Origin of the sequence: Rhizobium sp. Leaf453, assembly GCF_001425605.1 — a bacterium.
Classification (GTDB): Bacteria; Pseudomonadota; Alphaproteobacteria; order Rhizobiales; family Rhizobiaceae; genus Pararhizobium.
This window is the reverse complement of sequence record NZ_LMRG01000001.1, coordinates 1-55,206: the sequence shown is the minus strand read 5'-3', so window position 1 is coordinate 55,206 and position 55,206 is coordinate 1. Positions and strand designations below refer to the sequence as shown.

General features: G+C 61.3%; 58 protein-coding genes and 1 pseudogene (1 of these 59 only partly in view). 33 read left to right on the top strand and 26 right to left on the bottom strand.

Features of this window, described 5'->3' with window-relative positions; genetic code table 11:
- Positions 1–430, bottom strand: the beginning of a protein-coding gene (locus tag ASG68_RS00295) for an Orn/Lys/Arg decarboxylase N-terminal domain-containing protein (protein ID WP_062576059.1). The gene continues 1,868 nt to the left of window position 1, outside the view; the window shows 430 of its 2,298 coding nt (coding positions 1–430); it begins with the start codon at positions 428–430; its stop codon lies beyond the left edge, outside the window.
- A gap of 401 nt (positions 431–831) precedes the next feature.
- Here ASG68_RS00295 and ASG68_RS00290 point away from each other — a divergent pair, with 401 nt between their 5' ends.
- Positions 832–1,710 (top strand): amino acid ABC transporter substrate-binding protein, encoded by an 879-nt coding sequence (locus ASG68_RS00290; protein WP_062576060.1) that lies wholly within the window; start codon positions 832–834, stop codon positions 1,708–1,710.
- A 13-nt stretch (positions 1,711–1,723) separates the two neighbouring features.
- A complete protein-coding gene (locus tag ASG68_RS00285; protein WP_082478293.1) occupies positions 1,724–3,040 on the top strand; it encodes an amino acid permease in 1,317 nt (438 codons plus the stop codon).
- A gap of 24 nt (positions 3,041–3,064) precedes the next feature.
- Here ASG68_RS00285 and ASG68_RS00280 read toward each other — a convergent pair whose 3' ends face one another.
- A complete protein-coding gene (locus ASG68_RS00280; RefSeq protein ID WP_062576593.1) occupies positions 3,065–3,970 on the bottom strand; it encodes a cation diffusion facilitator family transporter in 906 nt (301 codons plus the stop codon).
- A gap of 363 nt (positions 3,971–4,333) precedes the next feature.
- Between ASG68_RS00280 and ASG68_RS00275 the strand changes: the two genes are divergently transcribed.
- Complete coding sequence (locus ASG68_RS00275; protein ID WP_062576061.1) at positions 4,334–4,786, top strand: hypothetical protein; 453 nt, start codon at positions 4,334–4,336, stop codon at positions 4,784–4,786.
- Positions 4,787–4,924: 138 nt separating this feature from the next.
- Here the strand turns inward: ASG68_RS00275 and ASG68_RS00270 are convergent, their stop codons facing one another.
- The 4 genes from ASG68_RS00270 to ASG68_RS00255 all read right to left on the bottom strand — a co-directional run bounded on the left by ASG68_RS00270 (position 4,925) and on the right by ASG68_RS00255 (position 9,483).
- A complete protein-coding gene (locus ASG68_RS00270) occupies positions 4,925–6,643 on the bottom strand; it encodes a calcium-binding protein (RefSeq protein WP_062609093.1) in 1,719 nt (572 codons plus the stop codon).
- Positions 6,644–6,792: 149 nt separating this feature from the next.
- A complete protein-coding gene (locus ASG68_RS00265) occupies positions 6,793–8,301 on the bottom strand; it encodes a protein adenylyltransferase SelO (protein ID WP_062576063.1) in 1,509 nt (502 codons plus the stop codon).
- A 105-nt stretch (positions 8,302–8,406) separates the two neighbouring features.
- On the bottom strand, positions 8,407–8,928 hold the full coding sequence (locus ASG68_RS00260) for a DUF1697 domain-containing protein (protein WP_062576064.1): 522 nt from the start codon (positions 8,926–8,928) through the stop codon (positions 8,407–8,409).
- Between the two features lie 75 nt (positions 8,929–9,003).
- A complete protein-coding gene (locus ASG68_RS00255; RefSeq protein WP_062576065.1) occupies positions 9,004–9,483 on the bottom strand; it encodes a hypothetical protein in 480 nt (159 codons plus the stop codon).
- Between the two features lie 135 nt (positions 9,484–9,618).
- Here ASG68_RS00255 and ASG68_RS00250 point away from each other — a divergent pair, with 135 nt between their 5' ends.
- Positions 9,619–9,882, top strand: coding sequence for a hypothetical protein (locus ASG68_RS00250; protein WP_062576066.1), 264 nt, complete (start codon positions 9,619–9,621; stop codon positions 9,880–9,882).
- Positions 9,883–9,907: 25 nt separating this feature from the next.
- On the opposite strand, the gene ASG68_RS00245 is transcribed toward ASG68_RS00250, so the two are convergent.
- Positions 9,908–12,001, bottom strand: a complete 2,094-nt coding sequence (locus ASG68_RS00245) for a S9 family peptidase (protein WP_062576067.1) — start codon at positions 11,999–12,001, stop codon at positions 9,908–9,910.
- 111 nt (positions 12,002–12,112) lie between these two features.
- On the bottom strand, positions 12,113–13,354 hold the full coding sequence (locus ASG68_RS00240) for an adenylate/guanylate cyclase domain-containing protein (protein ID WP_244484058.1): 1,242 nt from the start codon (positions 13,352–13,354) through the stop codon (positions 12,113–12,115).
- Positions 13,355–13,624: 270 nt separating this feature from the next.
- Between ASG68_RS00240 and ASG68_RS31015 the strand changes: the two genes are divergently transcribed.
- Complete coding sequence (locus ASG68_RS31015) at positions 13,625–14,059, top strand: hypothetical protein (protein WP_156373791.1); 435 nt, start codon at positions 13,625–13,627, stop codon at positions 14,057–14,059.
- A gap of 27 nt (positions 14,060–14,086) precedes the next feature.
- On the opposite strand, the gene ASG68_RS00230 is transcribed toward ASG68_RS31015, so the two are convergent.
- Complete coding sequence (locus ASG68_RS00230; protein ID WP_062576595.1) at positions 14,087–15,016, bottom strand: LysR family transcriptional regulator; 930 nt, start codon at positions 15,014–15,016, stop codon at positions 14,087–14,089.
- Positions 15,017–15,149: 133 nt separating this feature from the next.
- Between ASG68_RS00230 and ASG68_RS00225 the strand changes: the two genes are divergently transcribed.
- The 5 genes from ASG68_RS00225 (at position 15,150) to ASG68_RS00205 (ending at position 20,117) form a co-directional block, all read left to right on the top strand.
- The gene (locus ASG68_RS00225) at positions 15,150–15,425 is read left to right on the top strand and encodes a DUF2798 domain-containing protein (RefSeq protein WP_062576069.1); all 276 of its coding nucleotides are present in this window, start codon (positions 15,150–15,152) and stop codon (positions 15,423–15,425) included.
- A 185-nt stretch (positions 15,426–15,610) separates the two neighbouring features.
- Positions 15,611–17,530, top strand: a complete 1,920-nt coding sequence (locus ASG68_RS00220; RefSeq protein ID WP_062576070.1) for a methyl-accepting chemotaxis protein — start codon at positions 15,611–15,613, stop codon at positions 17,528–17,530.
- Between the two features lie 145 nt (positions 17,531–17,675).
- Positions 17,676–18,899 carry a zinc metallochaperone AztD gene (gene aztD, locus ASG68_RS00215; RefSeq protein WP_062576071.1) on the top strand — a complete coding sequence of 408 codons (1,224 nt, stop codon included), beginning with the start codon at positions 17,676–17,678 and terminating at the stop codon, positions 18,897–18,899.
- Between the two features lie 115 nt (positions 18,900–19,014).
- Positions 19,015–19,572, top strand: a complete 558-nt coding sequence (locus ASG68_RS00210; protein ID WP_156373792.1) for a hypothetical protein — start codon at positions 19,015–19,017, stop codon at positions 19,570–19,572.
- 179 nt (positions 19,573–19,751) lie between these two features.
- Positions 19,752–20,117, top strand: coding sequence for a hypothetical protein (locus ASG68_RS00205; protein ID WP_062576073.1), 366 nt, complete (start codon positions 19,752–19,754; stop codon positions 20,115–20,117).
- A 17-nt stretch (positions 20,118–20,134) separates the two neighbouring features.
- On the opposite strand, the gene ASG68_RS00200 is transcribed toward ASG68_RS00205, so the two are convergent.
- Complete coding sequence (locus ASG68_RS00200) at positions 20,135–20,998, bottom strand: VOC family protein (protein ID WP_062576597.1); 864 nt, start codon at positions 20,996–20,998, stop codon at positions 20,135–20,137.
- A 332-nt stretch (positions 20,999–21,330) separates the two neighbouring features.
- Here ASG68_RS00200 and ASG68_RS00195 point away from each other — a divergent pair, with 332 nt between their 5' ends.
- Positions 21,331–21,753 (top strand): universal stress protein, encoded by a 423-nt coding sequence (locus ASG68_RS00195; protein WP_062576074.1) that lies wholly within the window; start codon positions 21,331–21,333, stop codon positions 21,751–21,753.
- Positions 21,754–21,755: 2 nt separating this feature from the next.
- On the opposite strand, the gene ASG68_RS00190 is transcribed toward ASG68_RS00195, so the two are convergent.
- The 4 genes and pseudogenes from ASG68_RS00190 to ASG68_RS00175 all read right to left on the bottom strand — a co-directional run bounded on the left by ASG68_RS00190 (position 21,756) and on the right by ASG68_RS00175 (position 24,674).
- Complete coding sequence (locus ASG68_RS00190) at positions 21,756–22,445, bottom strand: dihydrofolate reductase family protein (RefSeq protein WP_062576075.1); 690 nt, start codon at positions 22,443–22,445, stop codon at positions 21,756–21,758.
- 45 nt (positions 22,446–22,490) lie between these two features.
- A pseudogene (locus ASG68_RS00185) lies at positions 22,491–23,240 on the bottom strand (SDR family oxidoreductase).
- A 16-nt stretch (positions 23,241–23,256) separates the two neighbouring features.
- Positions 23,257–24,246 carry an aldo/keto reductase gene (locus ASG68_RS00180; protein ID WP_062576076.1) on the bottom strand — a complete coding sequence of 330 codons (990 nt, stop codon included), beginning with the start codon at positions 24,244–24,246 and terminating at the stop codon, positions 23,257–23,259.
- A 32-nt stretch (positions 24,247–24,278) separates the two neighbouring features.
- Positions 24,279–24,674: a cupin domain-containing protein gene (locus tag ASG68_RS00175; RefSeq protein ID WP_062576077.1), complete on the bottom strand. Its 396-nt coding sequence runs from the start codon at positions 24,672–24,674 to the stop codon at positions 24,279–24,281.
- A gap of 109 nt (positions 24,675–24,783) precedes the next feature.
- Between ASG68_RS00175 and ASG68_RS00170 the strand changes: the two genes are divergently transcribed.
- Complete coding sequence (locus ASG68_RS00170) at positions 24,784–25,677, top strand: LysR family transcriptional regulator (RefSeq protein ID WP_062576078.1); 894 nt, start codon at positions 24,784–24,786, stop codon at positions 25,675–25,677.
- Between the two features lie 4 nt (positions 25,678–25,681).
- On the opposite strand, the gene ASG68_RS00165 is transcribed toward ASG68_RS00170, so the two are convergent.
- Positions 25,682–27,067, bottom strand: a complete 1,386-nt coding sequence (locus tag ASG68_RS00165) for an SEL1-like repeat protein (protein WP_062609089.1) — start codon at positions 27,065–27,067, stop codon at positions 25,682–25,684.
- 251 nt (positions 27,068–27,318) lie between these two features.
- Between ASG68_RS00165 and trhA the strand changes: the two genes are divergently transcribed.
- Complete coding sequence (trhA, locus tag ASG68_RS00160) at positions 27,319–27,978, top strand: PAQR family membrane homeostasis protein TrhA (protein ID WP_062576080.1); 660 nt, start codon at positions 27,319–27,321, stop codon at positions 27,976–27,978.
- 21 nt (positions 27,979–27,999) lie between these two features.
- Here trhA and ASG68_RS00155 read toward each other — a convergent pair whose 3' ends face one another.
- Positions 28,000–28,524 (bottom strand): hypothetical protein, encoded by a 525-nt coding sequence (locus ASG68_RS00155; protein WP_062602649.1) that lies wholly within the window; start codon positions 28,522–28,524, stop codon positions 28,000–28,002.
- A gap of 235 nt (positions 28,525–28,759) precedes the next feature.
- Here ASG68_RS00155 and ASG68_RS00150 point away from each other — a divergent pair, with 235 nt between their 5' ends.
- Positions 28,760–28,969 (top strand): hypothetical protein, encoded by a 210-nt coding sequence (locus ASG68_RS00150; protein WP_062576082.1) that lies wholly within the window; start codon positions 28,760–28,762, stop codon positions 28,967–28,969.
- 67 nt (positions 28,970–29,036) lie between these two features.
- Here the strand turns inward: ASG68_RS00150 and msrB are convergent, their stop codons facing one another.
- On the bottom strand, positions 29,037–29,444 hold the full coding sequence (gene msrB / locus ASG68_RS00145) for a peptide-methionine (R)-S-oxide reductase MsrB (protein WP_062576083.1): 408 nt from the start codon (positions 29,442–29,444) through the stop codon (positions 29,037–29,039).
- 206 nt (positions 29,445–29,650) lie between these two features.
- Between msrB and ASG68_RS00140 the strand changes: the two genes are divergently transcribed.
- From ASG68_RS00140 to ASG68_RS00095, 10 genes are all read left to right on the top strand, one after another.
- Complete coding sequence (locus ASG68_RS00140) at positions 29,651–32,014, top strand: putative monovalent cation/H+ antiporter subunit A (RefSeq protein ID WP_062576084.1); 2,364 nt, start codon at positions 29,651–29,653, stop codon at positions 32,012–32,014.
- The gene (locus tag ASG68_RS00135) at positions 32,011–32,430 is read left to right on the top strand and encodes a Na(+)/H(+) antiporter subunit B (protein ID WP_062576085.1); all 420 of its coding nucleotides are present in this window, start codon (positions 32,011–32,013) and stop codon (positions 32,428–32,430) included. Before ASG68_RS00140 ends, ASG68_RS00135 begins: the two co-directional genes overlap by 4 nt.
- Positions 32,427–32,807, top strand: coding sequence for a Na+/H+ antiporter subunit C (locus ASG68_RS00130; protein ID WP_413813976.1), 381 nt, complete (start codon positions 32,427–32,429; stop codon positions 32,805–32,807). Before ASG68_RS00135 ends, ASG68_RS00130 begins: the two co-directional genes overlap by 4 nt.
- 6 nt (positions 32,808–32,813) lie before the next feature.
- Complete coding sequence (locus tag ASG68_RS00125) at positions 32,814–34,373, top strand: Na+/H+ antiporter subunit D (RefSeq protein ID WP_062576086.1); 1,560 nt, start codon at positions 32,814–32,816, stop codon at positions 34,371–34,373.
- The gene (locus ASG68_RS00120; RefSeq protein ID WP_062576087.1) at positions 34,370–34,846 is read left to right on the top strand and encodes a Na+/H+ antiporter subunit E; all 477 of its coding nucleotides are present in this window, start codon (positions 34,370–34,372) and stop codon (positions 34,844–34,846) included. The genes ASG68_RS00125 and ASG68_RS00120 overlap by 4 nt, the downstream gene beginning before the upstream one ends.
- Positions 34,843–35,223 (top strand): cation:proton antiporter, encoded by a 381-nt coding sequence (locus ASG68_RS00115; RefSeq protein ID WP_062576088.1) that lies wholly within the window; start codon positions 34,843–34,845, stop codon positions 35,221–35,223. Before ASG68_RS00120 ends, ASG68_RS00115 begins: the two co-directional genes overlap by 4 nt.
- Positions 35,220–35,582 (top strand): monovalent cation/H(+) antiporter subunit G, encoded by a 363-nt coding sequence (gene mnhG / locus ASG68_RS00110; RefSeq protein ID WP_413813975.1) that lies wholly within the window; start codon positions 35,220–35,222, stop codon positions 35,580–35,582. Before ASG68_RS00115 ends, mnhG begins: the two co-directional genes overlap by 4 nt.
- Positions 35,583–36,073: 491 nt before the next feature.
- Entirely contained in the window at positions 36,074–36,505 is a 432-nt protein-coding gene (locus tag ASG68_RS00105; RefSeq protein ID WP_062576089.1) for a MucR family transcriptional regulator, read from the top strand.
- A 239-nt stretch (positions 36,506–36,744) separates the two neighbouring features.
- Complete coding sequence (locus ASG68_RS32085; protein WP_244484056.1) at positions 36,745–37,215, top strand: helix-turn-helix domain-containing protein; 471 nt, start codon at positions 36,745–36,747, stop codon at positions 37,213–37,215.
- Entirely contained in the window at positions 37,208–38,008 is an 801-nt protein-coding gene (locus ASG68_RS00095; RefSeq protein WP_062576091.1) for a DUF6456 domain-containing protein, read from the top strand. Before ASG68_RS32085 ends, ASG68_RS00095 begins: the two co-directional genes overlap by 8 nt.
- Positions 38,009–38,255: 247 nt before the next feature.
- On the opposite strand, the gene ASG68_RS00090 is transcribed toward ASG68_RS00095, so the two are convergent.
- Positions 38,256–38,678 carry a SufE family protein gene (locus ASG68_RS00090; RefSeq protein WP_082478360.1) on the bottom strand — a complete coding sequence of 141 codons (423 nt, stop codon included), beginning with the start codon at positions 38,676–38,678 and terminating at the stop codon, positions 38,256–38,258.
- Between the two features lie 185 nt (positions 38,679–38,863).
- Positions 38,864–39,331, bottom strand: a complete 468-nt coding sequence (locus ASG68_RS00085; RefSeq protein WP_062576604.1) for a DUF5330 domain-containing protein — start codon at positions 39,329–39,331, stop codon at positions 38,864–38,866.
- Between the two features lie 586 nt (positions 39,332–39,917).
- On the opposite strand from ASG68_RS00085, the gene ASG68_RS00080 reads away from it, so the two are divergent.
- From ASG68_RS00080 to ASG68_RS00065, 4 genes are all read left to right on the top strand, one after another.
- Complete coding sequence (locus tag ASG68_RS00080; RefSeq protein WP_082478299.1) at positions 39,918–41,492, top strand: sensor histidine kinase; 1,575 nt, start codon at positions 39,918–39,920, stop codon at positions 41,490–41,492.
- A complete protein-coding gene (locus ASG68_RS00075) occupies positions 41,464–42,492 on the top strand; it encodes a peptidoglycan-binding protein (RefSeq protein ID WP_062602655.1) in 1,029 nt (342 codons plus the stop codon). Before ASG68_RS00080 ends, ASG68_RS00075 begins: the two co-directional genes overlap by 29 nt.
- 112 nt (positions 42,493–42,604) lie before the next feature.
- A complete protein-coding gene (locus ASG68_RS00070) occupies positions 42,605–44,035 on the top strand; it encodes a methyl-accepting chemotaxis protein (RefSeq protein ID WP_082478301.1) in 1,431 nt (476 codons plus the stop codon).
- 46 nt (positions 44,036–44,081) lie between these two features.
- Positions 44,082–44,423 carry a DUF1491 family protein gene (locus ASG68_RS00065; RefSeq protein WP_062576606.1) on the top strand — a complete coding sequence of 114 codons (342 nt, stop codon included), beginning with the start codon at positions 44,082–44,084 and terminating at the stop codon, positions 44,421–44,423.
- Between the two features lie 4 nt (positions 44,424–44,427).
- On the opposite strand, the gene ASG68_RS00060 is transcribed toward ASG68_RS00065, so the two are convergent.
- The 3 genes from ASG68_RS00060 to ASG68_RS00050 form a co-directional block, all read right to left on the bottom strand.
- Positions 44,428–45,438, bottom strand: a complete 1,011-nt coding sequence (locus tag ASG68_RS00060; RefSeq protein ID WP_156373818.1) for a DUF2336 domain-containing protein — start codon at positions 45,436–45,438, stop codon at positions 44,428–44,430.
- Positions 45,439–45,816: 378 nt separating this feature from the next.
- A complete protein-coding gene (locus tag ASG68_RS00055) occupies positions 45,817–46,050 on the bottom strand; it encodes a hypothetical protein (RefSeq protein WP_062576096.1) in 234 nt (77 codons plus the stop codon).
- 144 nt (positions 46,051–46,194) lie between these two features.
- Entirely contained in the window at positions 46,195–47,049 is an 855-nt protein-coding gene (locus ASG68_RS00050) for an SH3 domain-containing protein (RefSeq protein ID WP_082478304.1), read from the bottom strand.
- 236 nt (positions 47,050–47,285) lie between these two features.
- On the opposite strand from ASG68_RS00050, the gene ASG68_RS00045 reads away from it, so the two are divergent.
- Positions 47,286–47,564: a hypothetical protein gene (locus tag ASG68_RS00045; RefSeq protein ID WP_062576097.1), complete on the top strand. Its 279-nt coding sequence runs from the start codon at positions 47,286–47,288 to the stop codon at positions 47,562–47,564.
- Positions 47,565–47,947: 383 nt separating this feature from the next.
- Complete coding sequence (locus tag ASG68_RS30165) at positions 47,948–48,136, top strand: hypothetical protein (RefSeq protein WP_156373793.1); 189 nt, start codon at positions 47,948–47,950, stop codon at positions 48,134–48,136.
- A gap of 160 nt (positions 48,137–48,296) precedes the next feature.
- Here ASG68_RS30165 and ASG68_RS00040 read toward each other — a convergent pair whose 3' ends face one another.
- The 3 genes from ASG68_RS00040 to ASG68_RS00025 form a co-directional block, all read right to left on the bottom strand.
- Positions 48,297–48,842: a hypothetical protein gene (locus ASG68_RS00040; protein WP_062576098.1), complete on the bottom strand. Its 546-nt coding sequence runs from the start codon at positions 48,840–48,842 to the stop codon at positions 48,297–48,299.
- The gene (locus ASG68_RS00035; protein ID WP_062576609.1) at positions 48,835–49,422 is read right to left on the bottom strand and encodes a DUF1214 domain-containing protein; all 588 of its coding nucleotides are present in this window, start codon (positions 49,420–49,422) and stop codon (positions 48,835–48,837) included. Before ASG68_RS00035 ends, ASG68_RS00040 begins: the two co-directional genes overlap by 8 nt.
- A gap of 392 nt (positions 49,423–49,814) precedes the next feature.
- Positions 49,815–52,028, bottom strand: coding sequence for a transglycosylase domain-containing protein (locus tag ASG68_RS00025; RefSeq protein ID WP_156373794.1), 2,214 nt, complete (start codon positions 52,026–52,028; stop codon positions 49,815–49,817).
- Positions 52,029–52,210: 182 nt separating this feature from the next.
- Here ASG68_RS00025 and ASG68_RS00020 point away from each other — a divergent pair, with 182 nt between their 5' ends.
- Both ASG68_RS00020 and ASG68_RS00015 read left to right on the top strand, forming a co-directional pair.
- Positions 52,211–52,678, top strand: a complete 468-nt coding sequence (locus ASG68_RS00020; RefSeq protein ID WP_062576101.1) for a YcgN family cysteine cluster protein — start codon at positions 52,211–52,213, stop codon at positions 52,676–52,678.
- A gap of 72 nt (positions 52,679–52,750) precedes the next feature.
- On the top strand, positions 52,751–53,380 hold the full coding sequence (locus ASG68_RS00015; protein ID WP_062576102.1) for a LysE family translocator: 630 nt from the start codon (positions 52,751–52,753) through the stop codon (positions 53,378–53,380).
- Positions 53,381–53,407: 27 nt separating this feature from the next.
- Here ASG68_RS00015 and ASG68_RS00010 read toward each other — a convergent pair whose 3' ends face one another.
- Positions 53,408–53,764: an MmcQ/YjbR family DNA-binding protein gene (locus ASG68_RS00010; protein ID WP_062576103.1), complete on the bottom strand. Its 357-nt coding sequence runs from the start codon at positions 53,762–53,764 to the stop codon at positions 53,408–53,410.
- 488 nt (positions 53,765–54,252) lie between these two features.
- Here ASG68_RS00010 and ASG68_RS00005 point away from each other — a divergent pair, with 488 nt between their 5' ends.
- Positions 54,253–55,182, top strand: a complete 930-nt coding sequence (locus tag ASG68_RS00005; RefSeq protein ID WP_062609085.1) for an IS110 family transposase — start codon at positions 54,253–54,255, stop codon at positions 55,180–55,182.
- Positions 55,183–55,206: the final 24 nt, after the last annotated feature.

Here is a 55,206-nt window from a genome sequence, read left to right as displayed (position 1 = left end):
TCGAGCGATACCGCTGGATCGCCGCCAGAATGCGGCCCCCGACGAAATCCGTTGTGTCCTCGAGCAGCCAGACAAAATCATCGACCTTGCTCATGATATCGGCGGGTACCGTGGAGGCGACGCTACGATCCGCCAGCAGGAAGACTGGAACCTTGGCGTTTCGCGCGCGCAGGGCCTCGACGACCGCGATCGACGGATCGTGGCCGGAAACCCCCAGGTCCCAGTCAAGCAGGATGCACTGAAGTGACGGATCCGAACGGATGACGGAAATCGCATCGTCGCTCGTTGTCGCCGTAACGACGGAAATATCGCGGCGCTCCAGTTCGGCAATGAGAGACGCAACAGCCCGGCCGGCTGCGCTGTCCTGGCCGATTTCGTCATCCGCGACCAAGGCCGTCATGCCGAGTCGTTTCTTTTCCTCGTTCTTCATGCAAATCTCCTCGTGGCAATAACGCGAATAACAGGTGAGAGAAGGGCGGTTGCCCTTTCTAATTACGTATTCTGTGGCGTCCGTCGTGATGGAGGCTAAGTTTCTCGCGTGAGACCTGAAGCAGGTATCGAAGTCACTGATTGCGAGGGAGCCATGTGAAAATGCATATCGGTAGGCTCATAAAATTCCTCCTAATTGCTTCTTATAGTTGAAGATTATTACATATTTTCAAATTGGCAAGGGTTCCCCGAAGTTAAATAATCTTTTTACCGAAGAGGTCCCTCGTGGAAACGTTTTTGCCGAACGAGCCGCTTCACCGGACTTGCCTTGTCGCGGCAAGCGTGACTATCATCCCTAACCCCATGCCAGGCCGGTATGGAAACTTTCGTTGAGGTTGCAAAATGAAGCAGATCGTGACCGCACTGATCCTGGGGCTCACGTTCTGGAATGTTGCGGCTGGTCTTGCCAATGGCCAGTCGACCGCCCCGGCCGCAATAAAGATCGGCTTCGTCGCCGACCAGGCGCCATTTTCCGCTAAGGTCGAAGGAGCGAGCCCGAAAGGCTACTCAATCGACGTGTGTCGCGCCGTGGTCGCGGAGATGAGCGGTGCCGAGGAACGCGTCGTGGAATTTGTCGAAACCACTTTGGGGGACGCTTTCACGGGTGTCGCGGCGGGGCGCATCGACATGCTGTGCGGTGCCATCACGATCACTCTCGAAAGGCGAAAATTCGTCGAATTTTCACAACCGATCTTCCGGACCGGAGCTGGCGCCATGCTGCGAACGGATTCCCCCCGGGACCTTCGAGAGCTGTTTCTCGGCGAGAAAACCGTCAGCCCGCCTCGCTCACCGCAGATGCAATCATTCGCAACTAGCTCGATCGGCGTTCGCAGCGGTTCCACAACCGAAGCGACGTTACGGCAGGCACTGGCCGAGGGCGGCTATAAAATGAACATTGTCGATTTTCCCACCCATGCCGAGGGGCTGGCTGCCCTGGAGGACCGCAAGATCGACGCCTATTTTGCCGATGGCGGCCTGCTCGGCAATCTTCGGAAAAATGCGCGTGCGCCCGACGACCTGATCATCGGCGACAAACTGCTGACCTATGAGTCCTATGGTATCGCCATGCGCCGCGATGATGCGGACTTTCGGCTGCAGGTGGACCGGGCGCTGACGCATTTGTACCAGGCCGACGCGTTCGAAAATATCCTGAAGACGCATTTCGGCGACGAAGCGCCGGCCATTCGCTCGGACATCCTTCTTCAGTCGATCCCCGAATAAGAGCGAGGTCCCCATGTCTTCCGACGTCCGGCAGGTTGGTTTATTTTCGGCGACGATGCTGGTGGCCGGCAACATGATTGGCGCCGGGATCTTCATGATGCCGACGATCATGGCGAGTATCGGCAGTGTCGCGACGCTGGGCTGGTTCGTGACCGCGCCGGGCGCTTTTATCATGGGTTACATGTTCGCGCGCCTCGGCAGGATCCGCCCGGTTGCCGGCGGGCCTTACGCCTATGCGCGCGAGGGGCTTGGCGATTTCGCCGGATTTCAGTGCAATCTGCTGTACTGGTTTTCAAACGTGATCGGCAACATTGCCATCGCGACCTCGATCACGGGCTATCTCACCGTTTTCTTCCCGGTATTGAAAAATCCCCTTTTCGGTGTCTTCAGCACGATTGCGATGATCTGGCTCGCTGCCGCGATCAACATGATCGGTCCGCGCGTCGTCACCCGGTTTGAGACCGTCACCACCATTCTCGGCATCGGTCCGATCGCAGTGCTCGGAATATGCGGCTGGTTCTTTTTCGACCCGGACGTCTTTGTTGCAGGCTGGAACCCGAAGGGTTTGAGCGAATTCAGCGCCGTGTCGTCCGCCATCTCCATCATGTTCTGGTCCTTCATGGGTGTCGAAAGTGCATCGGTTGCGGCTGCCGTGGTGAAGGATCCGGCCAAGAACGTCGCGCGCGCCACGCTGCTCGGCGTCTTGATTGCGGCGCTCGTCTATGTGCTCAGTACAACGGCCATCATGGGCGTTATTCCAAACGATGAACTGCGGCATTCGTCGGCGCCTTTCGCGGATGCCGCCATGCGGGTTTTCGGACCCGTGGGTGCCGTCATCATCACGCTGTGCGCCATCATGAAGGCCTGCGGTTGTCTCGGCGGCTGGACGCTGGTCAATGCCGAAACGGCGCTTGCGACGGCAAGGGACGGCCTGTTTCCAGCGATGTTCTCCAAGACCGATGCGCGCGGCGTTCCGGTGCGCGGTCTTGCGATTGTCGCGACGTTCATGACGGTAATCGTGTTCCTGACCATGTCTCCAACGGTCGGAGATGCCTTCCTGACGCTCACGGACATTTCGGTGCTGCTGGTGCTGACGCCGTATATCTTTGCGGCCGTGTCCGTTGCCTACTATGTCCAAAAGGGCATGACGACCCGATCGTTGACCTGGATTGCCCTCATCGTCATCGCCTATTGCCTCGCCGTGATCATTGCGTCGGCAGGGACCGCTGTTGCCATCAGCATGGCACTTGGCCTCGCCACGGCCCCACTGTTCCGGGCCTTCCTCGCGTTTAACGACAAGAGCGGCAACAATCTCGGCACGAAGCTCTAGTGGCCTGCCATCGAGGCAAGCCGGTCAGTCAGCCCACTTGATATCGCCGGTAAAGGCGATGGTCAGCCAGCGGTCGGGGCCGGCATCGCCGATCTCCTCGCCAACCTCGGCGCGAATGGCGTCCAATTGATCGACGCTGGAAAGCGGCATGTCGCGCGGCAGGAGGAAGTAGATCTCGATGACGCGCGAGCGGCCGACCTTGGCGACATAGGACCGGTAGCCGGATAGCCCATGGCGGGCAACCGCCTTTTCCGCGGCTGCGCGCGCGAGGATGTCGAGATCGGAGGGGGCGACGAGAAGCACATCCTTGAAAGCATTGAACACGGCCATCATCGGAACCGGCAACAGGCAGAGCGTCAGGACGGACAGGATGGCGGGATCGATATAGGGAACCCAGTTGCGATACTGCGTATTTTCAAGCACCGCGCCGGCTGCGAATGCGATGAGCAGCGTGACATTGATCAAGCCGGCCATCGCCCAGCCCTTCATGTCCAGCGCAAGGAAATCCGACTGGATATCGCGGTTGTGCCGGCGGACGTACAGGAACATGCCAAGGCAGATGAACGAGACCAGAATGGTGTAGCCGGCGGCCCAGTCGAAAACCAGGTGATGGCCTCCGGACAGGAAGGACGTCATGGCGATGACCAGTGCATAGACGGAAAGCAGCGTGAGCAGGCCGCCGTTGAAGACCAGCGCCATGGGCTCGATGTGCCAGAATCCCATCTGGAAGCGTGCGCTCTTGTGCCGGCTGATCAGCTTTGTGACGTAGAGCGCGAGCAGTGTCATTGCAGCGTCAATCAGCGAAAAGACGCCATCGAAAAGGATCGCCATCGATTCAGACAATATGCCGAGCAGCACGCCCGTCGCGCTGATAAATACCGTTACCGCGATCGACCATTTCAGAACGGTTTGTTCCGTGGATGTCGTCATGGGAAAGGTCACCTCCAAGTTTATCGCGCGGTTGAAGTGAAATCCGGTTTCTCTTGCTCGCCGCTGCCCGACATCGGCTGGATTGACCGGTTTTTCATTGCTGCATTCACACTCAATACGGGTGTATCGGGCGACGTGCAAATATCTTTTGGGCTCGACATCGTGCGGCTTGCTGTTGCGCTGTTCAACCGCTTCCTCGAGATTGAATGCGAGCCGATAGATCGAGGGCAACAGGCCCGTTCGCATCCACGGTGCGTGACACGAACAGAGATGGCAGGTGTGCGTCGCGATGACGGCAAACGGTTGCAGTGGCCCTTGTCCTGTCGGCTTAACGCTGATTTTCGGTATTGAAAGGTGAACGGGATGATCGAACAGGACTATTTGGATATGCTCGAAGCGCTCATGAGGGCGCATAGTCAGCTTTCAGAGGTCGCCTTGGACGAACTCTTTCGTGCCAGCTGTTTCGATCGAGGCGAAATGCTCGAACCTGCTGATGTCTTGCTGCTTGCGCGCATTTCGGGTGAAGCGGGCGAGCAATCGCAATCCCAAGGCCATCTTCTCAACATGCATGCGAAATCGCTTGATCGGTTGGAGGCGGCCGGCTTTTTGCATCTGAGCAGGCAAGAGAGGCTCAAGATCTATGGATTGACGGAGAAAGGGCGTGAAGCCGCAAGTATCGTGTCGGATGCGTTCGCGCGCCATCATTCGATTGTCAGTCGCCTCGCTGCCATCAATGCAACTAAACTTGCGTCTGTGAATGATGCACTGTCCCACCTCGATCGTACCTGGCGCGATATCGTTCTCTACAGACTTTGACAGTTTTTTCAGGTTGAACGACCGAAAGAATCGTTTGTCAGCTTGCCCTGAAAGATCGAGAATAGCGGCCGCATCTTCTGGCCAACAATCCGCATCGCCCCATCGCACCGATATCGAAGCAACGCAGCATGCGTGAGCCTAGATGACAAGGAAATCCGCGCTGGTCAGCGACAGCCCGGCCGTGGTCCTGGCAAACAGGATGCCTGCCGTCGCACCCGTGCCATCCGCGTCGTAATAGAGTTTCCCGGTGTCTTGCTCATAGATGACATGGTCATTGCTGTCCTCCGCGAGGCCAGTCCTGTTGGAGCGAAAATAGCCGGAGGCAAGTGTGCCGGTGCTGGAAAGGGCGGTGAAGATCGCGTTATCGAGCCGGATCGTGTCGTCGGCCACGCTGAAGTCGGTGATGGTGTCGACATTGCCGCTGCCAAGCGCGGTGGAGAAGACAAATGCATCCGCGCCGCCAAGGCCGGTCAGGGTATCGGAGCCACCCTTGCCGTTCAGGATATTGGCGCCGGCATTGCCGGTGATCGACTGGACGAGTTCGTTGCCCGTCAGGTCGATTCCGGACTTGCCACTGCCGCCATTGGTGGTCAGGATTTCGACGGAGACACCGGTTGCGAGCAAGTAATCCACGGCTGAAGCGACGCGGTCTCTCCCCTGTCCGGCGACTTCAACGATCACGTCGCCGCTGTTGTAGACCCGGTAGATATCATTGCCCAGAAGCCCTCGCAGCGTATCGGCACCGCCGGGCCCGCCATCGCTCAACGTATTGTCCGCGGCATTGCCGGTAATGGATTGGCTGAACGCATTGCCTGTGAGGTTGATCTGGACTGTGCCCGTGGACGACGACGTTCTCAGGGATTCGATTTCCGCCAAGGGGTTCAGGACGTAATCGGTGAATGTAAAATTGATTGCGCGGGCAATGACGATGTCGAATCCGCCGCCCGTGAGTTCGCTGACGCTGTCATCGACGTGGCTGACGTAGAAAATGTCATCGCCGTCGCCACCAGTCATGTTGTCCGCACCCGGGCCGCCGTCGAGTATGTCGTTGCCGCCCCTGCCGTCGAGCGTGTCGTTGCCTGTATCACCGTAGATGGAATTGGCGCCGCTGGAGCCGAGAAGCGTATCGCTGCGATTGCGGCTTGTGCCTCTTATGTTTTCGATCGAGACGAGCGTGTCGTTACCTTCTCCGCTCGAGAAACCAGCTTCGAGATCGACCGTGACCCCGCTCGTGGCGTACTCAAACCAGACGGTGTCGGTTCCGCTTCCACCGTTGAGGTAGTCGTCGCCGAGGCCTCCGTTCAATTTGTCATTACCGCTGTTGCCGATCAGGCGGTCGTTACCGCCTAGCCCCCGCAGCCCATCATCGAACGCCGAGCCATAAAAAAGGTCACCACGAAGGCTTCCCATCACGTTCACAGCATCATCGGCAAAGACCCTCAATTGCGTGGAAGACGTGTAGCGCGTGGAAAGGTCGAGGTACCAGTTCGGATGATACATGGTCCCTTCCAGAAGGATATCGAAGCGTTCAAGCCCGGCCGCGTTGATCTGGAGTGTAGAGATGGCGTCGAGTTGGGAAACGGTGGCGTAAAGCTTGGGGGCTTGCAGATCGAGGATCTCGACATTCCTGAAGGTCAGGTCGGTGCTGATCCTGTTTTCGTCGCCGGTCAGGAACACGGTGTCCGTATCGCTGCCGCCATCGAGCACGCCCATCTGCAACTCGTCAATGGTGAAAAGGTCATTGCCGCCGCCGCCCTTGAGCAGGTCCAAACCGCCACCGACGCCGGAGAACGTATCCGCGTCATCCGTTCCGGTGAAGACATCGATACCGCTGGTCAGTACAAAATTCTGTGCCACATTTTCCTCCCGTCAAATGAACGATCTCAATCGAAATGTTATTCGAGATAGACAGATAATACAAAACGATTGTTCGAAAAATATTTCATGGAAAACAATCATTATTTAGAGATTGCTTTTATTTTTCTCGTGTTGCTCCGTGATGATTGTTACGTCCCGCAGAATGTCCTCAGCACTTCTTCCTGCGGCAGTGGCGCGGATGCATAGGCGGCAAAACCGGGCTGGTCCTCGTAAGGCTTGGCCAGCACCGCCAGCAGCGCCTCGAACAACGAGAAATCGCCATCGTCTTGCGCCGCGCGGATGGCCTGTTCGATGCGGTGGTTGCGGGGGATGTAGGCGGGATTGACGGCGCGCATGGCGGCGGCGGTCTGCGTGTCGGAGAGGGGCTCGCGGCCGGTCCTCTCGCGCCAGGCCAGCAGCCAGGCTTCGATCTGGTGCGGCGTGGCGAAGAGCGCTTTCAGCGGCTCGTCCCGGCCGGTGTTTTCGGCGGCATCGCAGAGTGCCCGGAAGGTCAGGGTGAAGTCGGCGCCTCCCTGGTGCATCGCCGTCAGCAGCCCCTGGACGAGATCGAGGTCGCCGTCTTCTTCCGCGAACAGGCCGATCTTCGCCTTCATGCCGGTAAGCCAATGGGCCTGGAAAATCGGCCCATAACCGGCGATCGCATCATTGGCGAGATTGACGGCTTCGGACGGTTCGGGGTCGATGAGCGGCAGCAGGGCTTCAGCCAGCCGCGCCATGTTCCACTGGCCGATCGCCGGCTGGCTGGCGTAGGCATAACGACCGCTGCGATCTATCGATGAAAACACCTTCATCGGATCATAGGCATCGAGGAAGGCGCAGGGGCCGAAGTCGATGGTCTCGCCCGAGATGGAGCAATTGTCGGTGTTCATCACGCCATGGATGAAGCCGACCTGCAGCCAGCGGGCGATCAGGGCCGCCTGCCGCTCGACGACAGCCTTGAGCAGGTCGAGATACGGCCGGTCGCTGCCCTTGAGGTCGGGATAGTGGCGGTCGATCACATAATCCGCCAGCGTCTTCAGCCCCTCGGTGTCGCCGCGCGCGGCAAGAAACTGGAAGGTGCCGACGCGGATATGGCTCGCCGCCACCCGGGTGATGACGCCCCCGGGCAGGACATGTTCACGGTAGACCGGCTCGCCGGTGACGACGGCGGCCAGCGCCCGGGTGGCCGGAATGCCGAGCGCGTGCATCGCCTCGCTGGCGATGTATTCGCGCAGCACAGGACCCAGTGCCGCGCGCCCGTCGCCGCGCCGGGAATAGGGTGTCTTGCCAGCACCTTTCAGCTGGATGTCTCGCCGCTTTCCATTCCGGTCGATCACTTCGCCAAGCAGGATCGCCCGCCCGTCGCCGAGCAGCGGCACGAACTGGCCGAACTGGTGGCCGGCATAGGCCATGCCCAGCGGCTCGGCGCCTTCGGGAACCTGGTTGCCTGAAAAGATGGCCGCACCATCACGCTCCAGCGCATCGGCGTCGATCCCCAGCTCTTCCGCCAGCGGCCGATTGAACTTGATCAGCCAGGGTTCGGCGACTGGTGTTGGCATGGCGCTGGCATGGAAATGCGCCGGCAGCCGGGTATAGCTGTTGTCGAACGGGATAGGCGCACTGTGCGCCGGTTGGACACGCTTGATGGCTTCCGTCATGACCCCGATCCTGTCTTGCCAACGCCGGTTGTCCGGCGATTGAACAATAGATAGGGCGTCATCGCCATGAACGAAAGAGCGCGCGTCAAATCCGGGCTGGTGCCGTCAATGTGCCTCGATCTCCGCCGCCATCTCCGCCAGCTTGCGCACGGTGTTGAGATTGCGCGAGGTCGCGCGCCGCAGGATTTTGAGGGTCATGCGGGAGCGGCCGGAGCCGTTCGGATAGTGCACGTAGATTTCCTCGCCGGCGACCTTCGCCTCCTCGCCATCCGGCGCGACGAGATCAACAAGCGCATTGGCGGGTGCGGCCTCAGGCAGGAAATTGACCATCAGGTAATTGGGCTTGGCGTCGGGAAAGGGATTGTGGTCGGCGATGGTTTCGAGCTGCTTGCGGCTGCGCACCACCACGCCCGGGGCCTTACCCATGATCCGGGCGAGCGACTCGTCCAGCCTCCTGGCGGCGTCATCCGCCGGCAGGGGCGAGCGGAACAGGACATTGCCGCTCTGGATATAGGTTTTCACATCGGTAAAGCCCGCGTCCTCGCACAGGGCTCTCAGTTCGCTCATCAGAAGCCTGCCGGTGCCGCCGACATTAACGGCCCGCAGGAGGGCAATATGAACGCTCATGCGTCTCCTCCGCATCTGTCCGCAAATCACTCGGACAGGGGAGATTAACCTGCGTCGGCCATTCCGTAAAATGGTCTAGAGGCTGGCGCCATCCGTCGCCGGCAAATCGCCCTCGCCCTCAATGCCGACAAGTTGCTGCTTGATCGCTTCCTTGATCTCGGCCTCGATGGCGGCGCGGGCGTCGGCATCCATCGCGGCGAGGTCTTCTTCGGTCAAACCTTTTTCGCCAAGAATCTGCGCGCGGATCTTTTCGGCAACGGACATTGTCGACCATTCCATGAATTCGTCGGCGACGCTGGTTTTCGTCGACGGCCCGGTCAATGACACGGTATCGCCTGCCAAGCCCCCATCGGCTTCCATCTTGTCGGCCATCGACAACCAGAGCGCGGAAGACAGCGACGAGGACGACGCCGAGCCACCGATCGAAACCGTCGGCGCCTGCGTGCGCTGGTTGCCGCCATCTGCGGGCAAGAGCAGGCTGGAGGCTGCGCTGCCGGATGGCTGGCCGTTGTTTTGCGAACGATAATAGCTGCTGATGCTGTCGCCGATTTTCATGCAGATTCTCCCTTGAAGGTTGCAGGGAGAGGTAGGCGGCGGGGCATGTGCGGGGCTTGCAGGTTCAGTCGATCTGGTGGAGTTTCAGTGGCGAGTTCCGACGGCGGTTGTTGGACCTGGCTAGGGAAATGTGGCATGACTTTCAGCATATCGAAACACGACGGTCGCACGCATTCTCTGGAGTTCGACGAAACGGAATTGCCCGCTCTAAGGGAGTTCCTTCACAGTCATTTCAAAGAGATAGACATACAGGAACATGTCATTCATGACGACGTTGTCATCGCCGGCACCCGGTTGTTGTTTTACTATGAATGGGATCCGTGCCTGATATCGATGGATGAGGAGGGTGGACACCTGCTCGATTTCATTTTCACCCGCCTGTCAGCGGGTGAAACATAGTCTGGCAATGTGACGTTTGTGATCCCTACATCTTCCCCGCCACCTTGATCGCAAACGCATATTCGAACGCGATCTCTTCCAGTCGCTGGAAGCGGCCGGAGGCGCCGCCGTGGCCGGCGTCCATGTTGGTTTTCATCAGGATCGGTTCGGCTCCGGTGGTCTTTTCGCGCAGGCGCGCGACCCATTTGGCCGGCTCCCAATAGGTGACGCGCGGATCGGTGAGGCCGCCGAGCGCGAGGATCGCAGGGTAGGGCTTTTCCGAAACGTTGTCGTAGGGCGAGTAGGCGGCCATGCGCTCGTAGGCGGTCTTGTCCTCGATCGGGTTGCCCCATTCCGGCCATTCCGGCGGTGTCAGCGGCAGCGTGTCGTCGAGCATGGTGTTGAGAACATCGACGAAGGGAACGGCGGCGATGACGCCCTTGAATTTCTCCGGCGCCATGTTGGCGATCGCGCCCATCAGCATGCCGCCGGCCGATCCGCCCTCGGCGACGATGTTCGCGTAGGACGTGAACTTCTCCTGATTCAGATAGTCGGCCGCCGCGATGAAGTCCTTGAACGTATTGGTCTTCTTCTCCATCTTGCCGTCTTCGTACCACTGAAACCCCTTGTCCTTGCCGCCGCGGATGTGGGCGATGGCATAGACGAAGCCGCGATCGGCGAGCGACAGGCAATTGGTGTTGAACGAGGCTGGAATGGCAATGCCGTAGGCGCCGTAGCCGTAGAGCAGGCAGGGGGCGGAGCCGTCAAGCGGCGTATCCTTGCGATAGAGCAGGGTGACCGGGACCGGCACGCCGTCCCAGGACGGCGCCATGACGCGGCGCGTGACATAGTCTTCCGGATTGTGGCCCGACGGCACTTCCTGTGTCTTCAGCAGCGTGCGCTCCCGCGTCACCATGTTGTAGTCGTAAAGCTGGCTCGGCGTCGTCATCGACGAATAGGAGAAGCGGATGACGTCCGTATCGTATTCGGCGGCGCCCTGAAGTCCCAGCGAGAAGGCTTCCTCGGCAAAGGCGATCGCGTGTTCCTCGCCCGTCTTGCGGTCGCGGATCTTGATCTGCGGCAGGCCGGCTTCGCGCTCTAGCCAGACCAGATGGCGGGCATAGGCGCCATGCGAAATGATCAGCCGGCCGGCGGTGTGCGGCACCACATCCACCCAGTTTTCTCGACTCGGTTTGCCAACCGGCGTCTGCATGATCTTGAAATCCTTGGCGCCGTCGGCGTTCGTCAGGATGTAGAAGACGTCGCCGCCCTCGGAGAGGGAATATTCCAGTCCGGTTTCGCGCGCCGAGACCAGTTGCGGCTTGCCCAGAAGATCGGAGGTCGGCAGCAGCCAGTATTCGCTGGTCTCGTGGTCGTGAATGTCGATGTAGATGAAGTCGTCCAGCATCGAGCCGCCGACGCCCATGAAGAAGCCCGGATCCTCTTCCTCGTAGACCAGCCGGTCGGCCGACTGTGGCTCACCGATGATGTGGTGGAAGATTTTCGACGGGCGATGGTTGTCGTCGAGCACGGTATAGAAGAAGCTCTTGCCGTCCGGCGCCCAGGCACCGCCGCCGCCGGTGCTTTCGATCACGTCGTCGAGGTCATTACCGGTTGAAAGGTCGCGGACGCGCAGCGTGTAATATTCCGACCCCTTGTCGTCATAGCCCCAGATGCCGCGGCTGTGGTCGGTGGTATGGTCGATACCGGCGAGGCGAAAATAGGCCTTGCCTTCCGCTTCCTTGTCACCATCCAGCATCACGGTCCGTTCGCCGCCATCACGCAGTTCGCGGAAATAGCGCGGCTGCTCGCCGCCGGTGACGAAGAAGGTGCCGTAGGCAAAAGGCCCGTCCTTCATCGGAACGGACGAGTCATCCTCCTTGATGCGGCCCTTCATCTCGGCAAACAGCGTCTTCTGCAGCGCTTCCGTGTCTGCCATCGCCGCCTTCATATAGGCATTCTCTGCCTCCAGATGCGCGCGGATTTCCGGATCGAGGATCGACGGATCCTTGAACATCGCCTGCCAATTATCGGCCCTGAGCCAGGCATAATCATCGGTGCGGGTAATGCCGTGGCGCGTATCGGTCACCGGCTTCTTGCGTGCAACGGGAGCGGCGGGAAGGTTCTTGAAGATGGACAAGCAATGTCTCCAGCGATGCGAGAAGTGAGGAGTTCGGAGATAGAGGCGGGGAGGGGCAGGTTCAAGGGAAAAGAATGAGGTACAATACGCGCATGCCTTGCCTGAGTGCCGTCATTGCCTCGCCACAGATGCCCGCCGGCGAGAGGTCTTCGTTTTCGGTGTCGTGCCCGCGGCTGCAAGGCTCGGGTCGAGCGTGAACAATTCCTTGGCTTTTCCAACGCCTTTCAGCGCAAATCGCCCGACGGAAACGAGCTTGTCTCGTTCCTCCCCCAACAGGAGGCCGGCGAACTCCGAGGAGCAGAGCATGTCGCGCCCTGTGGATTGGCACATGTCGCTGATGCGGCTGACTTCATTGACTGCCTGGCCAATCACGGTGAAATCGAGCCGGTCGGGTGTGCCGATATTGCCGTAGAATACATCCCCAGAATGCAGACCGAGATGGATGTCGGCGACAGGCAGGCCCTCTGTTTTGCGACGGCGTGCAAGCTGGCCGAGCCGCAGCCGTAGATCGTGCTCCGCGTCAACGGCCGCCCGGCACGCATATTCCGGCCGGGAACTCGTAAACATCGCGAGAACACCGTCTCCGATCAGCTTCAGGACATCACCGCCGGCCGACCTGACCGCCCCGATCACCGCCTCTGCATAGTCGTTGATCAGAGGGATCAACTGATCGGCCTGCACGGATTCGGAGAGATGGGTGTAGCCGGTGATGTCCGAATACCAGAGCACGGCCCGGATACGCCTCACGGAATCATGTCGAATAGCGCCGCTGAGCACACGCCGGCCGGCGTCGCGACCGAGATAGGCTTCTGCGAGCGTCTTCGTCAGCCGGGTTTGTGCCGCGGACCGGATGGCAAGGCCAAGGTGAGGCGTCAGTTGCGCCAGGCAGGCCACATCACCGTCGCTGAATCCACCCGGCTGAGCCGTGGTGAAACGCGCATAGAATGCGTTGACATCTTCGACGCGCACCGCCTGCCGCGTGCGGTAGACGAACGCCAGATAGTCAGTCTGACCAGCGTCACACAATTCCTGGATCGCCGGGTAGCCGTGGGTTTCGCCATGCTCGAGCCGGCAGCGGAGCGAGGTCTCGCGCCGACGCAGCATTTGCAGGAAGGGGCTGCGCGACCACTGAGCCGCAACGTCCGGATCACGACCGACGACATGTTGTTCTTCGCGGAAAGGGTTTTCGGGATCCTCGTCCCAAAAAAATGCGCGCGCCTCATACATCGGATGAAGCGTGTCGATCATCACGAAGACTTTGCCGAGCGGCACTCCGGCCTCGACGCATCGTTCGCAGAATGCCCGCGTCAGCGAGGCCTCGTCTCGAATGCCCAGCAGGCCGGCCTCGGCCAACCACGCGGCGATCTCGTTGCAATCACGGGTATCCATGAAGCGATCATAGCGGCATCACCAGCAGGTAAAAAGTCGAATTGCGCTGCTGGGCCAGTTAATGTTGCCAGTTCGATAAACATCGGCTTCGGGTCAATAGCGGTTGTCGCTGCAGCCGATGAAATCAAAAGGTTCGATCCCCCTCACGCCCCGCGCCAGCGGCCCTTGAGTGCGGCCACCGCATGGTCTCAGTCAACGAAATGAGATAGGCGTCGGTACTAATAGGCGGGTAACATGGTCGATGCTCAAGCGCGTCAACGCGAGAAGGATTATCTCGCGCTGATATCGTTGAGAACCCGACTACTCATCCGTGCGCCAATAGGCCTTGTAAAGAGCGTGAGCCGCGAAAGCGGTCTCATACTCGGGATATGCCATGCCAAGAACGATGACGTTTATCTCTTGAAGAGTTTGATTGAAGTCTTCGATGCAGACACCCGCGCATGTGAGCATACCGTATGCGTCGGACCGTGCCGAAAGGTTAGCGCTCTCCCCCAGCTTGTTATCGTCGCCATCGATGACATATGCGTGGATGCGCGGGGCATATTCTGGGGCAGCAACGAACCGTCCTCCGGCGACGCCCATTGGTGGGTCAATTGGATCAAGGTGCGCATGCCCTATGACTTTCCCCTCGCACAGAATATCGACTTCCATAATGTCCTCAAAATTTGACAGAAATAACCGTTTCGACCCTGCTCTTCACGCCCCGCGCCAGCGCCCCTTCAGCGCCGCCACCGCGTGGTCGATAAACGCCCGGATTTTCGGGGTTTCCGCCTGCCGGTCGAGATAGCAGGCGTAGAAATCGAAGGGAGCGTGGCCGGTGATGGCGCCGGGCGTTCCGGGGTCGCGGTCGAACAGGGGGACAAGCATGCCTTTGTCGATCAGCGGTTCGCTGATGAAGGCGCCGAGCCTTGCGATGCCGGCGCCGGCGAGCGCCATTTCCGTTAGCGTATCGATATCGTTGCTGACGATCTTTGCCTCGATCGCCGGTTCGAACAGCGTGCCGTCCTGCAGGAATGTCCACTGGAACAGGCGGCCGTGCACGGCGAAGCGATAGACGAGGCAATCGTGATGCACGAGGTCTTCCGGTTTTTTCGGCCGGCCCCGGCGGGCGATGTAGTCCGGTGAGGCACAGAGCAGCATCGGCACCGTCGCCAGCCGCCGGGCGATCAGCGATGGTTCCAACTGCTCGGCAAAGCGCACGCTGATATCCACCCCTTCGCGGATATGGTCGACGGCAGCATCTGTGATCAACAGTTCCACCCGCACGTCGGGATACCGGGCGACGAAGGCCGGGACGAGCGGCGCCACGACATGCCGGCCGAAGGCGACGGAGGCTGCGATCTTCAAGGGTCCGCGCGGCGCATCCTGCAGCGAGGAAACGGCTTCGCCCGCCTGTTCGAGATCGGCGATTACGTGGCGTACGCGGTCGTAATAGACCTGTCCGCTCTCGGTCAGGCCGAGTTTGCGCGTGGTGCGTTGGAGGAGGCGGGTGCCGAGGCTGCGTTCCAGCCGGGCGATATTCTGGCTGGCGGCGGCCGGCGTAATGCCGAGCCGGCGGGCCGCTCCGGCGATGCTGCCTTCCTCGACACTGCGAATGAAACTCTCGACGCCGCGCAGGGTATCCATAATCATGCCAATCGAATTGATGATATCATTCGATAGTTTTGCTTCATTCTGAGCGTGCTTGCAATGATCTACTGCGCGTGCGCCGGCGATGGCATTTTCCGCCCAACGGATCACACCATCGAAGGACTACACCATGACTGATTTATCCCTTTCCACGCCCGCTACGCGCGGCTTCAAGCTTCCCGCCCGCGCCATGCCGATCGTCTTTGCCTTCTTCATGTCGGCGATCATGGCGTTCCTGATGTGCGGCGTCATCGTTGCCGCCAATAGCGGCTTTCCCGGCGATTATTTCGCCCGCGTCATTGCGGCTTATGTCGTTGCCATGCCCGCCGCTTTCGTCTGCGTGCTGATCGTGCGTCCGGTTGCCTTGAAGCTCGCCAGCCTTTTCGTCTGCACGCCGGGCAAGTGACCGTGCTGCGGCGCGAAAGCGTTGCCGCAATGCGAGAACAAGAGGGGAAAATTTAACTCAAATTTAGGGCAAGTGCGGGAGTCTCGCGCCACCGGGCGCAATGTTCTTCCGCGCTGTCTCCAGGCATCAGGCCTTCCCCCTCTTTGTGTTCAGCATGCGGGCAGACGTGCCCGCCGGAGTCCGCCATGACGTTTCGCAATCTCTCCATTCTCCAGAAGATCGGCCTTGTCGTCTTCGTGATGGGCCTGTCCTCGCTTGTCATCGGCCTAGTCGGCGCCAGAGGCCTTTCGGCGCTGGAATCCGCGATGGTTTCCGTCGGTACCAAGGAAGAGGTTGCCCGCGAGGCGATGGACCTGCGTGTCGATATCATCGCCATCAGTCGCATGACCTATCAGCTGGCCGCCGCACCGGAAAAGGCCGCCGATTTCCGAGCCGAGGCAGACAAGCGCTCCGGCGAAATGCTGGCCCGCCTGCCGAAGATCGAGGCCGCCGCCGATGCGACGGAAGTCCAGCAGCTCGGCAAGATTCGCCAGACGCTGGAAAGCTATTTCGCCAGCATCCGGTCGATGGTGGATGTCGCCGAGGCCGATCCGGCCAATGGTGCGGCGATCAAGGCTGCCCTCGGTGTCGCGCTGGATGGCCAGAAGGTCGTGACGGCATCGGTCAAGGAATACAGCACCTATTCGGGTGAGGCCCTTGCCTCCGCCCGCGCTGCTGCGCTGGCGGAATCCAACATGGCCATGCTGGTTGTCGCTGCCGCCATCGTCGCCTGCATCGTCTTCGGTGCCGTCGTCAGCCTGCTCGTCGCCCGCCGCGGCATCGCCACGCCGGTTCGCGACCTGACCGCTGCCATGAGCCGCCTGGCCGAAGGCAATCTGGCCGAGACCGGCACCGACGCCACCCGCAAGGACGAAATCGGCGAGATGGCCCGCGCCGTCGAGGTCTTCCGCACCAATGCGCTCTCCATGCGCGACATGAAGGCCCAGGAAGAGGCGCTGCATGCCCGCTCCAGCGACCTGCAGTCGAGCATCAGCACGGTCGTTGCCGCCGCCGTCGCCGGTGATTTCACCGCCCGCATCCGCAAGGACTACGGCAATGCCGACCTCAACCGCTTTGCCGGCAGCGTCAACGAACTGGTCGACAGCATCGACCATGCGGTCACCGAGGTTCGCCGCGTTATCGCCGCACTGGCCGATGCCGACCTGTCGCAGGCCATGGAAGGCAGTTATCAGGGCGCCTTTGCCGAGCTGCAGAGCAATGTCAACGCGACGATGGTGACGCTGCGCTCGACCATGAGCAATGTCCGCGGCTCCGCCGGCACGATCAAGGACAGCTCGTCGGAACTGTCGTCGGCCGCCAATGACCTCTCCAAGCGCACCGAGCAGCAGGCTGCCGCGCTTGAGGAGACCGCCGCCGCGCTGGACGAGATCACTGCAACCGTCCGCACCTCAGCCCAGCGCGCCAATGAAGCCCGCGACATGGTGCGCGAAACCAAGGACAGCGCCGGCAAGTCCGGCGAGATCGTCCGCAGCGCCGTCAGCGCCATGGGCCGTATCGAGGAATCTTCCAGCAAGATCAGCCAGATCATCGGCGTCATCGACGAAATCGCCTTCCAGACCAACCTGCTGGCGCTGAATGCCGGCGTCGAGGCCGCCCGGGCGGGCGAGGCCGGTCGCGGCTTTGCCGTCGTCGCGCAGGAAGTGCGCGAACTCGCTCAGCGCTCCGCCAACGCCGCCAAGGAGATCAAGAACCTGATCAGTGCATCGGCGGCGGAAGTCGGCGGCGGTGTCTCGCTGGTGCGCGCCACCGGCGATGCGCTGGTTGAAATCGAACAGCTGGTTCTTCGCGTCAATGATCACGTCGAGAGCATCGCCACGGCCGCTCGCGAACAGTCGACCGCGCTTGCCGAGATCAACACGTCGGTCAACCACATGGACCAGATGACCCAGAAGAACGCCGCCATGGTCGAGGAAACCACGGCCGCCAGCGAGACGCTCGCGGAAGAAAGCCGCCAGCTGCAGACCCTGCTCGCCCGCTTCAAGCTCGAGGACGGCGCCGGCAGCAATGCGCTGGCATCGATGGCGCGTCGGATGCGCGCGGCGTAATCTGAGCCAAAACAAACACTTGAGAGGTCGCATGTGATCGCACATGCGGCCTTTTCTTTTTCTCCTGTGAAATTCACGGCTCCAGTCTGGACATTGCGGATGTAACTTTATAACAACGTAACGTTATTACATAAAGGAGAAGCCGATGCGAACCCATTTCACCCGTCTGATGCGCAATGCCGCCTTTGTCGGCGCGCTCATTCCGTTCCCCGTACTCGCTGATGATGGTGGAGAGACCTGGCGCCTGTTCGTCGCCGATCACACTCTGCCGGTGGTTCGCGCCATCGATGCCAGGAGCGGTGCGGAACTCGGGCGTTACGATCTCAAGGGCTATGCGGCGCTGAGCGCCAGCGACAGCGGCCGGACCGTCTTTGCGGTGCAGGGCGATGCCGGCACGGTAAATGTGCTGTCGACCGGAATTGCCCTTTCCGATCATGGCGAGCACCGCGATATAGAAGTGTCGGACCCGAAGTTACTGCCTGCCACTATTTCCGGCGCCAAGCCCGGCCATGTCGTGACCCATGGCGATGATGTGGTGGTTTTCTATGACCGAGGCGGCAAGGCGGATCTGCTTGCGGAAACGGCACTTCTCGATGGCAACGGGCAGGGGACGGTGATCGATACGACGGCGCCGCACCATGGCGTTGCGGTGCCGATGGGCAGCAATATTCTTGTTTCGGTGCCGAACATGGCAGCCGAGGTGAAGCCGGACGAACTGCCGCCAAGGCTCGGCCTGCGTGTCGTCGATCGCGACGGCAAGCAGCGGGGCGATGTCGCCACCTGCACCGGGCTGCATGGCGAGGCCGTCTCGGCACGGCTCGTCGCCTTCGGTTGTGCAGAGGGTGTGCTGATCGCCCGGCCGGGCGGGCTCGATGGTCCGAAGCTTGAGATGCTGGCCTATGGTTCGAACCTCCCGGAAGGCAAGGTCTCGACGCTGCTCGGCGGAAAATCCATGCAGTTTTTCCTTGGCAACTATGGGGAGGACAAGGTGGTGCTGATCGATCCCGACAGCGATACACTCTATCGCCTCATCGAACTTCCGACCCGCCGTGTCGATTTCGTGCTCGATCCCGCCGATGCCCGCCATGGCTATATCCTGACGGAAGACGGCAAGCTGCACCAGCTGGATGTCGTGAAGGGCGAGATCACCGGCTCGGAAACGATCACCGAACCCTATAGCAAGGACGGTCACTGGCGCGATCCGCGTCCGCGTCTCGCCATGGCCGGCGACACCATCGCCGTCACCGATCCGCGCCACAGCCTTGTGCGCATAATCGATCCGGAAACGTTGACAGAGAAGCGGACGATCCCGGTCGAAGGCCAGCCTTTTTCGATCGTCGCGGTCGGCGGTTCGGGGCAGAGGCATTAGAGACTTAGGCTGAGGACGACGCGCGATACCGGGGCGCTATCAGCGCTCCGGACCTCCCGATGAAATGGCACGGGAGGCGTTTGACGAATCATGCGCGGTTCGGCTTCATCCGGACATGGAACTGATAGGCAGCATTCTTCACGGTATCGGGATTTACCCTCTCTTTATGGGACCTTACTCGCTGTATCTGTACTGGCGAGAACTGCGTTTCAAATTGCCGCTGACAACATCTTCGACAACCAGCGCCTTTCATCTTTCGGTGATTTCATCAGTCTATCTCGCGCCGGCACCGGGTAGCAGCGACATGGTCATGAATTTGCTGATCGTTTATGGCGTCGTCGGCGCAACGATCGCCGGAGGTCTGTTGCTCTCGTACATCCTGCGCAGAAACCGGGGCGAAACGCAGGGAGACCTGATCAAGCTTCATTCCGTCGGGAAAAAGGCGGATGTCGTTTTCTTGATATCGGTATTGGTGATTATTTTTGTTCTTTTTTTGCCGTTCCTTTTTTCAATGGATGCATTTTTTGACCCGGATGGACGGCATGCGGGATTGATCACCCTGCTGTTCGGTGGTCCTCAGCGAGGAACTCTCTTTACCGCCGCGCTGTGCGGCAGTGGTGCCCTGCTGATACTGCCCAAAGTCTGGCGGTCGCCACCGAACGCTCAGTTCTGATTGAACAGGAACCCCACCTCATCGACGAATCCGGCGCCGGGATCGCCGTCGCGGCCGCGCCGTTAAAGCCGAAAAACAGCCTGTTCCATCCGGAACCGATGACACCGGCGACACCTGCTAAATCAAGATCAGGGACAAAAACAGCGGCCGGTAAAGTGCCGCCCGAGGAGAACTTGATCATGAAAACCCTGGTGAAAATCACGCTGGCTGCCGCACTTGTCGCCTTTGCCGCCCCGGCGGCGATGGCCAATACCTTCGTTGCCTGGAAAGTGTCGGGCGTTGCCTGGAACGACGTGCTGAATGCGCGCGCCTGGCCGTCATCGCAATCGGCCATCCGCGCCGGTTATCCGAACGGCACCGGTCTGCAGATGACAGGCCGCTGCATGAATGGTGTCGATCTCAACGATATCGCGGGCTGGTCGCGCGGTGCCCAACGCAATGCGGTGCGGTCTACCTGGTGCCAGATCTGGCATGATCCCGGCCAGAACGGCAACTGGCAGACCGGCTGGGTCCATGGCCGCTATATCGAGCCGCAGGGCTGGTAAGGTCCAAGCTGGAGGCCTCAGGCCTCCAGTTTCAAGCCGATGCCCCACGGGTCGATCAAAGAATGGCTGTCACCGTTGCGGGTCACCGGGATTTCCAGCTTTTCCAGCGCCGCCAATGCGGCCTGCAACTTGGCGGGGTCGTTGAAGCGCACCGTGTAGTTCGCAAGGCCGGTCATGTTGCTCTGGCGCTTCGGCGCACCACGCGAGTTCCAGATGTTTGCGCCGATATGGTGATGGTACTTGCCCGAGGCAAAGAAGCTGGCGCCGGGATAGGTGGCCATCAGATCGAGACCGAGCACATCGCGGAAGAAGGCGTTCGCCTCAGGGATATCGGAAACCTGCAGGTGGATATGGCCGATCGCCGTTCCATCCGCCATGCCGTTCCACTTGTCCTTCGGGGCCTCGTCGTAGATCGCCTGCAGGTCAAGCGGCAACGTTGCCATCTTCACCATGCCGTCCTGTAGGTAGTTCCATTCCTCGCGCGGCCGGTCGCGATAGACCTCAATGCCGTTTCCTTCGGGGTCGCCGAGATAGATCGCTTCCGAAACGAGATGATCGGACGCGCCCTGCAGGGGTACGTTGTTATGGGCGATATGCGCCAGCCAGCGGCCGAGTTCGGTGCGGTCGGGAACGAGGAAGGCCGTGTGGAACAGGCCGGGCGCATTGTGCGGCGCGATCGCCGCATTGCCCTCGGTGGTCAGCGTCAGCAGCGGCCGGCCGGCAACGCCCAATGTCTCGCCGCTTGCCGTCTTCTCAATCGGTGAGAGGCCCATGATGGCCTGGTACCAGGCGGAAACCATCGGCAGGTCGCGCACCACCAGATGCGAATGATCGACATAGGCGGGCATGCGGATGGCGTGGTTTTCGGCTTGCTCGGTCATCGGTTTGATCTCTTCTGCATCGGCTGCATGGACGGCGGCTCCGGTGACGATCGCCGTCGTCGAAAACTTGAGGAAGGTGCGTCTGTCGAGGGTTGCCATGGCGCTATCCTGTCGAATGGTTCGAACGAATATATGACGCGCGCGCGGCGTTCACGGAAGGTGCGGTATTGAGGATTTACCGTTCTCACAACGTTGACAATGATGCGTGGCGCTTCGCCACAGGGACTGTGACTGTCGGTTGAGAATGCCTATAGTGAAACCATTGTGCACACGGCGAAGTTTTGAAAAACGCCCTGTCAGCACGATGTGCGTCTGAACCCAAGGAGAGCGTCATGTACAAAAAAATCATTGTCCCGATCGCCATGGACAAACTGGAGCACGGCGAGAAAACCCTTGAGCGCGCGCAGTCGCTGCTCGATGACGGCGGCGAAATCATCCTGCTGAATGTGGTCGAGGATCTGAACGCCTATGCGCAGGGTTACATGATCGTCGACTTTCCGCTGGAGGTGATGGACGAGTCGCGCAAGCAGGCGACGCAGACGCTGACCGAACTCAAGGAAAAGCACAACATCAACGGACGCGTCGAAATCCGCATCGGTGGCGCTGCCGGTGTGATCAACGCTTTCGCCGAGGAGGAGAAGGCGGATCTGGTCATCATCGCATCGCACCACCCGGGCCTCATCGATTATTTCATCGGCTCCACCGCCAGCCGTGTCGTCAGCCATTGCGTCTGCGCCGTGCTGGTCGACCGCTAGGCTCAACCGTTCGATCGCTCAACCCGGTAGCGCAGGTGCAGGACGTCATTGTCCAGCCGTTCGACGGCGCTGAGTGAAAGCAGGCTTGCAGGAACGGCCGGTCCGTCGAAGGTCGTCGGCATGCCGCTCGCGCCGTCGGCGAGCGGCAGGATCAGCAGACTGATCTCGTCGATCAATCCGGCCGCGAGAAAGCTGCCATTGATGCCGCCGCCGCCTTCGAGCAGAAGGCGCCGGATGCCGAACTCTTCACCGAGTGTTTTGAGAGCGAGTGCCAGGTCGGTCTCTGAGCGGCCGGCAAAGAGATAGGAAATGCCGTCCCGGCGCAGTTCGGCGAGATGATCGTCGGAAACGCTTTCAGTCAGGATCAGGATGACCTTGTCGCCATTGATCTCGCCGGTGTTGAGATGGAGCTTCGCCCCCTGATCGACCGCGATGGCATAGGGGCCTTCCTGCGCTTCCGGCGCTTTCCATGTCGTTCGCGGATAGGCCTGCGATGCCGCTACCGGGTCAGGATCGCCTTCGGCGAAATCCGCCATGGTGATACGGCCAACCAGCCAGGCGTCGCCCTTCAAATCCTCGTGGATCTGCTCATAGACCGCGGAAAAGTCCTTCGTCAGGTCCTTCGGCCAATGTGTCGGCACGATGCGGCCGTTGATGCTCGATCCCATATGCAGAATGATGTGCGGTTTCATGCCGTGCTCCGAGGTTGATGCAGGGCGGCTGGAGCCGTCCGGAAATCAGTATTCCTGCGCCGTGGGGCGGAACAGGATTTCGTTGATATCGACATCCTCCGGCTGGCTCATGGCAAAGGCTACGGCCCGCGCGAAGGAACTGGCCGGGATGGCCACGCGCTCATAGAGAGCCCGCACGTTCTTTGCTACATCCTCTTCCGTCACGCTTGCCGGCAGTTCGGTATCGACGGCGCCCGGCGAGATCACGGTGGTGCGGATGTTGTACGGCTTCACTTCCTGCCTCAGCCCTTCCGAGATCCCCCGAACGCCATGCTTGGTGGCGGCATAGACCGCGCCGCCCGGATTGACCTTGTGCCCGGCGACCGAGGATACGTTGATGATCTGGGATGATCTGGCCGCTTTTCTGCTCCTTCATGTAGGGCAGCACTGCGCCGATGCCATAGAGCACGCCCTTGAGGTTGACGTCGATCGTCCGGTCCCAGTCCTCGACCTTGCAGCGTTCCAGCGGCGAATGCGGCATCAGGCCGGCATTGTTGATGAGCACGTCGATCCGGCCGTGCAGCCCTGCCGCATGGTCGACCAGCCGCTTCACCTCGTCGAAGTTTGAGACGTCCGTGCGGACCGCGGCGTCCTTGCCGAGCCCGCAGGATTGCGCCAGCGCCTCGAGCCTGTCGAGACGCCGTGCGCCGAGACCAGTTTGGCGCCACCCTCTGACAGAAGCCGCACGGCGGCCTCGCCGAGACCGCTGCTGGCGCCGGTGATGACGACGACTTTTCCTTCGATACCTTCCGTCATGGCGATGCCCTCCAGTTTACCGGTTGATCCGCGCCTGCAGATGGGCGGGATACCGGTCACCCTGAACGGTGATGCCGGAAACCGCCTGCTCGATCGACGCCAGATCCTGCGCCGTCAGTTCGACGGCTGCGGCGCCGATATTCTCTTCGAGCCGGTGCAGTTTCGTCGTGCCGGGGATCGGCACGATCCAGGGCTTTTGCGCCAAAAGCCAGGCCAGCGCGATCTGGGCCGGCGTCACCTTCCTTGCTGCGGCAATCTCGCCGAGCAGGTCGACCAGCGTCTGGTTGGCCTTGCGGGCATTGGCAGAGAAACGCGGCACGATATTGCGGAAGTCCTTGGCATCGAAGGTCGTCTGCTCGGTGATCGCGCCGGTAAGAAAGCCCTTGCCGAGCGGGCTGAACGGCACGAAACCGATGCCCAGTTCCTCCAGAACCGGCAGGATGTCGTTTTCCGGCTCGCGCCACCACAGCGAATATTCACTCTGAAGGGCTGCGACGGGCTGGACTGCATGGGCGCGGCGGATCGTCTGGGGGCCGGCCTCGGAGAGGCCGAAATGCTTGACCTTTCCCTCGGCGATCAGGTCCCTGACCGTTCCGGCCACATCCTCGATCGGCACGTCGGGATCGACGCGGTGCTGGTAGAACAGGTCGATGACATGGGTCTTCAGCCGCTTCAGCGCGGCGTCCGCGACATCGCGGATATGTTGCGGCCGGCTGTTCATGCCGCTCTGCCCGCCTTCGGCGTTGAACTCAAAGCCGAATTTCGTGGCGATGACGACCTGGTCGCGGAACGGTGCGAGCGCCTCGCCGAGCAGTTCCTCGTTCGTGTAGGGGCCATAGGCCTCGGCGCTGTCGAAGAAGGTCACGCCGCGTTCATAGGCGGTGCGGATCAATTTGACCGCTTCCTGTGTTTCCGTCGCGGGGCCGTAGCCGAAGCTCAGCCCCATGCAGCCGAGCCCGATGGCCGAGACCTCAAGACCGCTCTTTCCCAATGTTCTTTTCTGCATCGAATGTCTCCTTGTTCAGGCCAGTCCTGGGGTTAAGCCGAATATTGTTCGTCGGTGACGTGTTCCATCCAGTCGACCACCTGGCCATCAAGCGCTTCGACAATGGCGATATGGGTCATGGCGGTTGTCGGGGAAGCACCGTGCCAGTGTTTTTCACCCGGCTCGAACCAGACGGTGTCGCCCGCCCGGATTTCCTCGACGGTGCCGCCTTCGCGCTGGACCCGGCCAAAGCCTGACATCACGAGCAGCGTCTGGCCGAGCGGATGGGTATGCCATGCGGTGCGCGCACCCGGTTCAAACGTCACCGTAGAGCCGCTGACGCGCGCCGGACCGGTTCCCTTGAAGCGGCCATCGATACGGACGGTGCCGGTGAAGGATTCGTCGGGGCCTTTCAGCGACGGGATGGTTCCATTTCTGGTTATGTTCATTGGGTCAGTCCTTTCCGAACGCTCGCTGTGGATGGACGTGTATTTAGCGCGTGCGATTACCAGCGATTAGATGGTAGATGTTGCAAGCTCTTATGAAGGATACTCATGAATGCCGCGCCAGCCGACCAATGATCTCGCCGCCTTCATCGCTGTTGCCCGCGAGAGGAGCTTTACCAAAGCGGCCGCCAGGCTCGGCGTGTCGCAATCGGCCCTCAGCCACACCATCACGGCGCTTGAAAAGCGGCTGGGCGTGCGGCTCCTCAGCCGCAACACGCGCAGTGTCTCGGCGACACCGGCCGGAGAGCGGCTGCTTGCGACCGTCGGCCCGCGCATGGACGAGATCGAGAGCGAGCTTGCAGCCCTCAGCGAATTTCGCGACAGACTGGCCGGAACGATCCGCATCACCGCCGGCGAGCATTCGGCCGAGGCCGTGCTGTGGCCGGCGCTCGCCAGGCTGTTGCCGGATTATCCCGATATCCATGTCGAGGTGATGGTGGATTACGGTCTGACCGATATTGTCGCCGAGCGTTACGATGCCGGCGTCCGGCTGGGCGAGCAGGTGGCGAAGGACATGGTGGCGGTGCGGATCGGTCCGGACATGCGCATGGCCGTGGTCGGCGCGCCGACCTATTTCGAGACGCGGCCGAAGCCGCTGACGCCGCATGACCTGACGGTGCATTCCTGCATCAACATGCGCCTGCCGACCTATGGTGGCATCTATGCATGGGAATTCGAAAAGGAAGGCCACGAACTGCGAGTCCGCGTCGAGGGGCAACTGACCTTCAACAATATCGCCCTTCGGCTGAATGCCGCCCGCCAGGGGCTGGGTCTTGCCTATCTGTCGGAAGACGTGGTCGCGGCGGATCTGGCCAAGGGTCGTCTTGTGCGCGTTCTGGAAGACTGGTGCGAACCGTTTTCCGGCTACCACCTCTATTACCCGAGCCGCCGCCAGCCATCTGCCGCCTTTGCGCTTCTGGTCAGCGCGCTGCGTTACCGGGCGTAACGGCTCAGCGGACGCCGAAAATGCTGTCGATCGCGGCTTGCGTCTGCGGGCCGAAGCCGCCGTCGATCGGGCCGGAATAGATCTGCTGGTCGGAGAGACGACGCTGCAGGGCCTTGCGGAAGGGCAGGGACCAGTTCTGCGAATTGTCGCGCATCTGGCCGCGGCTGAAATTGGCGCCGGCCCGCAACGCCTTCTCCATCCATTCGGCGGCCAGAACCGGATCGGGGTTCACGGCGAGACCTTTGTCGTAGAAGTTCGCGACATTGTTGAAGGCGATGGAATCGCCACGATCGGCGGCGCGGCGATAGTAGTCCATCGCCTGGTTCAGGTCCTTCTCGACCCCTTCGCCGGTCTCGTAGGCAAAGCCGATATTGGTCAGCGCCGTGGCGTTGCCGCCATCGGCCGCGCTGCGATAGAGGCGCATGCCTTCGGCCACATCCTTGGTCACGCCGAAGCCGGAATAATACATGTAGCCGAGGCCGTTCATGGCATCGACATTGCCGGAATCGGCAGCCCGCGTGTAGCAGTCGAACGCCTTGGCCATGTCGACCGGCCCGCCGATGCCGTTCAAGTGGAAATTGGCGGCATTGGTCATGCCGACGGCATTGCCGGCATCGGCCGCCTTGATGTACCAGCGGCGGGCTTCCTCGATGTTGCGCGGCACGGTGTTGCTGGTTTCGAGCAGAAAGCCGGCATCGTTCATGGCGCGGGCGTTACCGGCGACCGCGCCCTTGGTGTACCAATCGAGTGCCACCGCATCGTCTTCCGGAACGCCACGGCCGGAATCGTAGAAATAGCCGAGATTGAACATCGCCCAGGCATTGTTGCGTTGCGCTGCATCGAGATACCAGCGCATCGCCTCCTTTTCATCCTGTGTTACGCCCTGACCATTGTCATAGGCATAGGCGACAGCCGCGTAGGCAGCGGGATAGCCCCGAGCGGCAGCCGAGCGGTACATGTCGAGCGCGGCAGCGTAATCGCCCTGCTTCTCCATGGAGCGGGCATATTGATAGATGAAGCGCAGGATGTTCGGCTTCGTCTCATAGGCGGTCCTGCAGGCCGCAAGCGCTGCGTCCCCGTCCATCGCCCTGAGTTCGACGGGCGTGACACTCCGCTCCCGATCGGCATCCAGCGGATCGGCCGCCAGCGTGTCGCACGGGTTGATGCCGGTGGTGGTGGTTGCGGGCTTGATCGCCTGCATCGTGCCGATCGAGGCGCCGTCACGGGTGTCGGAGGCGGGCGGCGCCATATGCGGCGGGGTGGCATAACCGTTGCCGGTTGCCGGATCGCTCTGGGCGAAAGCAGGCGCGGGAAGCGCGATCGAGGCAAGCAGCATCGCGGCGACGGGCAGGCGGGCCGGGAGCCCGATGATGTGCCGGTGTACTGCCATGATCTTCCCTTTCTCCGCTTGCGTCGGTGCGGGGCATTGTGTTGAAAACCGGCGCTTGTGCAAGTCTCCCCGGGAACAGCGCGGCCGGCTGACGGGGAGATGACGGCCTGTTGCAATTGTTGATTCCGGCTGCCCTGTTTCGGCCCTTAACCCTATGTCAAAGTAGATTCATCGCACCGTTGCAGCTGTTTACACGGCTTTGTAAACAAAGGCTGGTACAAGGCTATCAAGGGAAGTATCGAGAGGCTGCCGTGGAGATCAAAGGCGTCAAGTGGAACTACGATCGCTCGGAACTCATCGCCGATGGCGTGGTTCATGGCGTCGGCCTGGCCTTCGCCCTGATCGGCGTCACCGCGATGATCTTCTACGCCACCGTCTGGAGCACGTCCGGCCAGCTTGCTGCCGCCTGGATCTATGGGGCGGGGCTGGTTGCCACGCTGTCGATCTCCTTCCTCTACAATCTCTATCCGGTGTCGCAGACCAAATGGTTCCTGCGCCGGTTTGATCATTCCTCGATCTTCATCCTCATCGCCGCGACCTATACGCCGTTCCTGCAGCGCGGCTGGGACGACCCTTTCCTGTTCGGCATGCTGATTGGCATCTGGGCGATCGCGTTTGTCGGCGTGCTGATCAAATGCGTCTTTCCCGGCCGTTTCGACCGGGTGGCGATCCTGCTTTATCTCGCCATGGGCTGGAGCGGCGTGTTCGCTGCCGGTCCGCTTCTGTCGGAGTTGACCGAAACGACGCTGATTCTCATCCTGATCGGCGGCATCATCTATTCCTGCGGCGTGATCTTCCATGTCTGGGAAAAGCTACGCTTCCAGAATGCTATCTGGCACGGCTTCGTCGTCACCGCCGCCGCTGTGCACTATTCCGCCGTCCTGACCTGCATCAGCGGCGCCACGCTCTGACACTTTCCATCGTCGCCGGTATCAGTTCTGCGCCGCGCCCGGCGCTGCCTTCGGCGATTGCTCGCAACCGCCGGCGGGGTGCAGCGACTTGACCATCCGGCCTATCACCGGCCCGATTGTCGTCTGCATGTCCTGCGGATAGCGCAGGTGAAAATAGCCGGCGCTGCCATCGCAGAGTATGATGCCGCGGACGTAGAGAATGTCGGCTTCCCTGGTACCGGAATAGCTCGCCCAGTTCGACGTCACCTTATCATAGCTGATCGTCCAGCCCTCTTGCCTGTCCCAGCCGATGCGCTGGCGGATCTCGTCGGAAAAATTCCCATCGATGATATTCGCGCCGAACAGCAGCATTTCCGCACGCCCATCCTGTGAACGAAAAGTCGCGCCGTCGCCATTGTCGCTTTCCTGCGTCAGCGCGAAGCCGGGCGGCACGGCGGCGGTAAATCCGAAGCGGGGATTGGAATAGTTTTCCCAACCGTCCGCCGCCAATGCGGGAAGGGACAGGATGAGTACGGAAAGCAACAACAATAACAGTCTCAGGTGCATTTCAGTCTCCCGGAGCGCGGAGAGGGCAGCTCTATCCACGCAGACGATTCAGTCCAGCAAATTTATTCATCTCTTGCCGCCGAAAAAGGAACACAAGTTGAAACTAATTTTATGCTGAAACCGTAAGGGGCGCGCAGGGGCAAAAATCAAACTTTATCGATCATTAATATTCTTTGTCGTTTCGTAAAAATACTCCGGCACGCGAGGCTAATCTCGCCGGGCAAAGGGGAGGGTCATGTACAAGCGGAGCAAACCCGAGGATGGTCGCGAGCCGCCACGTCCGCACGTGGACGAGCGTGATGCGCCCGTGTGGGCGGATGGCGATGAAGATGTCACGCCCGGGCGCAACTGGACGCTGATCCTGATCTTCGCCGTCGTGCCGCTCGTCACCATCATTGCCCTGGTCCTCAGCCTGCTTTCGCTTTTCTCGGAGATTTTCGGCTGACGGCCCGGGACCAGACCGTGAGCGAAGCCGATATTGCGGGTTCCTCGCAGTTACGCCGGATAGCCGGTCATTCCGGCTCAAAGGTCAGCGCCACGCCGTTCATGCAATAGCGCAGTCCGGTCGGTGGTGGACCGTCCGGAAAGACATGGCCAAGATGCGCGTCGCAATCGGCGCAGCGGATTTCCGTCCGGCTCATGCCATAGGACAGATCGTGATGCTCAGTCACCGCATCGGCAGAGATCGGCTCGTAGAAGCTCGGCCAGCCGGTGCCGGAATCGAACTTGGTGTTCGAACGATACAGCGACCGGTTGCAGCAGATGCAGTGATAGACACCTTTCTTTCCCAGATCGAAATCCGGACTGGAAAAGGCGCGTTCCGTGCCGTGCTGGCGGGTAATGCGGTATTGCTCGGGCGTCAGTTGCGCCCGCCATTCGTCATCGGTCTTCATCACTTTCAAGGTGCTCGTGTCATGCATCGGTCTCTCCTTGAACTTCATCGTCAGCCGCTTGATCTATGGCGGCGTTTGTCCCTGGGAAGGGGCGAACCCTGGGGAGGACCGCCAAACCGTCCCGGCAAATCTTGTATTTGATCGCCGCTTGCCCTATCCCGAAAGGGTCTGTCATCGGCGCGGGATTTCCGTTCTGTCGTTGCCGCAACGCCGAGGGAGGAGCGAAAAGAACCATGAATGTCGTCGATCTGACATTTCTGGTCCTCTGCCTTCCCTTTCTGGGCGCGGTTGTCGCGCCGTGGCTGACCCGCCTGCTGGGGCACAATGCGGCCTGGCTCCTGGCGCTTGTTCCCGTCGCTGTTTTCGCCCATTTCGCCGGATGCTCCGATGCTGTTTCCCGTGGCGAAGTCATCACCGGAGGTTATGCCTGGGTGCCGTCGCTCGATGTCGGCTTTTCCTGGCTGATCGACGGTCTGTCACTGACCTTTCTCCTGCTGATTTCCGGCATCGGTGCCCTGATCGTGCTCTATGCCGGCGGTTACCTGAAGGGACATCCGCATCAGGGCCGGTTCTTCTCGTTCCTGCTCCTGTTCATGGGGTCGATGCTCGGTGTCGTCGCCTCCGACAGCCTGCTGATGCTGTTCGTCTTCTGGGAACTGACCTCGATCACTTCGTTCCTGCTGATCGGCTTCGATCACACCCGCGAAGCCGCAAGGCGTGCCGCGTTTCAGGCACTGGTCGTCACCGGTGCGGGCGGGCTGTTCCTGCTCGCCGGTCTGCTGCTGCTGTGGAGCGTATCCGGCGTCAGCGCGTTTTCGGCGCTCGGGCCGCTTGGGTCAGTGGTCAGGGAAAGCCCGCTCTATCTCGCCGTGCTCATCCTCGTGCTCGGTGGCGCGTTTACCAAGTCGGCGCAGTTTCCGTTCCATTTCTGGCTTCCCAACGCGATGGAAGCGCCGACCCCTGTCTCGGCCTACCTGCATTCAGCGACCATGGTGAAGGCCGGCGTCTATCTTCTGATGCGCCTCAATCCGGTGCTGGGCGGCACCATCGAATGGCAGGTCATCCTGCCGGTGTTCGGGGCTGCGACGCTGGTGATCGGTGCGCTTTTGGCCATGCGCCAGACCGACCTGAAACTGATGCTCGCCTATACGACCATGTCGTCGCTCGGCCTGCTGGTCCTGCTGACAGGCCTCGGTTTGCCGCATGCGATCGAGGCGGCGGTTCTCTATCTCGTCGCCCATTCGCTGTTCAAGGGCGCGCTGTTCATGGTGGCCGGCATCATCGACCACGAGACCGGCACGCGCGACGTCACCCGGCTTGGCGGGTTGCGCGGAGCCATGCCGCTGACCTTCGCCATCGCGCTCGCCGCCGCCCTGTCGATGGGCGGTATCCTGCCGTTCATCGGCTTCCTCGCCAAGGAAGAGATTTACGAGGCACTGACGGCCGGCACGGTGTGGACGACCATTCTCGTCGCGCTCGTTATCATTGGCAACGCGCTGATGTTTGCCATCGCCTTTGCTGTGGCGCTGAAGCCCTTCATCGGCAAGAAGACCGAAACGCCGCTTCACGCCCATGAGGCGCCGCTGCTGCTCTGGCTCGGCCCGGCGGTGCTGGCGCTGACGGGGCTCGCGGCGGGTGTTTTCGCGGGCGCCCTGCATGCACTGGTATCCGCGCCCATGGCATCGGCCATTGCGGGTGAGGCGCGCGCTGTCACCATGTCGCTCGCCATCCATATCGGCCTGCCGCTGGCTTTGTCGGTCCTGACAATCGTTCTGGGCATTGCCGTCTACCTGCGGATGGCGCAGGTTCGCGCCGCCGTTGCCTCCGTTCTCGCTGCCATTGGCTGGGGACCAGATCGCGGCTTCGATCAGGCCATTCGGGGGCTCGTCCGCCTGTCTGTTGCCGTCACCCGCCGGCTGCAGAACGGGCGGCTGGATACCTACATGACCGCGACCTTCGTGCTGCTGGCTGTCGTGCTTCTGGTACCGCCGTTCCTGTTCGGTGAACTGGCGAGCGCGCCGGTCTTCCCCGATGACGTGCCCCTGCATGAGCTTGCCATCATGGCCATTGCGGTTGTCGGCCTCGTCACCGTGGTTCTCGCCAAGGACCGGCTGACGGCGATCGTTTCGCTGGGCATCCAAGGCTTCTCGGTCGCGGTGATCTTCCTGCTCTACGGCGCGCCGGATCTCTCGTTTACCCAGTTCATGATCGAAACGCTGGCGGTGGTCATCCTGGCGCTGGTGATGACGCGGCTCAGGCTGTCGGTCTCCGATGGCCGGCCGTTTCGCCAGACGCTGCCGGATGCGGCGATCGGGATGGCCTGCGGCCTTGGCCTCACACTGTTCCTGCTGAAGGTGACGCAGGGGCCGTTCGACACGGCGCTGACCGACTTCTTCAACCAGTATTCGAAAACGATTGCCCATGGCGCCAATGTCGTCAACGTCATCATCGTCGACTTCCGCGGCACCGACACGCTGGGCGAAATCGCCGTGGTGATGATCGCCGGCCTGGCGGTGCTGTCTCTCGTGCGCCTTCGGGCAGGCTCTGCCCGGCGCATCGCCGACAATGATCCGGCAGCGGAGGAAGCAAGCCGATGAACTCGCTGATCCTGCGCGCCGCCACGCCCTTTATCGTCGCCGTCATGGTGCTGTTCTCGGTCTTCGTTCTCCTGCGCGGCCATAACGAGCCCGGCGGCGGTTTCATCGGTGGACTGATCGCGGTGGCGGCGCTGTCGATCTACGGTATCGCCTTCGGGGTCGAAACGGTGCGCCGCGCCATTGTCTTCCATCCGCTCGCCATTGCCGGCGCGGGGCTGCTGCTCTCGACGTTGTCGGGGCTGCTTTCGATGTTTTTCCATGTACCGTTCATGTCCGGGCTCTGGGTCTATCCGGTGATCCTGGGTCAGGAAGTGCCGTTGTCCAGCGTCATGTCCTTCGATGTCGGCGTCTATCTGGTCGTCGTCGGCGCGGTGACCTCCATCGCGCTGTCGCTCGAGGAAAGGGGGGAGGAATGATCGAAGCGCTCCTGTCCGTCCTGACCGGCATATTCTTCGCGGTCGCGGTCTATCTGCTCTTGTCGAAATTCATCATCCGCATGCTGCTCGGCGTCGCCATCCTCGGCAATGCCGTCAACCTGCTGATCTTCACCTGTGGCCGCATCATGCGCGAGGTGCCGCCGGTGATCGGGCAGGGGCTCGATGTGCCGGCCGGGCTCACGGCCAATCCGCTGCCGCAGGCGTTGATCCTCACTGCCATCGTCATTTCCTTCTCGTTCTTTGCCTTCCTGCTGGTGCTGTCCTGGCGGGCCTATGGCGAATTGAAATTCGACAATACCGATGCGATGCGGGTGGCCGAACCCGACGACGACACTCTGCCTCCGCTCGGATACTGACAGACCATGGCCGCTTCTTCATCCTCCATCGATCTTTCTGCCGCCCTGGTTCTCGAGCCGGTAGCGGCGCTCGACTGGCTGGTGATCCTGCCGGTCGCCTGGTGCATCGGCATTGGCGCGATCCTGATGATGGTCCGGCACCAGGGCAGGCTCCAGCCGCTGATCGCGGTGGCCGCGCTCTGTGTGCTCGTCGGTCTCGATTCAGCACTCCTCTGGCATGTCGCCGGAGAGGGGCCGGTAACGATGGTGATGGGCCGCTGGCTGCCCCCCTTCGGCATCGCCTTCACCGTCGATCTGACGGGTGCCCTGTTTGCGCTGGTCGCGGCCATCGTGGCGCTGGCGGGGGCGGTGGCGGCGATCACTGACATCGATGCCAGCGGCCGGCGCTACGGTTTCTATCCCTGCCTGATGCTGTTGATGGCCGGCGTCAGCGGCGCCTTTCTGACGGGCGACATCTTCAATCTCTACGTCTGGTTCGAGGTCCTGCTGATCTCATCCTTCGGCCTGCTCGTTCTCGGCGGCGAGCGGCAGCAGATCGACGGCGCGGTGAAATACGGCTTTCTCAACCTCGTCGCGACGACGCTGTTCCTGATCGCGACCGGCTATCTCTACGGCATCTTTGGCACGCTCAACATGGCCGACATCGCCCGAAAGGCGCCGCTGCTGAAGGAAACGGCACCGCTGGTCACGCTGACGGCGCTCTATCTCTTTGCCTTCGGCATGAAGGCCGCCGCCTTTCCGGTGAATTTCTGGCTGCCCGCCTCCTATCACACGCCGCGCATCGTCGTGTCGGCGCTGTTTGCCGGCCTTTTGACCAAGGTCGGGGTCTACGCTCTGATCCGCGTGCTGATCCTGCTGTTCCCCGTAGAGCGGCTGGCTCTCAGCCCCGTGCTTTCGGTCGTCGCGGTGCTGACCATGATCACCGGCGCGCTCGGCGCCCTGGCGCAGAGCGATACGCGCCGCGTCCTCGGCTATCTCGTGATTTCCGGCATCGGTGCCATGCTGGCCGGACTGGCCGTCGGCGGACCGGATGCCATTGCCGGGACGATCTTCTATGCGCTGCATTCCATGCTGGTGATGACCGCGCTCTATCTGGCGGCAGGTCTTGCGGCCCGCACCGCCGGCGGCTTCTCGCTGCAGACGCTCGGCGGCATCCATCACAACCATGTCCTGTTGTCGGGCGTTTCGCTCGTCCTGTTCTTCGCTGTGTCGGGCCTGCCGCCGTTCTCCGGCTTCTGGCCCAAGGTCATTCTGGTCAAGGCGGCGCTGGCCGGGGAGCACTGGTGGCTGGCGGCGACCGTGCTTCTGACCGGATTGCTGACACTGATCGTGACCGGGCGTGTGTACCTGCTCGCCTATTGGCGGCCGGCCGGTAACGCGGCGACGGATGTCCCGGTTGCCTTGCCCGCCACGGCCTTCATGCCCCTGCTGGTGCTGACGGCACTCAGCATCGTCATCGGCCTCTATCCGGAGCCGCTGCTTGACCTCGTCCGTGGCGCTGCCTTGACGCTCGATGCGCCGGCTGCCTATCTCGACAGCGTCTTTCCGCAGGGAGGAGCGCCATGACCTTCATTATCGCCAATCTGTGCCTGACACTCGTCTGGGCGGCGGTCACCGGCAGTTTCAGCCCGCACAATCTGGTGCTCGGCTTTGCCGTCGGTGCGCTGTCCCTTGCCCTGGTGCGAGAACGTCTGGTGGCGGCCTTTCCCGCCGTGCGGCTTCTCAAGCTGCTGCTGCTGACCGTCGTGTTCTTCAGGGAGTTGTGGCTCTCGGCCTTCAAGGTCGCCGTTGTCGCCGTGCGCAGGGACATGCAACTGAGGCCCGGCATCTTTGCCTATCCGCTGGCGCTGACGCGTGATTTCGAAATCACGCTTTTGGCGAACATGATTACCCTGACGCCGGGCACCCTGTCGGTCGATGTGTCCGATGACCGCAAGACACTCTACGTCCATGCGCTGGATTGCCGCGATCCTGCCGCCGAGCGGCGGGGGATTTCCACCGGTTTCGAACGCCTTATCCGGGAGGCTTTTCCGCTATGAGCGCATCCTCCCTCCTGTCCTTCGCCACGCTGTTTGCGCTTGTGTCCTTGTCGCTTGGGTTCCTGATGACGGTGGTGCGCATCGTGCGCGGGCCGACCCTGCCGGACCGGGTGCTGGGGCTCGACATGCTCGTCGCCATTGCCATCGGTTTCATCTCCGTCGTGGCCATCCGCAGCGGATTCAGTCTCTATATCGATATTGCGATCGCGCTCAGTCTCGTCGGCTTCCTTGCGACCATTGCCTTTGCGCGCTTCATTCTCGCGCGCGGCCTTCCTTCGCAGACCGTTGGCCGGGCGGAGCGCGCCAGCGGCGAACGCAAGCCGAAACCGGACAGGGCGAAGCGCCCGGCCCGCAGTAAGCGGGGGAGGGCACGATGACATCGACGCAACACGATATGGCGGTCGCCATCATCGTCAGCCTGCTGCTGATCGTCGGTTCCGTCTTTTGCCTGCTGGCGGCATTGGGCGTGCTGCGCTTCCCGGACCTCTATACGCGCATGCATGCGGCCTCGAAGGCGGGCACGATCGGCTCCAGCCTGCTGCTGCTGGCTGCTGGTGTCCATGCGCTCGACGCCACGATCCTGATCCGGGCGCTCGCTGGGTTCTGCTTCTTCGTCCTGACAGCGCCGATCTCGGCCCATCTGCTCGCCAAGGCCGCGCATCAAGCCGGCTACCGTCTCACGAACCTGTCCGTGACCGATCAGCTGCCCCGCGACAGACATTCGTCCGGCCGGTAATCCCAGCCTGTTTTTTGGCCACTCTATTGCTCAATCAGAGTAGAAAAGCAGCACTTGCCCGTGCTGAATGGCGTTTCGTGTCTTTTGTATCTTAGTGTTTCCGAACACCCTTCGCCACCCACACGTTTCAAGATGAATAGGCTAAATATCGCACAAAATATTATTGGACTTTTGTTGGATCAGTGTTATTCGAGTAAAGGCAAAGTGTCCATTTCCATATTACTTCGACCTGAAATTCCAGCATGGGTTGTGAATATTGACTGTTGCTTTGAGGTGCCGGCGAGGTCGGTGCCTTGGCAATCGATTCAATCCAGGAATTCGCGGTAATATGGATATTTGTCGCGGTTTGTCATGTGTTGGCGGGAATCCAAGCCCCTTTCCAACGCATTGGCGAGTCGTGATTTTCGGACATTTTCTCAGCATGTCTTGGTTGTGTTCGCGATCACCCGTCGCGGACGTGTTTGAAGAAATTCCGATAGGAGAAAGTAAGAATGACAGATCTACCGCTTGGCCCGGGCCACGATCTTCTGGTTGAACTCACCGCAGAGATCGTTGCTGCCTATGTCAGCAATCATGTCGTCCCGGTCGCCGAACTGTCGACGCTGATCGGCGATGTGCACGCCGCACTGAACAATACTGGCAGCCCGGCCCCGGCTGCCGTCGTGATCGAGAAGCCGAAGCCGGCCGTCTCCGTCCGCAAGTCTGTGCAGGACGATCAGATCACCTGTTTGGAATGTGGCGGTACTTTCAAGTCGCTGAAGCGCCACCTGATGACCCATCACACCCTGTCCCCGGAAGAATACCGCGAGAAGTGGGATCTGCCGGCCGACTACCCGATGGTCGCTCCGGCCTATGCCGAAGCACGCTCGCGCCTCGCCAAGGAAATGGGCCTCGGCCAGCGCCGCAAGCGCCGCGGCAAGTAAGCATGCTGCCATGGGCTCTGCGCCCGTGATGCCAAAGGCCGGCCTGGCAGCGCGAGGCCGGCTTTTTATTTCCCGGATTCCCATCTCTTGGAATCTGTGAAGAGGAAAATATACCTATTTTCTTTGTAAAAATGCCGGAAAATGGTGAGAAAACAACGGCCGGTTGTGGATCGTGTATTCCTTTCATCCCCGCAGTCGCACTAGGGTGTATGAATTAATTCCTATTCAAGGAGTGAGCCATGCACGCTGACAGACCTTTTCATCGTCCCCCATCCCCAACCCGTACCCTGCTTGTCCCACGTGCCGTGGAGACCAAATCCGCCGTCCTGCCACCCGCACGGGGCGCCTTGACGGTGGCAGAGCCCTGGGGGCCGGTGCTGCCGGTGGCCGCGCATCTGCGCTGCCGGGTGGTGCGCCAGCTGACGGCGGAAATGGTCATGCTGGTGGGCGAGCGCGTGCCACTGCGCCGGGATCGCCGCCGCGCCAGCTGCCATGTGCGGCAGATCTCGATGTATGTCTGCCATGTCGTCTTGCAGATCTCGCTCACCGATATCGGCCAGGCCTTCGGCCGCGACCGCACGACGGTTAGCCATGCCTGCAATGTCGTCGAGGATCGCCGCGACGATCCGGCCTACGATGATTTCGTATCCTCGGTCGAGCGCGTGATCATTTCGGTCTTCGGCGCACCGGGAGGCCGCGAGCATGAGTGAGGCGGCCGTGGGAAACAAGGAACTCGTCCGTTTGCTGCGCCACATCGCCGGCCACGGCGCGTTGATGCTGGAAAGGGTGGTGGGAGGTGTGTCGATCCGCCGTGACGGCGGACAGGCTCGGCAATTTCCGCATGCCACGGTCGAGCATGCCGGTGCCCTGGGGCTCGTCATCGCGACGGAAACCACGATCAAGGCGACGCCGGAAGCTCTGGCCTTCCTGCGCCGGGCCATGGTTGCGCCGGAGGAGGCGTTTCAGGAGCAGCACCGGCTGAGCGAAAGCACGACTACAACGATCGACGGTATCCGCCAACCCGTCCGCGTCAACCGGCTGGAATCGCCGCTCGGCGGGCTCGCGCGGCTGAAGGAGAAGAGCGGCCAGCCCTTCATGCCGCCCGAAGCCATTGCAGCCGGCGAGCGGCTGCATGCCGATTTCACCCGGGGACAGTTGCAGCCGCGCCTGACCATGACCTACGAGCCGCTGGTATCATCAAAAACCAGGGGCGGGGCAGGCGGCATCGCCGATCTCTGCGACACGGCGATTGCGGCACGCGGCCGTGTCGCGCGGGCGATGGAGGCCGTCGGGCCGGAACTGTGCGGCGTGGCGCTCGATGTCTGCTGCTTCGAGAAGGGGCTGGAACTGGTCGAGCGCGAACGGCAATGGCCGGCCCGCTCCGCCAAGCTGATGCTGCGCACCGCGCTGATGGCGCTGTCGCGCCACTATGCACCGCCGCGGACGGCAGACCGGCGCAGTCATGCCTGGGGTGCCGAGGGATATCGGCCGGAGATATTGTGAGGGGAAGCGGTTTGGGCGACAGTCTGGTATCGCGGAGATACCCCCCTCTGTCGGCTACGCCAACATCTCCCCCTCAAGGGGGGAGATGAGCCGCGACCGCTTTGCGCCCCTTACCGAAGCCGAGAAAAATGGCCCTGCGGGGAGGCAAACGAGGGAAAAGAATAATCTCCCCCTTGAGGGGGAGATGTCACGAAGTGACAGAGGGGGGAGTAAGTGTCCCCGATCTCGGAATCAAAGAAATCCCGTCTCAACCCGCCAGCTTCTGTGCCGCCTCGTCCTTGATGCGCTTGATCATCGAGCGCAGGCCGTTGGCGCGCTGGGCGGTGAGGTATTCGATCAGGCCCATGCGGTTAAACAGGTCGAGCGCGTCGGTCTTGACGATCTCGGAGGCCGGGCGGCCGGAGAAGATCGACAGGACGATGGCGACGAGGCCGCGCACGATATGGGCGTCGGACTCTCCCTCGAACGTGAGGATCGGGTCGCTGTAGTCGTCGTTGGCATGGGTGACCAGCCAGACCTGGCTGGCGCAGCCCTGGACCTTGTTTTCGGAGGTGCGCAGCGTCTCAGGCATTTCCGGCAGCTTGCGGCCAAGCTCGATCACATAGCTCATGCGATCCTGCCAGTCGTCGAGGTAGGCGCAATTGTCGATGATCTCGGCAAGCGGGGTGATCGGTGATGTCATCTGGTCCATGACGGTGGATATAGGCGATTGGCGGCCCTGTGAAAACCGAGACCTTGTGAAAACTCTAAAAAAGAAAAGGCCGTGAGGGATGGGCGTTCCTCACGGCCGCCGCAAACGCGGCAGTTCAAGACAGTCTTCCAGTGACAAGCAGTCTTCAGGGAAGCAGATAAAATCTATTGGGCGCGGGCCTTCTTCGGTTCGATGCGCTTTTCCGGCACCGGGATCTTGGTAAGGAACGGCTCGGCCTCGGCGACCACGGCGGCGGCCTTCAGCTCGGCTGCAAGCATGTCCGGCTTGGCGGCGGTTTCCGCGGCCTGTTCCGGGTTCGTTGTGATCGTGCCGGTCATGACCTTGTCGCTCGGCTCGGCGAATTGCTGGTCGAGAAAGAGATAGGCGATCCGTGCGCCTTCGCGGGCCCGGTGTCCGAGCGCCACGAAGGTTTCGGCGCCCTTTTCGCAGACATCCGGCTTCTGCACGCAGAGCGCGCTGATATAGCCGAAAGCCTCGGTCGCAGCCGAAACAGTGTCGCCGACATCGACCTTCGGTCCGTTTTCAAGCGTCGAGGTGCTTGCCGGGTCGAGAAACGGCAGAGTGACCAGCACCAGCGAAAACCAGAATGTTCCCTTGATCAGAAACCACATCGTCTTGCCCATCCTTTGGTCCGGCGTCCAAACCTTGCCTCCGGTCTTTGCCGGGTTGGCCTCCTCTTGGCGCCTTGTCATCACACCTTAGGAAGAGAGTCGGAATAGGCCTTTGCCAAAACCCGTGGCATTTGCACCGACTTTTCGTAAAATTGGAAATATCAGCATTTGAATGGCATTTTTCGCGCATTTTAGCGGATGCCGTTAAGGTTCGGGGCGAGGGCGCCGGCGGCAAGGCTGCAAACGCGGGATTCTGCAACTCTCCGGGCCGCCACAAAGATTAACGTCCCACGGAAAACCACCTGAAATCCGTTGCTTACACCCCATTAACCACAAAAGACAAAGCCGCCGTGAATCGTCCCGGAATGGGATTTTCGGGCCGTTTGGCGGGATTTGTCGCCGTTTCATTTATCCTTTCATTAAGCCGCCGATGCGAAATTCGGACAGGTAGGGACATCATCCCAAACGGCCGTTTTCGGTTGGGGGAGATGGGCACTTCCGCATAAAGGACGGACCATGATGGCTCCGGAAAAGAACGAGCGTACAGGGTTAGACGTTGAGCGTATTGCGTAACATTTCTGGCAGGATGGCATCCCGGGTGGATGATATCGCGCGCCATTGGCTGCCGCGCCCGGTGGCCGGCGAGCCGGAGGCTGGCCGTGAATTCGCCGTCGTCCGCGCCATCGCCGCAACCGCGCTCGTCGCTCTGCCGTCGGTTCCGCTTGCTCTTTCCATGGCGTTGCCGGTTTCCGTCGCCCTGCCGGTCGGCGTAGCACTGGTTGCCTCCACGGCACTGATGACCGGCGTTGCCGCCATTGCCTATATGCGCAACCGCAGGCTTGCGGCCGATATCGCTGATGTCAGGCTTATGGCAGTCGACAACAGCGGTGCCCATTATGATTGCTTCGCCGGCCTCGTCACCGTTCACGATATCCGTGGTTCGGTCACGGAAATCCATGGTCGCGACGCGCAGTCCTATCTTTCCTGGATGCGCAATCCGCATGGCCGCGGCTTTATCGAGCAGATCCACGTGTCCGACCGTATCCTTTTCCTGCAGGCGATCGACAACCTTCGGCAGGGTGCGCGCCAGGCAACCATCGATATAAGGCTGGAGCAGCCGAATGCCTTTGCCGACGGCGAACAGTTCGTGCATATGCGCTGCGAAATGACGGCACTCGGTGAACCGGGAGAGCCGCTCGGCTCCATCCTCGTCCAGTCCCGCGATGTCTCGGAAGAAGCCCGTCTGCGCGCCGAAGCCGCGCACAAGACACGGCTGGCCGAAACCGCCAACGAGGCCAAGACGCGCTTCCTGGCGGCGGTCAGCCATGAGCTGCGCACGCCGCTCAACGCCATCCTCGGCTTTTCCGATATCCTGTCCGGCGAATATTTCGGCAAGCTCGAAAACGACCGCCAGCGCGAATATGTCTCGCTGATCAACCAGTCCGGCGCGCATTTGCTATCGGTGGTCAATACCATGCTGGACATGAGCAAGATCGAGGCCGGCCGTTACGAACTGATCCCCGAGCCGTTCCGCGTCGCCGACGTGGTCAAGGCCTGCGAGGCGATGCTGGGGCTGCAGGCGCGTGAAAAGGGCGTGCAACTGACCAGCCGGATCATGCGCAATGTCGGCGAGGTCAATGCCGACCAGCGGGCGATCCAGCAGATCCTGATCAATCTCGTCGGCAACGCCATCAAGTTCACCGATCGCGGCGGGCTGGTGACGATCGATGCGGAAATCTCCGGCAGCGATCTCAATCTGGTCGTGAGCGATACCGGCATCGGCATTGCCGAAAACAAGCTGGCCACGCTCGGCCAGCCCTTCGTGCAGATCCAGAACGATTATACCCGCAAGTATGAGGGCACCGGCCTTGGCCTGTCGCTGGTCAAGGGGCTGGTGGCGCTGCATGGCGGCCGGTTCGATATCCGCAGCCGCGCGGGCGAGGGCACCGTGATCACGGTCAGCGTCGCGCTCGACGGATCGGGCATCCGTCCGCTCGAAGAGCAGGAACTTGTGGAACAGACAATGGTGGAGTTTCCGCCGCGCCTGAAGGAGCGTACGCGGGAGAAGACGAACAGTCAGGCCAATCCGGAGGGGTGGACGGATGCCGACGGAGTGAACAGGAGCGCTGGGCATGACGGCTCGCAAGCGAAAACAGCCTGAGAAGAAAAAGAAGGTGCAGCGCAGTGCGGGCCTGGTCATGGCCAGCCTGGCGATGCGCGGCCTGAGCAATGCCGGTAGCCTTGCCGCCCGCAATCCCGGCGTCTTCGGTGGCTCGATGGCATTCGCTGTTGTCTTCAGCTTCGTCGCTGCCAATGCGCTCTGGTATCAGCCGGGCGCACATCCTTCGCCACTTCTTCGCACTCGCCTGCCTTTCACCCATCCCCAGGCCGCCAATCTCGGCGTCGAGGACGAACAGACCGGCATCGAGCCGCGCAAGGTGACGACCTTCGTCATTCAGCGCGAGGACGAGGCGGCCGCCGTAGCGGATGCGGCAAAGACTGAAGCGGGTGCCGAAACCGCCAGCATCGTGAAGCCGAAGCTCGAGCCCAGCCAAAGCATAGAGGATGTGATCGCCAGCCAAGGCGAGGCCAACAGGCAGGCGGATGTGAACAGCCAGCCGGTGGACAAGCCAGCGGGCGGTTCGGCGCTGGTGATGAACATCCAGAAGGAACTGGCGCGTCGCGGTCTTTATGATGGCGTGCCTGATGGCAAGACCGGCCCGAAGACATCGGCGGCGATCCTGCGCTTCGAAAAGCAGACGGATAGGCCGGAGACGGGCGCTGCGTCCGATGCCCTGCTTGCGGCATTGCGCCAAAAGGACAAGGGAAAGCAGCAGGCAGCCGCTTTGCCGGCATCGCGTCCTTACGAAAACGTCAAGGCGAGCAAGGGCGAACTCGACCCGGTTGCCGCCGCCATCCGCAATGCCGAAGTCGATCCGCAATATATTCCGAAGGCGGATATTCCGGCATCCAGCGAACTGGTGATGAACATCCAGAAGGGCCTGACGAACCTCGCCTATACCGACGTCTCGATCGACGGCGTGGCCGGCGAACAGACCCGCACGGCGATCCGGCACTTCGAAAAGCACTATCGCCTGCCCGAAACCGGCCAGCCCAGCGACAAGGTGCTGAAGAAGATGAAAGAAATCGGCGCGCTATAGGGGCGTTATACTTACGACTAAAGTCGAAAATCGCAATTTTCACTTCGTTAACCATGTCCTGCCAAGCTTTTGCGGATGAGGAGGCGGTTGGACGATGGCTACGGCTTTGCGCATGCCCGAGGCGGGGTTGGGACCCGCTCTTGATGACAATGATAACGGTGCTGCTGATCTGACGCAGGTCGTGGCTGACCTGGCGCGAGAAGCTGCGGGGCTCGGCGTCGATCTCGTTGATATTGCCGGTGCCATTCAGGATGCCGCCGCCCTTTCAGCCCGCCATGCCAGCGTTTTTTCCTCCGTCACCGATACCGCCCGCGCGATTGCAGCCGCGAATGGCGAAGTTGCCCGCTCCCTGCATGAGACCGATGCCTCGGCCACGACTGCCCGCACCGTGCTGGGCGAGCAGGGCAAGCGGCTGCAGGGCTCGTTGTCCGAAATCGACCACATGGTTGCCACGACGCGCGAGATCGGCGCGGAAATCTCCTCCTTCTCGGGAGCGCTCGCCGATGTCGACCGTTTTGCCGGAGAGATCGGCACGATTGCCCGCCAGACCAATCTGTTGGCCTTGAACGCGGCCATTGAGGCGGCGCGCGCGGGGGAGGCTGGTAAGGGCTTTGCCGTCGTTGCGGCCGAAGTGCGGGCGCTGTCGCTGCAGACCTCGCAGACGACGGCCTCCATCCAGAAGACGCTGGGCGAATTGCGCAGTCGCATCGAACGGTTGACGGTGGCCGGCACGCAGGCCGCGACCTCGGCCGAGAGCGTCAAGGACAAGGCCGGAGAAATCCAAGGCTCGTTTGCCAGCATGGAACAGGTCATGTCGACCATCCTCGACAGCGCCTCGTCGGTCTCCGGAACGACCGATGCCGTCGATCGGCAATATGCCGCCTTTGCCGAACAACTGACCGGAATCGCTGCGGAAATCCATACATCCAGCGGTGCCCTGCAAAAGGCGTCGTCTCGCGTCGATGCCGTCGTTGCCGTGTCGGAAAAGATCATTCAGGTCACGGCGAGCGCCGGGCTCGAAACACCCGACAGCCCCTTTATCCGCACGGCTTGCGAGGTGGCGGCGACAATATCCGCCCTGTTCGAAGCCCAGGTGGCGAGCGGCGGCATCGGCATGGATGCACTGTTCGACCGGCAGTACCGGCAGATCCCCGGCAGCACGCCGGTGCAGATGATGACGCGTTTTACTGAATTCACCGATCGCGTCCTGCCCGCCATCCTCGAGCCCATCGCCGGCAGCAACGACCGCATCGCCTTCTGTGCCGCCGTCGACGAGAACGGTTACCTGCCGACCCACAATCGCAAGTTTTCGCATCCGCAGCGCCCGGGCGATGCCGACTGGAACACGGCCAACTGCCGCAACCGACGCATCTTCAACGACCGGGTGGGCCTGGCTGCCGGGCGTAACACGCAACCCTTCCTCGTCCAGACCTACCGGCGTGACATGGGGGCGGGCAATTTCGTGCTGATGAAGGACATTTCCGCGCCGATCTTCGTCAACGGCCGCCACTGGGGCGGTCTGCGGCTGGCGATCCGCGTCTGACACGGGTGCATTTGCGCGCGGCTGTCGCCCGTTGTATCACCGCGCCATGCGCCTGAAATCCGATATCTTCGTTTCCGCTCTGGTTCGCCGCGTCTTCGGGCTGGGTGGCTATGCGGCCGTCCTGCACAAGGGTGCGGAGGAGGCTGGCGCCATCTTCATTCGCCAGCGCGCCCGTCTCGGTACCGAAACGCTTTATGCGCCTGCGCCGCAAAGCTTTTTTGATGATCCTTCACCGAACCGGCTGTTTGAAATCCGGCTGGCAGCCGTGGAAGCCGACGTTGTCGACACGGCGATTGCGCGCGAGTTGCGCTTCGACCCGGATTGCTGGGTGATCGAGATCGAGGTGGATGAGCGCGGCGACCTGTTCGAGGTTGTGGCGGGCGGCTGACCGGTCAGCGCGCACGGCCGAAGGCGCGGGTATTGCGCGTATCCACCTGACGGCGGGCTGAGGTGTCTTGACGGGCGGCCGGTTGGCGTGGATCGGCGGCACGATCGGATGCGAGATGCGGCTGGTGGACAGCCGTTGATTTTTCTTCCTGCTCGGCCTGCAGCCACGACTGGACGCGGGCACGGCTGGCGAGAAGATCGATCGAGTCCAAGAGCATGTCGCCGCGCGTTGTGCCGGCATGGCGTTCGGCCAGATCGGGGTAGAAAGCGGTCAGCACTAACAGGCTGTCTTCGAGCGGCATTTCGAGCGCGGTCAGGGTAATGGCAAGCTGCTGGCCGGAGATGTCGAGCAGGATGCGCTCGCCGAGTTCCGGGCTGCAGGACAGTGCGGCCGCGAGGCTTGCGGCAAAAAGATTGGCTTCTCCCGAGCGGGCGAAGCGGACGAGCAGGGCCTCATGCAAGGCATTGATGGTTTCGATTGCCGGTCCTGACTGAGGTGCCGGAGCCGGAGGAGCAGCGCGGGCAAGGCTCTTGATTTCGGCGCGCAACTGTTCTTCGCGCAGCCGTCGTGCGGCGTCGAGATCCGGGGAGGCGGGTTCGCGCAGGCGAATATCCGGCCGGGCCGGTTTCGAGGCCTCTTGCTCGGACTTTTTGGCCTGCGCAGTGCCCGTCTGGCGCCGCTCAACCAGCGCATCGACCACATGAACCGAGAGGTTTTCCCGGCGCGCGATGGCGGTGGCATGGGCCGGGCCCTGGGCACGGATAATCTGCAAAAGCGTGGCGTCGGAGATCGAAGTCGAGCGAGTGAGGAAGATGGCGGCGATGGAAATCGGCGCGTTGCCGATCTGCAGCGCCACCGATTGCGGCACATGCGGGCATTGTGAGAGGGCTGCGGCCGTCTGGCGGCGCGCTTCGTCGCTGGAGGCGGAAAACAGCGGATCGAACAGTTCGGCGAATTGCTTGAGGTCATTGCGGCGCGGATGACGCAGACCTTCGAAACCGGTCACGGTCGCCATCAGGACCACGTCCTTCAGCCGCCCCGCCTGCGGCCTTTCCAACTCACGAAACCGGTCCGCCACTGATACACCCACTCATACGCAAAACATCACATTCCCGATTTGGGACAGCCGGGCAAGCCGGTGCCGGAACGGGGACCGAAATTTCAGGCAAGGATCGGAAGGCAGTGTTCAAACGATGAGGGCGACACCCGTCTTTTCGGCTCTAAAGCGCTGAAAATATTGGCGCCGACAGATTGAATGTCGACCTGGCCGATCATGGCTGAATGTGTCTTCAGCCTAAGCCGACGTGGTTAATATTCCGTTTACCGGCGAAACGATATCGGGGGAGAAGACGCTGGATAAAGCTTGTCCACCGGCTTGCCGGCGGGCGGGTCATCATTGTCGATGAATGTGGCTGTCATCATTGTCGATGAATGTGGCTGGTGACGTGTCGGTGGTGTCAAACAATTGGCCGTCGGCAATGTCGCCGATGGCGATCAGGACTTCCTCGACGGTCCATCCGGCAAGATGCGCGCGCTCCACAAGGAGAAGCACGGCAGGCGCCAGCAACTGGCTGCATTGCCGGCGGCGATATTCTCCTGACCAGTGCGGCTGCGGACCATGAAGCATGATGCTCTCCCGAGTGAAAGGACAACTCATGCGCGATGATTTTGTTCCAGTCGCGTTACTGCTGGCCGTCATCGCAGCAAAAAGCGGAACAGGCAACCTTGCGGGCCGCCTGTTCTTCATACCAAACTTGAACGCCTGATCACCTCAGGTGCAATTCTCATCGCCCGGGCGGCAACGACGGACGCGTTCGTTACCGCCTCTGTCACGACCGCGATTGTTATCGAAATTGTCCCTGTTCTCGAATTCCCGGCGACGATCACTGTTTCGGCGTTCGTTGCGGCGATTGTCGTCGCGGAACTGATCGCTGTCCCGGTTGCGCTCGCGGCGTTCGGCGCGATCCCGCTCCCGCTCACGGCGGTTTTCCCGGGCGCGGATATCGCGATCGCTCTCGCCGCGGCGATTGTCGAACTGGTCGCGATCCCGGTCTCGACGGGGACGTTCGAAATTGTTGTCGTTATCGCGTCGCGGACGGCCGATGTAGATATCGTCATTGTTGTTGTCACGGCGAGGGCGACCATAATCGCTGTCACGACGACGCTGATAGTTGTTGTCGCGACGCCCGCGATCATTGTCGCCGTTGTATCCGCCACGCCAGTAATCCCGCTCGCGGTAGAAACTGCGGTTGCGGTAGTATCGGTCCCAGTAGGTTCCGACTTCGAAGGTCACAATCGGAATGCCGAGATTGTCGTAGTAGCTTGGCTCGACATAGACGCGGTTGCTTCGATACTCCGCCTGAACATAGCGGCCGGCAACCCAGCCACGACCGTTATAAAAGGAGACGTCACACCACGGAACATCCGAGAGGCAGCCGTGGATTTCCACGGATGTGCCATACGGAATGACGGTGACTGCCGGATAGCGGGTGCTCGGGCCGGAGCGCATGTTGACATTGGCCGTGGCATAACCTTCCACTGCCCAGGCTGTTGCGGGCAGCAGCGAGGCTAGGGCCGCGACAGCTCCCAGCGCCAATGCCCTGATTGAGAATTTTCGACGAGTCATTGAGGTTCCATCCCTGTTGCCTTGGCCCCCCGGCCACAGCTGCATGCTGTTCGTGAAGGCACTACACCTTTGTTTTTGTGTCTTTTTTGAGATGACACAGTCATGCTGGATTTATGCTATTGAAAACGAAACGCAAAACCCGTTCAGTTCGTTCCGCGCTCTGCTTTTCGCGGTGTTCGGCGGAACCAAAGAAAGGCTGTCGCGTTTACGGTATTATCGAAAAAAGGAGCCCGACAATGGTCGAAAAGAAATTCGCAACCGTGACGAATGAGGCTGAGCTTGAAGCGAGCGCCGCCAAGGTCGATCTGGACAATCAGATTGCCGAATTGCGCGCCGAGATCGCGCGCTTGACAGAATCCGTTTCGGCCATCGGTACCGGCGCCAAGGCTGTCGTCAAATCCGAGGCGGAAGTGCTGGTGGAAAGGTTGCGAGATCGCGTCCGGGAAGAGCCGGTCTCCACTCTGCTGGCAATTGCCGGTGTCTCCTTCGTGTTCGGATTGCTGGTTCGCCGCTGAGGTTCCAAACCCTGTTCCATCGGGAACGTCGGGCGCAAGGCTCTATGTGTAATGTGGCTCTTGCAAGCGGGCCCGGTAAGAGCGTACCGGGCAAACCGGATGATGGGCAAATCAGCCGTTGCAGCGGTTTCTATCGCTAAGATTGGGGTTTTGACCGTTAAGGGGCTATTAACTATCGTATGGCTCAATCGGTATGCAGGCTGCGGTTCACTCGACCGCCCTGCAGTCCCGCATGTAGAATATCCGGATATCCCGGAAGAAGGAGCAAACGAGAAAGGCGCAGATGTTCGGGACCGAATGTTCCGGAGGCGTCAGCCCGCAGAGCGGGCAGGGTGAAATCAGTACGGTAGTTCATCCGTCTCAATATCTTTTTGGAGACGAGAATGGCAGAAGTTATCAGAATTGAGGAGCGCCTGACCCGCGCCCCGCCGAAACCCTCAATGGGTCCGATTGCGCCGAGCAATGCGGTGATCCTGTTGTTTACCGGCGTCCGCTACGAGCGGCTGGACGGTCATCCCGGCAGCACTCCGGCCAAACCTGTTTCCGGCCGCACCAGGAAGCAGAAGCATTGACATCATGATCCGGTTGGTGCCGCTCACGCTGCGGCGCTTCCGAAGACAATCATCCGCGCTCTTTGGGCTGGGATGAACGTTTGCGGCGCACGAAGGTTACTTCAGTGGTGCCGCGAGGCCGGCTGTTACAGTCAGGCCAACATTCTGAACACATTGACAATTATCGCCGGAACGGCTCGCAGCTCGCTTCCGAAAGAAAATTGCGCACCGGCTCCTCGAAACTGTCGGTTTGCGCCAGCGCGCGCAGGACGGCATAACCTTCCTCTTCCGGCATTTCGACGAGGATGGACTGAGCAAGGCTTTCGGGCGGCGTCTTGCGGATGTCGACGAGCTGGATCGGCGTGGCCATGACCAGGTCGAGATTGCCGTTGACCGAGGTCTTGTCGTTCATGCTGAAGACCTCGTTGGAATTGGCATCATAGATCGACACCGACCAGAACGGGACGGAACCCTTCGCGACGAAGCGGGTCGGGCCGCCGGTGACGGCAAAGCTGCAGACCGCGACGCGCAGGAACGGGTCGTCGTTGGAAAGCCCGGTCGGCCCCGGCTCGTTGGTGAGCGAGAAGAAACTGTCCATTTCATAGAGGCCGAGCACGCGGCTGTAGGCGTCCTTGCCGGTGAACTGCGGCAGCGTCAGAATGATGACGATGTGCAGCAGCGCTGCGCCGACGAGGCCGATGATGATAGCGAAGAGTATGCTACGCATCCGGGCACCCCGTCTTGACGATCTTCGGCATGGCGAGATCGATGACGCCGGACGAACCGGCGGTCGGCGTGTCGAGAAGGGTCAGCACCAGCTTGAACGCGCCGATGCGACGGATCGCCAGCCAGTTGTCCGGCTGGGCGTCCGCAGAGACGTGAATGATGAACGCGCTGTCCGCCTGGCGCTGCACCGTCCAGGCATTGAACGCCGTCGGCAGTTCCGCCGGCGCCCTCATCGGCTGGTCATTGGCGGTCGTGGCATAGAGCGTCCAGAAGCGGGCCGGCGGCGTCAGGCCGACGACATCATAGCTGCAACCGGAGGACAGCCGCTCGCCGGCCGTATCAACCGCCGCGGTGAACTGCAGGCCTTCCGCGCCGCCATAGAGCAATTTGCCCGCCCGTGCCCGATGGGCCTTGGCATAGGGATCGGTGTTTTCCGTCTGCGCATCCGGGAATGCGACCCAGGGACCGAGCGAGATCGCGCCGAAGCCGACCGTCGCCTTGAGCGCCGACACGGTCGAGACGATGCCGACGCCGAAGGCTATGGACAGGGCAAGAGCGACGAGGAGGGGGATGCGGAACAAGAGCAATTTACCGGGGATTTGCGGGGATGGGGGAGGAAGTCGAGCGCGCGAAGATAGCGGTATACCTCTCTGCGCCCTTTCGCCATTCGGTGTTTTGCCGTTTGAAACCAATGGCGTTGCGTTTCGGCGGATTTTCTCTTCTCCCCAGCGGGGAGAAGGTGGCCTGAAAGGCCGGATGAGGGGGGCCGAAGGCCAACTTGTCGAAACGCCGCTTGGCTTCGGCTTCACCGAAGCCCCCCTCATCGCCTCGCATGCGCTCGGCACTTCTCCCCGTTGGGGAGAAGAGGGAAGCCACCGGCATTGCCCTGAATTCGTTACCGATCTCCCCTCTCAAATGGGAGATTGCACTGAGGGACAGACGGGTATGACTGGGCGAGGGGGTAGCCATCCCATCACCGCCCGGCATTGCGGCTGCCCTTGATGACAGTGCCGGTCGATTGGCGGTCGATTTCGGCGACCTTGCCGGGGAGTTCGGCGGGGACTTTGAGGGCAGGGGCGGTGTTGAATTTTTCGCCGAGTGATTTCAACAGCCGGGTGACGTCGCCGGACAGCGAGCGGGGGCGCACGAGCGGCGGCAGGGCGGTTTCGTCGCCGGGTTTGGCGACGGCGATTTCGGCGTCCTTCTTCTTGTCCGGACCCGGAAGCGGGTTTTCGATGCCTGGGATCGCGCGGTGCTCGATGCCCTGTTCGGCATAGTCCATCAGCCGCTTGAAGGTCATGGCCGGCAGCGAGCCACCAGTCATGTTGTTGGTCGAGGTATAGTCGTCGTTTCCGAACCAGACGGCGGTGGTGTAATCGCCGGTGAAGCCGACGAACCAGGCATCGCGATAGGCTTGCGTCGTGCCGGTCTTACCGCCGGCGACGATGCCGTTGTCGAGCGCAGCTTTCCGGGCCGTGCCGATGATCGGAATCTGGGTCAGCATGTAGTTCATCGAGGCATTCGCCTGTTCGCTGACGACGCGCTTGGCGGGCGGTTCGTCGCGATTGAAATCGTAGAGAATATCGCCGTCGTAATTGAGGATCTGGCTGATGCCGTGGCGGCGTGACTGCAGGCCGCCGGCCGGAAAGACGGCATAGGCCGTCGCCTGGTCGAGCACGGTGACTTCCGAGGTGCCGAGCGGCATGGTCTTGTCGGTGCGGATCGGGGTTTCGACGCCCATCTTCTTCGCCGTTTCGGCGATCACTTCCGTGCCGAGTTCATCCTTGGCAAGTCGGACGGGCACGGTGTTGATCGACTTGGCGATTGCGGTCAACATCGTGACGCGGCCGGAATAGCTGCCTTTGGAATAGTTCTGTGGTGACCAACCGCGCCAGGTGATCGGCGCGTCGCTGATGGTGGATTCCGGCTTGAAGCCTTTTTCCATGGCGGCCGTATAGGTATAGACCTTGAAAGACGAGCCGGGCTGGCGCAGCGCCTTGGTGGCGCGGTTGAACTGGCTTTCGCCATAGTCGCGGCCACCGACCATGGCGCGCACGGGGCCGCCATTTTCGATCATGACCATGGCGCCCTGCTTGACCTTGAAACTCTCGCCATATTCGCGAAGGCTGGATTCGACCGATTCTTCTGCCGCCTGCTGAAGGCCCATGTCGATGGTGGTGCGCACGACGAGCGAATGCTGAGCGAAGGGGGCGGCGATCCGGCGGGTTTCGTCGAAGGCCCAGTCGAGGAAGAAATCAGGCGCGCTGACCTCGGCGCGATCGATGACAGTTGCCGGGTTGAGACGCGCGGCAATCACCTGGCCCTCGGTCATCAATCCGCCCTGGACGAGATTGGTCAGCACCTCGTTGGCGCGGGCGCGGGCGGCGGGCAGGTTGACATGCGGCGCATAGCGGGCCGGCGCCTTGAACAGGCCTGCCAGCATGGCGCTCTCGGCCAGATTGATATCGGTGATGCTCTTGCCGAAATAGAACTGCGAGGCGGCGGCTGCCCCGAACGTGCCGCCGCCCATATAGGCGCGGTCGAGATAGAGGCGCAGGATTTCCTTCTTCGACAGGTTGCATTCCAGCCAGACAGCGAGGAAGGCTTCCTTGATCTTGCGCTCGATGGTGCGCTCGTTCGACAGGAACAGGTTTTTCGCCAGTTGCTGGGTGAGTGTCGAGCCACCCTGGACGACGCCACCCGCTTGGGCGTTGATGGTCATGGCGCGGGCGAGGCCCAGAAAATCGATGCCGTAATGATCGAAGAATCGGCGGTCTTCCGTCGCGAGCACCGCCTTGACCAGCGTGTCCGGCAGTTCGTCGATCGGCACGGAATCTTCATGGATGATGCCGCGATGGCCGATCTCGTTGCCGTATCGATCGAGGAAGGTGACGGCGAAATCGCTTTGCGCCCGCCAGTTGCCCTTGGTTTCCTCGAAGGCCGGAAGGGCGAGCGCCAGCATCAGCACCGAACCGGCGGTGCCCCAGGTCATGCCTTCGCCGAGCACCTCGAACAGGACCTTCTTCCAGCCACGCACGGTGAAACGGCGAAAGAAGATGGTGATATCCTCCCACCAGACGCCGAGCCGGAAACCGGCATTCCAGACGGTCGAATCGATCCAGCTGTCGATGCGCAGCAGGATATGGCGCTTGCGCGGACGGTCGTCCTGCGGGGCAGCCTTGTCCACGTCCGGGAGATCGTCTTGGCTTTGATCCTGCAACGCTGGTACACCCCGATGGCTTCAGATCCGGACCGATATTTGCATGGGCCGGGTTTCTATTCTACGCCGATATCGGTAATGAGCCTTAAAAATCCGGCAATGTTTTGTGAGATTGTCGCTGAAATCCAACAAATGGAAGTCAAAAGACCATGGGCAAACTGCCCTTCTGGAAGACGAAATCGCTGGCCGAGATGACCAACGCGGAGTGGGAAAGCCTCTGCGACGGCTGCGGGCTCTGTTGTCTCAACAAGCTGGAGGATTGGGACACGGGCGAGATCGCTTGGACCAATATCGGCTGCACGCTGCTGGACGGCCAGAGCTGTCGCTGCAAGGACTATCCCAACCGGCAGGCGACGGTGCCGGACTGTATCCAGTTGACACCGCAGGAGGTGGAGACGCTGACCTGGCTGCCGCCGACCTGCGGCTACCGGCTGGTGCGCGACGGCATCGATCTCTACTGGTGGCATCCGCTGGTCTCGGGCGATCCGGAAACCGTGCATCAGGCTGGCATTTCCGCGCGCGGCCGCACAGTCTCGGAAGACGACGTCGATGTCGATGATTTCGAGGATTATCTGGTGGAGTGGCCGTTGACCGTGGGCGAAGCGAGCCGGAAATAGCGGCGCTCAGCACCGGTATGGACTGCCGGTGGACGTATCTTTTGTTCTGATCCCGCCGTGATATGGTTGGCCATGATCCAAGCCGCGCCGTATTTTCCCGTCGAGACACTGCCCTTCATCCTGACCGCCATCGTCATCGAAATTACCCCCGGACCGAACATGACATGGCTGGCGGTCGTTTCGGCACTGGAGGGGCGGCGGGCAGGTTTTGCCGCCGTTGCCGGCATCGCGCTTGGGCTTTCGATCATTGGTCTTGCCGGCGCGCTCGGGGCCTCGACACTGATCCAGTCGTCGTGGATGCTTTACGAGGCGCTGCGTTGGGCCGGGGTGCTGTTCCTGCTCTATCTGGCGGCTGACGGATGGCTTGCGGCAGGCCGGCCGCAACAGGCGGACAAGAGCAGCTATGGCGGCTATTTCCTGCGCGGATTGGTGACGAATATCTTCAATCCGAAGGCGCTTTTGTTCTATATCGCGGTGCTTCCCGGCTTCGTGTCGCCGCAGCACCCCGTCATGCCGCAGACCCTCGTGCTGACCGCAGCCTATGTGTCGGTGGCAACCCTCATCCACGCCCTGATCACTCTGATGGCGGGCACGCTCGAGCCCATGCTCAACGACCCACGGCGCGAACGGCTGGCCCGGCGCGCACTCTCCGCCCTGCTGGCGCTGGTGGCGATCTGGTTTGCTTTCAGCACGGCGCAGTAGGGTGACGACAGGTTATCGGCCTGATGTTCAGTGGGAGGTAGTGTCGAAGCCGTCGGACGAGGCCTTCGACAGCAACGATTTCGGCGCAACATTGCGCCAGGCGGTTTCCATCAGATGGTCGATGACATCCTCATCGGCATCGCAGAAATAGATCGAGGTCCAGCCCTTGAGGCCCCAGCCGCCGGGAACTGCGGCGCAGACGCCAGGCTCGGTTTCGAGGAAGAGTTTCTGCTGGTCCGGCGTGAACTTGACGACGGCGCGGCCGGCTTCCGGCAGGGACATGAAAATCTTGTTGCCGACGCGAAAATCGCGCTTGCCGAAATGGGCGCTTTCCACCGCGCCGGGCAGGCCCAAGGCCCGCTTTTCCAAGTCCTCGGTTCTCATGGCGGAAGTGTAACACGGGGCAGGATTTGCGCAATGGAGAGAAAATTATCCCGAAATAGGAAAATAATCCTTTACTGCGTGACGGTCGTTTGATAGGTTTATGGCACAGTCGGAAAAGTGGGTGAAGCGGGATGCTTCGGCGGGGCCCGGGTGTTGTCGCGGTGGCCTTCGGCCCCCCTCATCCGGCGCTTTGCGCCACCTTTGTAACTTCCCTTTGTCGCGGATTGGCTGTGTATTGCCGATTGCGGTGGCGGATGAGAGACCGCAGCACCTTTGGGACATGAAGCCCGTNGCGCCACCTTTGTAACTTCCCTTTGTCGCGGATTGGCTGTGTATTGCCGATTGCGGTGGCGGATGAGAGACCGCAGCACCTTTGGGACATGAAGCCCGTGGGAGAGCTCGGGTCATCATCCGCCGTTCCATCGAACCCGAACAGTCGCCAGGGCCGCTTGCGCAAGCAAAGCCCGCTTAGGCAAGGATGGGATCAGATGGATGTGATTGTCGGGATCGATGTTTCCAAGGATCGGCTGGATGTGCATGTGCTGCCAGTCGAAGAGTGTTTCTTCGTCGGCAACGACCATGCCGRCGTGGATGCGCTGATCGCACGGTTGCGGGAGGCGAAAGCCGATATCGTGGCGCTGGAGGCGACCGGCGGTTACGAGATGCTTGCGGTCGCGGGCCTGTCGTCGGCCGGCCTTGCGGTCGTCGTGGTCAATCCGGCGCAGGTGCGTTCCTATGCCAATGCGCTCGGGAAACGGGCCAAGACCGATCCGATCGATGCCGCGGTAATCGCGGCCTTCGTGGCGGCGACACGGCCGCAGATCCGGCYCTTGCGCGATGAGGAARGCGAAACCTTCTCAGCCATCGTGTCGCGCCGCCGCCAGATCGTGCAGATGATCACGGCGGAGGAGAACCGGTCCCGCATGGCACAGGCCAAGGAGACGCAGAAGAGYATCAAGCGACTGCTGGCGGCGCTTCGACGCGAACTCGAGAGCCTCGACGGCGATCTCGACGGACGYATCCGCAAATCGCCCGTGTGGCGGGTGCGCGAGGTGCTTTTAACCTCGGTTCCGGGTGTCGGGCCGACCACGGCGCGCACGCTGATTGCCGARATGCCGGAACTCGGCACGCTCGACCGGCGCCAGATCGCYTCRCTGGCGGGCATTGCCCCCTTCACCCGGCAGTCGGGAAAATGGCGCGGCAGGAGTTTCATCGGCGGCGGACGCGGYAAGGTGCGGGCCGTCCTGTTCATGGCGGCGCTGGTGGCAGCCCGTCACAATCCGACCCTCAAGACCTTCCGCGACCGTCTCGTCGCGGCCGGAAAACCAAAAATCGTCGCCATCGTCGCAACCATGCGCAAACTCCTCACCATCCTCAACGCCATCATCCGGGACGAAAAGCCATGGCAAAGCGCTTGACAGCAAAGACAGTCGCTCTCCCCG

Excerpts from the sequence above, each read along its gene's own strand:
- ASG68_RS00290 (WP_062576060.1), top strand. The coding sequence starts at position 832 with ATGAAGCAGATCGTGACCGCACTGATCCTGGGGCTCACGTTCTGGAAT.
- ASG68_RS00285 (WP_082478293.1), top strand. The coding sequence starts at position 1,724 with ATGTCTTCCGACGTCCGGCAGGTTGGTTTATTTTCGGCGACGATGCTG.
- ASG68_RS00280 (WP_062576593.1), bottom strand. The coding sequence starts at position 3,970 with ATGACGACATCCACGGAACAAACCGTTCTGAAATGGTCGATCGCGGTA.
- ASG68_RS00275 (WP_062576061.1), top strand. The coding sequence starts at position 4,334 with ATGATCGAACAGGACTATTTGGATATGCTCGAAGCGCTCATGAGGGCG.
- ASG68_RS00265 (WP_062576063.1), bottom strand. The coding sequence starts at position 8,301 with ATGACGGAAGCCATCAAGCGTGTCCAACCGGCGCACAGTGCGCCTATC.
- ASG68_RS00260 (WP_062576064.1), bottom strand. The coding sequence starts at position 8,928 with ATGAGCGTTCATATTGCCCTCCTGCGGGCCGTTAATGTCGGCGGCACC.
- ASG68_RS00255 (WP_062576065.1), bottom strand. The coding sequence starts at position 9,483 with ATGAAAATCGGCGACAGCATCAGCAGCTATTATCGTTCGCAAAACAAC.
- ASG68_RS00250 (WP_062576066.1), top strand. The coding sequence starts at position 9,619 with ATGACTTTCAGCATATCGAAACACGACGGTCGCACGCATTCTCTGGAG.
- ASG68_RS31015 (WP_156373791.1), top strand. The coding sequence starts at position 13,625 with ATGGTCGATGCTCAAGCGCGTCAACGCGAGAAGGATTATCTCGCGCTG.
- ASG68_RS00230 (WP_062576595.1), bottom strand. The coding sequence starts at position 15,016 with ATGGATACCCTGCGCGGCGTCGAGAGTTTCATTCGCAGTGTCGAGGAA.
- ASG68_RS00225 (WP_062576069.1), top strand. The coding sequence starts at position 15,150 with ATGACTGATTTATCCCTTTCCACGCCCGCTACGCGCGGCTTCAAGCTT.
- ASG68_RS00220 (WP_062576070.1), top strand. The coding sequence starts at position 15,611 with ATGACGTTTCGCAATCTCTCCATTCTCCAGAAGATCGGCCTTGTCGTC.
- aztD (WP_062576071.1), top strand. The coding sequence starts at position 17,676 with ATGCGAACCCATTTCACCCGTCTGATGCGCAATGCCGCCTTTGTCGGC.
- ASG68_RS00210 (WP_156373792.1), top strand. The coding sequence starts at position 19,015 with ATGGAACTGATAGGCAGCATTCTTCACGGTATCGGGATTTACCCTCTC.
- ASG68_RS00205 (WP_062576073.1), top strand. The coding sequence starts at position 19,752 with ATGAAAACCCTGGTGAAAATCACGCTGGCTGCCGCACTTGTCGCCTTT.
- ASG68_RS00200 (WP_062576597.1), bottom strand. The coding sequence starts at position 20,998 with ATGACCGAGCAAGCCGAAAACCACGCCATCCGCATGCCCGCCTATGTC.
- ASG68_RS00195 (WP_062576074.1), top strand. The coding sequence starts at position 21,331 with ATGTACAAAAAAATCATTGTCCCGATCGCCATGGACAAACTGGAGCAC.
- ASG68_RS00190 (WP_062576075.1), bottom strand. The coding sequence starts at position 22,445 with ATGAAACCGCACATCATTCTGCATATGGGATCGAGCATCAACGGCCGC.
- ASG68_RS00180 (WP_062576076.1), bottom strand. The coding sequence starts at position 24,246 with ATGCAGAAAAGAACATTGGGAAAGAGCGGTCTTGAGGTCTCGGCCATC.
- ASG68_RS00175 (WP_062576077.1), bottom strand. The coding sequence starts at position 24,674 with ATGAACATAACCAGAAATGGAACCATCCCGTCGCTGAAAGGCCCCGAC.
- ASG68_RS00170 (WP_062576078.1), top strand. The coding sequence starts at position 24,784 with ATGCCGCGCCAGCCGACCAATGATCTCGCCGCCTTCATCGCTGTTGCC.
- ASG68_RS00165 (WP_062609089.1), bottom strand. The coding sequence starts at position 27,067 with ATGGCAGTACACCGGCACATCATCGGGCTCCCGGCCCGCCTGCCCGTC.
- ASG68_RS00155 (WP_062602649.1), bottom strand. The coding sequence starts at position 28,524 with ATGCACCTGAGACTGTTATTGTTGTTGCTTTCCGTACTCATCCTGTCC.
- ASG68_RS00150 (WP_062576082.1), top strand. The coding sequence starts at position 28,760 with ATGTACAAGCGGAGCAAACCCGAGGATGGTCGCGAGCCGCCACGTCCG.
- msrB (WP_062576083.1), bottom strand. The coding sequence starts at position 29,444 with ATGCATGACACGAGCACCTTGAAAGTGATGAAGACCGATGACGAATGG.
- ASG68_RS00140 (WP_062576084.1), top strand. The coding sequence starts at position 29,651 with ATGAATGTCGTCGATCTGACATTTCTGGTCCTCTGCCTTCCCTTTCTG.
- ASG68_RS00135 (WP_062576085.1), top strand. The coding sequence starts at position 32,011 with ATGAACTCGCTGATCCTGCGCGCCGCCACGCCCTTTATCGTCGCCGTC.
- ASG68_RS00130 (WP_413813976.1), top strand. The coding sequence starts at position 32,427 with ATGATCGAAGCGCTCCTGTCCGTCCTGACCGGCATATTCTTCGCGGTC.
- ASG68_RS00125 (WP_062576086.1), top strand. The coding sequence starts at position 32,814 with ATGGCCGCTTCTTCATCCTCCATCGATCTTTCTGCCGCCCTGGTTCTC.
- ASG68_RS00120 (WP_062576087.1), top strand. The coding sequence starts at position 34,370 with ATGACCTTCATTATCGCCAATCTGTGCCTGACACTCGTCTGGGCGGCG.
- ASG68_RS00115 (WP_062576088.1), top strand. The coding sequence starts at position 34,843 with ATGAGCGCATCCTCCCTCCTGTCCTTCGCCACGCTGTTTGCGCTTGTG.
- mnhG (WP_413813975.1), top strand. The coding sequence starts at position 35,220 with ATGACATCGACGCAACACGATATGGCGGTCGCCATCATCGTCAGCCTG.
- ASG68_RS00105 (WP_062576089.1), top strand. The coding sequence starts at position 36,074 with ATGACAGATCTACCGCTTGGCCCGGGCCACGATCTTCTGGTTGAACTC.
- ASG68_RS32085 (WP_244484056.1), top strand. The coding sequence starts at position 36,745 with ATGCACGCTGACAGACCTTTTCATCGTCCCCCATCCCCAACCCGTACC.
- ASG68_RS00095 (WP_062576091.1), top strand. The coding sequence starts at position 37,208 with ATGAGTGAGGCGGCCGTGGGAAACAAGGAACTCGTCCGTTTGCTGCGC.
- ASG68_RS00085 (WP_062576604.1), bottom strand. The coding sequence starts at position 39,331 with ATGTGGTTTCTGATCAAGGGAACATTCTGGTTTTCGCTGGTGCTGGTC.
- ASG68_RS00080 (WP_082478299.1), top strand. The coding sequence starts at position 39,918 with ATGGCATCCCGGGTGGATGATATCGCGCGCCATTGGCTGCCGCGCCCG.
- ASG68_RS00075 (WP_062602655.1), top strand. The coding sequence starts at position 41,464 with ATGACGGCTCGCAAGCGAAAACAGCCTGAGAAGAAAAAGAAGGTGCAG.
- ASG68_RS00070 (WP_082478301.1), top strand. The coding sequence starts at position 42,605 with ATGCCCGAGGCGGGGTTGGGACCCGCTCTTGATGACAATGATAACGGT.
- ASG68_RS00065 (WP_062576606.1), top strand. The coding sequence starts at position 44,082 with ATGCGCCTGAAATCCGATATCTTCGTTTCCGCTCTGGTTCGCCGCGTC.
- ASG68_RS00060 (WP_156373818.1), bottom strand. The coding sequence starts at position 45,438 with ATGGCGACCGTGACCGGTTTCGAAGGTCTGCGTCATCCGCGCCGCAAT.
- ASG68_RS00055 (WP_062576096.1), bottom strand. The coding sequence starts at position 46,050 with ATGCTTCATGGTCCGCAGCCGCACTGGTCAGGAGAATATCGCCGCCGG.
- ASG68_RS00050 (WP_082478304.1), bottom strand. The coding sequence starts at position 47,049 with ATGACTCGTCGAAAATTCTCAATCAGGGCATTGGCGCTGGGAGCTGTC.
- ASG68_RS00045 (WP_062576097.1), top strand. The coding sequence starts at position 47,286 with ATGGTCGAAAAGAAATTCGCAACCGTGACGAATGAGGCTGAGCTTGAA.
- ASG68_RS30165 (WP_156373793.1), top strand. The coding sequence starts at position 47,948 with ATGGCAGAAGTTATCAGAATTGAGGAGCGCCTGACCCGCGCCCCGCCG.
- ASG68_RS00040 (WP_062576098.1), bottom strand. The coding sequence starts at position 48,842 with ATGCGTAGCATACTCTTCGCTATCATCATCGGCCTCGTCGGCGCAGCG.
- ASG68_RS00020 (WP_062576101.1), top strand. The coding sequence starts at position 52,211 with ATGGGCAAACTGCCCTTCTGGAAGACGAAATCGCTGGCCGAGATGACC.
- ASG68_RS00015 (WP_062576102.1), top strand. The coding sequence starts at position 52,751 with ATGATCCAAGCCGCGCCGTATTTTCCCGTCGAGACACTGCCCTTCATC.
- ASG68_RS00010 (WP_062576103.1), bottom strand. The coding sequence starts at position 53,764 with ATGAGAACCGAGGACTTGGAAAAGCGGGCCTTGGGCCTGCCCGGCGCG.